This is a genomic window from Acidimicrobiales bacterium, assembly GCA_035540975.1.
Lineage (GTDB): Bacteria > Actinomycetota > Acidimicrobiia > Acidimicrobiales.
The window spans coordinates 1-49,570 of record DATLFN010000034.1 but is presented as its reverse complement, the minus strand read 5'-3'; the positions used below and the strand labels follow the sequence as shown (position 1 = coordinate 49,570).

The following is a 49,570-nucleotide window of genomic DNA, read 5'->3' as shown; positions in this document are numbered from 1 at the left end:
GAGCGGGATCGGCGGGGGACGGGTCGGCCATGGGCGTAGCCTGTCACCCCGTGCCGGAGGCCGTGGTGGGGCGACGAGTGGTCGTGACGGGCACCGACGCCGCCGCCGTGGGCGCCGACGTGGCGCGACGGCGCGAGCGGGGCGAGCGGGCGGCCGGGTTCGTCGGCGTCGACGAGGCCCTGGCGCGCGCCATGGGCCAGGAGATGCTCGGAGGCGTCGACGAGGTGGTGGGAGCCGGGAGCGGGAGCGCCTAGCCCAGCTAGCGCGAGACCGGCTCGCCCAGGAGGAGCTCGAGCTCGTCCAGCATCTCGACCAGCTCCTTGCCGGAGAACAGGTCACGCTGGATGGTCAGGGTCAGCCACGTCTCGACCAGCTGCTTGGCGGCCGCGCCGCTCACCGCCCCGTACAGGTCGAAGAGGTTGCTCTGCACCCGGGAGGCGCTGAAGTACGCCTGGTCGGCGGCCGTGGCCCTCCACTGCTCGATGATCTGCTCGGCGGTCTGCTCGGTGGTCTCCATGGCTTCCGTTCAACGTCGGGTGCGCGGGGTCTGTTCCCCACCTTCCTTCGGCACAACCTCCCCTAGACCTTCGCACACCGCGGGATGACCGTGGGGAAACAGATTGTTACTATGACGGTAGGAGAAATTCTGCCGCGCCCCAGTCTCCCAGGAGTTGACGCCCCATGGCCACCACCGACCTCGACCTCGACCGGTACAAGCTCGGCTGGTTCGACCGCGACGTCGAGTACGCATTCACGCCCAAGAAGGGGGTCAACGAGGACGTCGTCCGGGAGATCTCCTGGTGGAAGGGCGAGCCCGACTGGATGACGCAGTTCCGGCTCAAGGCCCTGCGCAACTTCGAGCGCATGCCCATGAAGCCGTGGTTCGCGGTCAACATGCCCGGCATCGACTTCGACGAGATCTACTACTACCTCAAGCCCTCGGGCGAGCAGGTGGACGACTGGGACGACCTCCCGGAGCAGATGAAGGCCACCTACGAGAAGCTGGGCATCCCCGAGGCCGAGCGGAAGTACCTGGCCGGGGTCACCGCCCAGTACGAGTCCGAGGTCGTGTACCACAAGAACCGGGAGGACCTGGAGGCCCGGGGCATCCTGTTCTCCGACATGGACACGGCGATCCGCGAGCACCCCGAGATCGTCCGCCGGTTCTTCGGCAAGGTCATCCCGCCCGGCGACAACAAGTTCGCCGCCCTGAACTCGGCCGTGTGGTCGGGCGGCAGCTTCATCTACGTGCCGCCGGGGGTGAACTGCGAGATGCCGCTCCAGGCCTACTTCCGGATCAACTCCGAGTACGCCGGCCAGTTCGAGCGCACGCTGATCATCGCCGACGAGGGCGCCCAGGTGCACTACATCGAGGGCTGCTCGGCGCCCGTCTACAGCGGCGACTCCCTCCACTCGGCGGTGGTCGAGCTGGTCGCCCTGCCCGGGTCCCGGATCACGTACACCACCATCCAGAACTGGTCGCCCAACGTCTACAACCTGGTCACCAAGCGGGCCCGGGCGGAGGCCGAGGCCCGGGTGGAGTGGATCGACGGCAACATCGGGTCCAAGCTCACGATGAAGTACCCGTCGGTGTACCTTATGGGCCCCAAGGCCTCGGGCGAGGTGCTCTCCGTCGCCTACGCCGGCCCCGGCCAGCACCAGGACGCCGGCGCCCAGATGGTGCACGCCGCCCCCGAGACCACGTCCACCATCATCTCCAAGTCGATCTGCAAGGACGGCGGGCGCACGTCGTACCGGGGCAAGGTGCACGTGGACAAGGGCGCCACCGGCTCCAAGAGCTTCGTCCGCTGCGACGCCCTGATCCTCGACGAGACGAGCCGGTCCGACACCTACCCGTACATGGAGATCAACGAGCGCGACGCCCGCATCGGCCACGAGGCCACCGTCTCCCGGGTCGGCCAGGAGCAGCTCTTCTACCTGATGAGCCGCGGCCTCTCGGAGGAGCAGGCCATGGGCATGATCGTGAACGGCTTCATCGAGCCGATCACCCGGACCCTGCCCATGGAGTACGCGGTGGAGTGGAGCCGCCTGATCGAGCTGCAGATGGAGGGCTCGGTCGGCTGACGGGGGTCTTCCCGGGCCGGCGGCCGCCTCTCGTAGAGGCGGCCGCCCCCGTACCATTGGCACCATGCCGATGCGGGTGAACTGCAAGCACTACGAGACGCGGACGTACCGCAGCGGCGAGACTGTGCACATGTGCCGCCTGGACCTCGCTCCCGAGGCGCCGTGGCGGTGCCCCGACGACTGCCCGAAGTTCGAGCAGCGGGTCTTCGACGCAGGGTGGACGCACGGGAGCCTGGCCCGCAAGAACCTCCCCGTGGACCCCCCCCGGCTGGACGCCGACACGGCCGCCCTCCTGGACGAGGCGGAGGACATCGTCAACGCCGTGGGTGCCGAGGTCCTGGAGGACGTGAAGGAGGACCGGGCCCGCCGGTCGGGCGGCGGGCCCCGCTGGAAGCGGCTGTTCCGGCGCCGTTGACGGCGCCCGACCCGGCGCCCGCCGGCACCGGGGGGAACGGCACGCCGCCGGGCCGGCCGGCCGGCCCGGCCCGGCTGCGCACGCTCGGCCCCCGGGCGCTGCGCCGCCCGGGGGCGTCGCTGGGCGAAGCGGCGGCGGGCGTCGGCGGCGCCCTGGCGGCGGCGGGCACCATCGTGCTGGCCGGCGACTCCTGGGCCTCGACGGGGTCGAGCGCGCCGGGCCTGCTCGTCACCGGCGCCCTGCTGGTGTCGACGGTGGCCGTCCTGACCCGGGTCGAGGGCCCGGCCCGGGCGGCGGCCGTCGCCGCCTCGGGCCTGGCCGCCCCCGCCGTCGCCTTCTTCGCCAACGCCGGTGACGGGTTCCCGTCCCTGCGGGCGACGGCCGCCGTGGCCGCCCTCCTGCTCGCCGTCCTCTACCTCGCCGGGCCCTGGCGGGGGCACACCTTCCACCTCGCCGTGCTCGTCGCCGCCGGCTGGCTGTTCGCCCTCTCCCTCGGGGACGCGGCCCTGGGCGGCTCCTTCCTCGGTGGCTTCGGCACGCTGGCCGACGCCGTGGCGGGCGCCGGGGTGGCGTCCATGGCGACCGGCGTGGTGTACCTGCTCGCCGGCGGGTGGCTGCACGCCGGCGGCCTGGAGGGCATGGCCACCCCGTTCCTCGCCGTCGGCGCCGCCGCCCTGCCGATCGGTACGGTCGCGGCCGTGGAGCCGGACGGCGCCGCCGGGGCGTTCCTGGTCGTCGTCGGCGCCACCACGGCCGTCCTGGGGGCGTGGTGCCGCCGGCGGGGGACGACGTGGGCCGGCGCCGCCGTGTGCGGGGCGGGCGTGGGCGCCGTCGCCCTCGCCGCCGGCTCGGACGGGGTCACCGTGCCCGCCCTGGTGGCCGTCGGCGCCGGCGTGGTGCTGGTGGCGCTGTCCCCGGCGGCGGGGCAGCTGGTGGGCGAGCAGCTGGTGGGCGAGCAGGTCGGCGCCGGCGGACCGGAGGAGCCGTGAGCATCGAGATCGGGTACCGGATCGTCGACGTCTTCTCCGAGCGCCCGCTGGCCGGCAACGCCCTGTGCGTGGTGGTCGACCCCTGCCCGGACCCGGTCCAGCCGGCCATCGCCCGCGAGGTCAACCTGAGCGAGACGACCTTCCCGGTCGTCACCGGCGACGACCGCTACGAGATGCGGATCTTCACCCCGGCCGACGAGCTGCCCTTCGCCGGCCACCCGTCCCTCGGCACCGCCTGGGTGCTCGGCCCCAACCGGTGGACGCAGACCACGTCGGGGGCGACCATCGTCGTCGAGGCCGACGCCACGGGCGCCACCATGGAGCTTCCCGACCCGCCCGTCACCGCCGCCGACCAGGCGGCGGGGGCGGCCGCCGGGGCCCTCGGCCTGCCCGGCGCCGAGGGGGCCTTCCTCGCCGACAGCGGCGGGATGCACCACCTCGTGGTGCCCACCGAGTCCCCTCTCGACCACCTGGCGCCCGACCTCGACGCCGTGGCCGCCGTGGCCCGGTCGGCCGGCGCCCGCAGCATCTGCGCCCTGCGCCGCCTCGACGACGCCACGCTGCACATGCGGGTCTTCCTGCCCGGCATCGGCGTCCCCGAGGACCCGGGCACGGGTTCGGCGGCCGGTCCCGCCGCCCTCGTCGCCCGCCGGCGCTGGGGCACCGACGTGGACGTCACCATCCTCCAGGGCGCCGAGATGGGCCGCCCCTGCCGTATCGAGGTGCACGCCGAGGAGGGCGCCCTCCGCGTCGGCGGCCGGGTGGCGAGCAGCGCGTCGGGGCGCTTCACGCTGTAGAGCCGTCGTTCCCCGGGCGTCGGGCGCCGCCTTCCGGCTGCTGCGGTCCGGAGAACGGTGCGTCGGGGTCCCGTGGTCGTGAGCGGAAGTAGGATGAGCGCCCGGGGGCCCCCGGCGGCCCCTGTCGCGCGAGGAGACCCCGCTGAGCACGTTCACCGCTGACGCTTCGGCCGCCCTGCGCGGCCCGGCCTGGCTCCAGGCGCGCCGGTCGGAGGCGTTCGAGCGCTTCTCGGCGGCGGAGCTGCCCACCGAGGCCGAGGAGGTGTGGCGCTACAGCCGCATCGGCGAGCTCGACCTCGACGCCTTCGCCCCCGTGGCCGGCCCCGCCACCGCCGGCGGCGGCGTCCCCGCCGAGCTGGCCGGCGTGGCCGACGCCGCCGGGCGGCGCTCGGGGCTGGTGGTCCTGCGCAACGGCCGGATCGCCTCGGTGGAGCTGGACCCCGATCTCGCCGCCCGGGGCGTGGAGCTGGGCCCGCTCACCTCGGCCGCCGACGGCGACGACCTGCTCGGGTCGGTCGGCGCGCCCGTCGACGCCTTCGTCGACCTGGCCACCGCCTTCCTCGACGACGCCGTGCTGCTGCGGGTCCCCCGGGGCGTGGTGGTACCCGACCCGGTCGTCGTCCTCCACTGGGTGGACGAGGCGCGCGCCGCCGTCTTCCCCCGCCTCGTGGTGTGCGCCGGCGAATCGTCGCAGGTCCGGGTGCTGGACCACCTGGCGTCGCCCGACGGGGCGGCACCGTTCGTCGTCCCCGTGGTCGAGCTGGACGTGGCCGACAACGCCAACCTCGGCTACCTCTCGGTGCAGGAGCTGGGCCGGGACGCCTGGCAGGTCGCCTACCAGGCCAGCCGGGTGGCGCGGGACGGCTCGCTCGTCTCGAGCGTCGTCGCCCTGGGCGGCAGCTACGCCCGGGTGCGCACCGACTCCCGCCTCCTCGGCCAGGGCGGGAGCAGCCGGCTGCTGGCCGCCTACTTCGGCGACGGCACCCAGGAGCACGACTTCCGCACCATGCAGGACCACGCCGCCCCGAAGACCACCAGCGACCTGCTGTTCAAGGGCGCGGTGGAGGACGAGGCCCACGCCGTGTACTCGGGCCTCATCCGGGTCCGCAAGGGGGCGGCCGGCACCAACGCCGTCCAGACCAACCGCAACCTGGTGCTGGACGAGGGCGCCCGGGCCGACTCCGTCCCCAACCTGGAGATCGAGGAGAACGACGTGCGGTGCGCGCACGCGTCGGCCGTCGGTCCCGTCGACGAGGACCAGCGGTACTACCTGGAGGCGCGGGGCGTGCCGCCCGAGGTCGCCGAGCGGCTCATCGTCCTCGGCTTCTTCGACGACGTGATCGCCGCCGCCCCGGTGGAGGCGCTTCGGCTGCGCCTGCGGGCCGCCGTGGAGGCCAAGGTGGCGGCCCGATGAGCGGGCGCACCGTCCGGCTGTGCGACGCCGACGAGCTGAAGCCGGGCGAGGCGCGGCGGTTCGAGGTGGGCCAGCACCGCATCGCCCTGGTCCGCATCGGCGACGACTTCTACGCCATCGGCGACCGGTGCAGCCACGCCGACTTCTCCCTCTCCGACGGCGAGGTCCTGGCCGAGGACTGCGAGATCGAGTGCTGGAAGCACGGCAGCGCCTTCTCCCTCGAGACGGGCGAGCCCCAGTCCCTCCCCGCCACCAAGCCTGTGCCCGTCTACGACGTCGTCCGCTCCGGCGACGAGGTCTCGGTGAGGCTGCCATGAGCGTGCTGGACATCCGGGGGCTGCGGGCGGCCGTCGGCGGCAAGGAGATCCTGCGGGGCCTCGACCTCACGGTCGGCAGCGGCGAGGTGCACGCGGTGATGGGCCCCAACGGGTCGGGCAAGAGCACGCTGTGCCACGTCCTGATGGGGCGGCCCGGCTACGAGGCGATCGAGGGGAGCATCACCGTCGACGGCCGGGAGCTGCTCGGGCTGCCCACGTGGGAGCGGGCGCAGGCCGGGCTCTTCCTCGCCATGCAGTACCCGGTCGAGGTGCCCGGGGTGAGCCTGGAGGACACCCTGGCCGAGTCGTTCCGGGCCGCCGGCCGCGACCCGGTGGGCGTGGCGGAGCGCGTGGTGGCCGAGGCCGCCCGGGTCGGGCTGCGCCCCGACCTGCTCTCGCGGTCGCTGAACGTGGAGTTCTCGGGAGGCGAGAAGAAGGCGAGCGAGACCGTGCAGCTGGCCGTCCTGCGCCCGGCGTTCGCGGTGCTGGACGAGATCGACTCGGGCCTCGACCTCGACCTCCTCCGGGCCGTCTCCCGCCGGATCGAGGCGCAGACGACCGAGACCGGCCTCGGCGTGCTGGCCATCACCCACTACAACCGGCTGCTCCACGAGCTGAAGCCCGACGTGGTCCACGTGCTGGTGAAGGGCCGCATCGTCGCCTCGGGCGGTCCCGAGCTGGCCGAGGAGCTCGAACGCACCGGCTACGTCGCCTACGGCGAGGACGAGGCGAGCTCCGTCGACGGGATCGGCGCCCTGCCCGACGACCCCTTCGCCGACCCGCTGTTCTGATCCTCCCGCCGGCGAACGGCGCGGGCCTGCGACCCCGGGCACCGTGGGCCCCGTCCCGCGAGGCGACGCCGGCGCGCTGATCCCGCCCGAGCGCGAGGATGGAGGCGGTGGCCACGGCCGGGGGGAGCGAGGTGCGGGAGGCCGAGCCGGCCGGCGTGGCCGGCCCGGGGTTCGACGTCGAGGGGGCGATGGCCGGCCTGTCCGCCGCCATCCGCGAGCACACCGAGGCGGGCGACCGGCGCCGGGCCGCCCTCGCCTGCGCCCAGCTGGGCAGCGTGATCGCCGACTTCGTGGGCAACCAGGCCGCCGCCCGGGCCTGGTTCCTGCGCGCCTCGCGCCTCGTCGAGGACGAGCCGCCGTGCGTGGAGCAGGGCTGGGTGGCCGTCGCCGCCGTGGGCTGCGACGTCGACGACCCCGTCGTGCTCCTCGACCGGGCCGAGCTCGCCCTCGACCGGGCCCGGCGCTTCGGCGACGTGAACCTGGAGACCAAGGCGCTGGCCGACGCCGGGCTGGCCCACGTGCAGGCGGGCCGGGTCGACCACGGGATGGCGCTGTTGGACGAGGCGATGGCCCTGGCGTGCGGGCCGGCCGACGACAACGAGGCGGCCGGCAAGTCGGTGTGCTCGTTCCTGACTGCCTGCTACTACGCCGCCGACTTCGACCGGGCGTCGTCGTGGGCCGACGACCTCCGCCGCCAAGGGCTGATCGGCACCGCCAACCCGGGGCAGATGTTCCTGGCCAGCCACTGCGAGGCGGTGCAGGCGACGCTGCTGTGCGAGCTGGGCCGATGGGGCGAGGCGGAAGCGGTGCTCACCCGCTCCATCGCCGAGATCGAGGGGCGCCTGCGCATGCCCAGCTGGCACCCGGCGATCGCTCTGGCCGAGCTGCGGGTCCGCCAGGGCCGGCTGGCGGACGCCGAGATGCTCCTGCTCGGCAAGGAGAGCCACTTCCAGGCCCTGCTGCCGGCGGCCCGCCTCCACCTGGCGCGGGGCGACTACGAGCTGGCCCGGGCCACCGCCGCCCGCGGGCTGCGGGCCATCGCCGGCGACCGCCTCCGCGCCGCCCAGCTGCTGGCCGTGCTGGTGGACGTGGAGCTGGGGGCGGGTGACGTCGCCGCCGCGGCCGCCGCCTGCGACGACTCGGCGACGCGCGCCGCCGGCCTCGACGTCCCCGGCCTCCACGCCCGCATCGCGGCGGTGCGGGCCCGGGTCCTGGCCGCCCGGGGCGACCGGCCGGCGGCCGTCGCCACCGTCGAGCGAGCGCTCGACGCCCTTCCCGACCATGGAGCGCCAGTGCTCAGGGCCGCCCTCTTGGTCGACCTCGTCCGGCTGCACGACGCCATCGGGAACCGGGCCGCCGCCCAGGTGGAGGCGGCGCGGGCGGCGGCGACGCTCGCCGGCCTCGACGTCGTGCTCCCGGCCGCCGATGCCGAGCTCCTCGAGCGGTACGGCGCCGCCCCTCGGGGAGCGCCTCCCCGGCGCACGGTCGACCTCGCCCCGGACGACCGGGGCTGGGTGGTGTCGTGCGGCGACGTCCGGGCCCGGGTCCCCGACACCAAGGGCGTGCGCTACCTGGTCGAGCTCCTGCGCAGCCCCGGCGTGGAGCGCCACGCCCTCGACCTGGTCGACCGGGTCGAGGGGGTGGCGGCGGACGGGTCCGTGGACCGCCGGCGGCTGGGTGACGCCGGCGAGGTGGCCGACGCCCGGGCGAGGGAGTCGTACCGGCGCCGCATCGAGGCGCTGCGGGCGGAGATCGACGACGCCCTGGCGATGGGCGCCGACGACCGGGCGGTGACCCTCGAGGGCGAGCTGGAGCAGCTGGTCGGGCGGCTGGCCGGGGCGTTCGGGCTGGGCGGCCGCAGCCGCCGGGCCGCCTCGGCGTCGGAGCGGGCCCGCCTCAACGTCACCCGGGCCCTGCGGGCGGCGGCGTCCCGGCTGGCCGAGGCGGTGCCCGAGGCCGGCACCACCCTTGACACCCGCCTGCGCACCGGTCTCTACTGCGCCTACGAACCGGACGACGCCGACGAGGTGCGCTGGGTCGTTCACTGCTGACTGAACAACCCCGCCCTCTCCTGAACGCCGAGGGGTCGAGACCGCTCCGACCACCCAGGAGGTGCCCTGATGGATGCTCCCTACCGCGCCGGGACCGATGTCCACGTGCTCCCGACCCACCTGCCGCTGCCCGGCATCGGCGTGCTGCCGATCAACGCGTACGTGCTCCACGCCGAGGAGCCGGTACTCGTCGACACCGGCCTGGGCTCCGACGGCGACGAGTTCGTCGAGGCCCTGACCTCGGTGGTCGACCCGGCGGCGCTGCGCTGGGTGTGGCTGACCCACGACGACGCCGACCACACGGGCAACATCCAGCGGGTGTTCGAGCTGGCGCCGAACGCCCGGCTCGTCACCCACGCCTTCTCGGCGCTGCGCATGTCGTCGTGGTGGCCGGTGCCGTTCGACCGGGTGCACGCCATCCGCCCCGGCGACCGGGTGGCCGTCGGCGACCGCACGCTGCGGGCCGTGGCACCGCCGCTGTACGACAACCCGATGTCGACCGGCTTCCTCGACGAGGCGACCGGCGCCCTGTTCTCGGTGGACTCGTTCGGGGCCCTGCTCCCCGAGATCACCGAGGACGCCGGCCAGGTCCCCGCCGACGCCCTCGCCGGTGGCATGCAGGCGTGGGCCACGTCCGACTCCCCATGGAGCGCGCTGGTCGACCGCTCGCTGTTCGCCGAGGTGCTCGAAGGCGTGCGCCGCCTGCAGCCGGCGACCATCCTCTCCTCCCACCTCCCGGCCGCGAGCGGGACGTCGCTCGACCGCTTCCTCGAGGTCATCGCCACCGTGCCCGACGCCGAGCCGGCCGTCTCGCCGGACCACGTCGAGTTCAACCACATGATCGCGGCGATGCTGGCGGGCCACCCGTAGGCGCCGCCGTGGTGGGCCCGACTTTCATTACGCTGCGCGGGAGCCGTCGAGCGCAGGAGGTCGGGGCATGAACGTGGGCGACCGGATCGTGGTCGAGTCGGAGAAGGTGGGCTCGCCGCCCCGCCGGGGCGAGATCGTCGCCGTCTCGGGGAGTTTGCTGACGGTCAGCTGGGACACCGGCGACCGGTCGACGTTCGTCCCGAGCGCGGGCTCGCTCACGGTGGAGGAGAGCGCCGGCTAGCTCGTCGCGCCGGCCGACCGCGCCTCGGGCCGGCGGGCGACGTCCTCGACCACCGACCGGCGGGACAGGCCGATGGTCGAGAACCACCCGCCGAAGAAGATCAGGAGCACGGGAAGCGCCAGCTCGCGGGCGGCATCGGCCAGCTGGGTGTTGAGGAACGCCCCCACGGTGTCCGGGCACTCGTCCTCGAGGCTGCAGAACCGGACGGTGCGGAGGTGCCAGCCGACCTCGCGGTCGTCGAACACGACCTGCTGGACGCCGGCCGCCTCCGGGACCGTCGGCCGGATGCGCACGACGCCCTCGTCGAGGATGATGCTCCCGCCCGGCGTCCCCGGCGTCTCGGCGGCCCACGTCCCGTCGGGCCGGGTGAAGCACACCGTCGACTCGGCGACGGCGTCGACCACGAACGACGACCGCTCGTCGAACAGCAGCACGCTGCTGGCGAACGGGGAGACCGTCCGGCCCGCGTCGGGGCAGCCGAGGTCGGCTGGCAGTCCCGCGGGACGGGCGATGAGGGGCCGGGCGCTGCCGACGTTGCGCAGCCGGAACCTGGCGGTGCTGTCGGGCTCGGGGTTGGCCGGCCGCCGGCCGTCCCGGACGTCGGCCACCAGGGTCTCCACGAACGGCGCCAGGAGATCGGCCGTCCGGCGGTGGCCGTCCGGCTTGGGATGGAGGCTCCCGTGGATCCAGTTCCGGGGGTTGACCCGGGCCAGGAACGATCCCTCGACGGGCCCGAAGGTGAGGAAGTTCATGACCGTGTCGTCGGGGCCGTCCCCGTCGCAGATGCGGGCGTTCTCGTAGGCGAAGAGCTGCTCGTCGAAGTAGTTCACGCCGGCGTTGGCCGCCGAGACCCGGATCCGGTCGTTGAGGACGGTGACGAACTCGGAGAGGAACTCGTGCTCGGCGTCGTGGAGCACCGACCACCCGCAGCTGCGCTCGCGCAGCATGAGCGGGTAGGGGATGGCCACGACCGGGACGCCGGGGAGCCGCTCCTTGGCCCTCTCGTACGCCCTGGCGACCTTGGGCCCGACCTGGTCGAGGTTGGCCAGCCACATCTCCCGCAGCGCCTCGCACGACCCGGGCAGCGTGCATCCCTGGCCCACTTCGCCGAACAGGGCATCGTTGCCGCCGATGCTGATGAGCACGACCTTCACGCCCGACACGTCGGTCGGCAGGTTGTCGAGCTGGGGGAGCGCCCCGACGACGTCGGCGGGCGAGTCCGGCTCCTGGCCGGGCGGGGAGTACAGCTGCTCGGCCTTGGCACCGGAGCAGGCGAAGAAGTCGAGGGCCATGTCGAGGCTCCGGGCGACCAGGTACGGGAAGGCGGTCGGGCTCCGGCGGCACTCGTTCTCGCCGTCGCCCTTGACGTTCGTCCCGGCGAAGTAGGAGGGCGCGCCCTCGCCCGAGATGTAGGAGTCGCCCAGGGCCACGATGCGCTCCGGTGCGGTCGGGTTGGGGTTGCTCGGCGTCTCGTCGGTGCGGTCGAGCAGGACCCACACCGAACCGAGGCCGAGGAGGACGACGAGGAACAGGCCCTCGCCCCGCATCACGAAGGAGGCGCCGACCAGCCACACCAGTCCGGCGAGGGCCAGCGCCGGCCAGAACGGCAGCTTGAGACGGAGACCCACCAGCACGTAGGTCCCGACGAGGAAGAGGACGACGCCGACGGCGACCACCGCGGCGGGCGGGATGGGGCGCAGCCCCAGCCGAGGCCATCCCTCGCTCATCGCCATGACGCCGAAGCCCATGGCGACGGCCCCCGAGAACGCGGCCCCGCTGTTGGCGAACTGGCTGGCGAGGACGAAGAGCAGGGCGCCGATCGCCGTCGCCGCCACACCGGCCCACGTCACGGTGCGTGCGTGGTCCGGCTCCTCCAGCGAGCGGCGGAGCCCCCGCCGGCAGAGGACGAGGCCCACGAGCGCGAGCAGGAGACCGATCCCGCGGGACCCGACCAGGGAGCTGACCAGGCCAAGCACGAGCCCGACGGGGACGCCCCAGACCCAGCCCTGGCGCGTGGCCCGCCGCAGGAGCGCGCCGGTCGGGAGGAGCCCGCCGACGAGCAACACGAGCGCGACCCCGGCCAGCCAGGCCGCGTCCCGGGCGAACGCCAGCGCCATGGCGCCCGTGCCGGCGGCGAGGAGGGCGACCGCCCCGGCCAGGAACTGGAGGCGCCAGCGCAGCGCCCACCCCCGGACCCGCTCGTTGACCAGCCACAGGCCGACGGCGGTCAGCAACACGCCGACGACGCCGCCGCGGACGGCCGACGTGTCGACGGCGAAGGCCAGGAGGGCCACGCCGGTGAACACGGCCACCAGCCCGACGGTGAAGAACTCGGCCGGCTTCTCGTCCGTCTTGCGACGGGCCCTTTCGCCGACCCGGTCGAGGCCGGCGATCCGGCCGTTCTCGAGCATCACGGCGGAACGCTACGTCTACGCTCGTCGTCCGTGCCGGGGCGTTCCCGCACCAGGAATCGACCGCCACCGTCGATTCCTGGTGCGAGAACGGTGGGAGGGGTCACCGGTCGAATCGGGCCACCGTCTCCACGTGGAAGGTGTGCGGGAAGGTGTCGACCAGGGCGACGTCGGCCAGCGAGTAGCCCGCGCCGGCCAGCAGCGCGGCGTCGCGCCCGAGCGACGCCGGGTCGCAACTCACGAGCACCAGCCTCGGCGCGGCGGCGGCAGCGAGGGCGGTGACGCCGGGGCGGCCCAGCCCCGACCGGGCGGGGTCGGCCACGACGACGTCGGCGGCCCCGCTGCGGCGGGCGTCCCAGCGGGCGACCTCGACCACCACGACCGAGGCGTCGAGGTCGCGGAGGTTCGCCCGGGCGTCGAAGGCCGCCGCCCGTGCGCTCTCCACCGCGGTCACCCGGGCCCCCGTCGCCGCGCCGAGGACCGACCCGAACAGGCCGGTCCCGGCGTACGCGTCGACCAGATGGGAGCCCGGCCCGAGTACGCCGCCCACCGCCTCCTCCACGGCGGCCACGAGGGCGGCGGCGGCGACGGGGCCGGGCTGGAAGAACGAGTCGACCGAGATGCGGAAGAGCCGCCCCGCCACCTCCTCGTGGACGAACGCCCGCTGCTCCCCCTCGCCCACCACGACGACGTCGTCCGGCACCTCCACGTCCGCGGCCGGGCCGGTCGCCCGCGCCAGCCGCTCGCCCGACGCCACGCCGACGCGCAGCAGCACCTCCTCGGCGCCGGGAAAGCGGCCCGCCACGATCAGCTCCTCGAGGAGCGGGTGGGCGGCCAGGCAGGCGTCGGTCGCCACGGCGTCGGTGCCGCCCCGGCGGCGGTGGCCGGCCCGCCCGGAGGGGGACACGGCCAGCCGGGCGGTGGTGCGCAGCGCCGGGCCCGGGAGCGCGACCGGTCGAGGCTCGGGCGGGTCGGGCAGGCGGCCGATGCGGCGCAGGGCGTCCCCCACGATGGCCGCCTTCAACCGCAGCTGCGCGTCGGGCGCCACGTGCTGCCAGGTGCAGCCACCGCAGCCCGCCGCCACCGCCGGGCACGGGGGCGCCACCCGGTCGGGCGAGACGTCCAGCACGCCGACGGCGACGGCCTTGGCGTAGTCCTTCCTCGCCTCCGTGACGCGGGCCGCCACCCGCTCGCCGGGCAGCGCTCCCTCCACGAACACGACCCGCCCGGCGGCGTCGCGGGCCAGCGCGGCGCCGCCCGCGGCCATGGCCGTGGGCGACAGCTCGAGCTCGACCTCGTCCATGGCTCCCAGTGTCGTCGAGCCGACGGCGGCCGGCGGCCCCCAAGGCCGCCGGCCTAGGGCAGCAGCCCGGGCGTGGTCGTGGGAGCGGTGGTGACGGGCACCGTCGTCGGAACGGTGGTGGTCGTGTCGGTGACGGGCGGGACGATCGCCGGCGGCGCCGTGGTGGTGGTGACGGGGGCGGCCGTGGTGGGGACGGTGGTGGTGGCGGCCGGGTCCTCGCCCGGCACGGGCTCGTCGAACGGCACCGGCGCCCGCGACCCCCCGAGCACGTAGACCGGCGTCCCGACGGGGACGGTGTCGAAGAACCACTTCGACGCCGACATCGGGATGCGGACGCAGCCGTGCGACGCCGGCGCCCCGGGCACGCTGGGCGACCCGTGGATGGCGATGCCGCCGTTGAAGTACAGCGGGTTGTAGAGCTTGCCCAGGCGGCTCACACGCAGCCCGTTGATCTTGCGCAGCACCTTGAACGATCCTCCGGGGGTGACGGCCTTGGCGCACGCGCCGTCCACGCAGTACCGCTTGTTGTTGCCCGTCGACACCGACAGCGTGCGCACCAGCTGACCGCCCTGCCACAGGGCGAGGACCTGCTTGGGGAGGTCGATCTCGACCCGGTCGGGGCCGCCTTCGGCGAACATGGGCCCCGGGAGCTGGGCGGTGGCCAGGGCGGCGATCACGTCGTCCGTCGCCCGGCTGGTGCGGGCCATGCCGGTGACCTTCTGGAACGCCATGACGGCGTGGCCGGTCGTGGCGTCGAAGTTGCCGTCGACGGGGCCGACGTCGTAGCGCAGGGCCGCCAGCTTCTGCTCCAGGGCCAGGACCTCGGGGCCCGAGGCGCCCCGGCCCAGGCCGGGCGGCGGTGCGGTGGTGGCCGTCGTGCCGGGTGCGGGGACGGTGGTGGCGACCGTGGTGGTGGGCGCCGGCGTGGTCGTCGTGGTGGTGGGCGCCGTCGTGGTGGTGGTCGCCCGGCGGACGGCGGCGGCCGGCTCGGGCGGCGGCCCGCTGTAGCTCCGGCAGCTGGTGAGGACCAGCGCGATCACCGAACCGGCAGCGACGAGCTTGACGAGGGGTGCGGCGGCAGGCATTGGCTCGACCGATCGGAGAGGGCGGAGTGGCGTCGACGCCGGTATCACGGCTGCTTTGGACGCCACAGTATGGAAGAACCATTCCAAGAAATCGAACCCGCTACACGCCCGGCGCCGCCTGCGGGACGACGGCCGGCTCGGTGGCCCGGTCGTCGAGTGTGGCGAGGAAGGCGGGCCGGGCGACGCGGATCCACATGACGACGGCGGCGAGGACCAGGGCGCCGCCGATGGTCGCGTCGGCCAGCCCGACCCGGTCCGCCACCACGCCCTGGACCAGCGCGCCGAGCGGGTACACGGTGCCGAGGGCGACGAAGAAGAGGCTGGAGACCCGGGCCCGGTAGGCCTCCGGCGCCCGTACGAGCACGACGGTGCTGAGGCCGGTGAGCACGCCGATGTAGAGGAGGCCCACGAGCCCGAGGGCGGCCACCGAGGTGGCCACCGACGGCGCCAGGGCGTACGCGCACAGCCCGGCGGCCGTGGCCAGGAGGGACGCCACCACCATGCGGCGCCGTCCGAAGCGGTCGGCCAGCGGGGCGACGAGCAGCGCACCGGCCACCGCCCCGACGCCCTGGGCCGTCGTGAGCGCGCCGGTCACGGCCGCCGTGGTCTCCGCGCTGCCCGTCGACACCAGCGCCGCCTTGGCCGGGACGAGCGCGATGAACGGGGACAGGAGGAAGGCGGCCAGCGAGATCAGGACGATGGCCGACCGGCACGCCGGCTCGCGCCAGGCGACGCGGGCGCCGTCGGAGATGGCGCGCCCGAGGCGCTCGGGGGCCGGCGGCTCCCGGGGCGGGACGCGCAGCACGAGGACGGCCGCCACCACGGCCAGGAACGACGCGGCGTTGACGGCGAAGGCGAGGGAGAACGAGCCCACCGACACGACGACGGCGGCCAGGGCCGGCCCCACGACCCGGCCCAGGTTGTACTGGGCCATGCCGAGCGACGACGCGGCGAGCACCTCGTCCCGGGGCACGAGGTCGGGGACGAGCGCCTGCTGGACCGGGAAGAGCAGCGCCGCCATGCACCCGCCCAGGAAGACGACGAAGGTGACGACCCCGGGCGAGGCCCGGCCGGTGGCCGACAGCACGGCCAGCCCGCCGGCGAGGGCCGTCTCCACCAGGTTGCCGACCAGCAGCCACCGCCGGCGGTCGGTCCGGTCGGCGATGGCGCCGCCCACCGGCGAGAGCAGGCCGAGGGGCAGGAAGGCGGCGACCGCCACCAGGGCGGTCCACCCCGCCTTCCCCGTCTGCGCGGTGACCAGGGCGCCGACGGCCACCGTCTGCATCCACGTGCCGATGTTCGACACCAGGCTCGACGACCACAGGAGGGCGAAGTCCCGGTGGCGGAGCGGGCGGAACGACGAGCCGAGGAACCGCACGGCGCCGGGGCGGTCAGGCGGAGAGCTTGACGGCGCGGGTCGGGCAGCGCCGGGCGGCGTCCCGGACGGCCCGCTCGAGCGACGGCGCCGGCTCGTCCTGCGTCACGGCGCCGGCGCCGGCCCGGACCTCGAAGACCTCCGGCGCGATGCGGGCGCAGATCCCGTTGCCCTGGCAGCGCAACGGGTCGACGACGACCCTCACCCGCCGGCGCCCGCCCCCGCCGCCACGGCGTCGTCGAGGCCCTGCTGGAGCGTGTTCCACGACAGGGTGGCGCACTTGATGCGGACCGGGAAGCGGACCACCCCCTGGAGCGCCTCCAGGTCGCCCAGCTGCACGGCGTCGCCGTCCCCCGCCCCGGTGGCGCCCGCCGGCTCCGGCTGCCCGTCGGCGTCCAGCCGCTGCTCGTGGATCGACATCATCCCCTTGAAGGCGCGGATCACGGCCCGGGCCTCCGCCACCGTCCGCCCCTTCACGGCGGCGGACATCATCGACGCCGAGGACTGGCTGATCGAGCAGCCCTGGCCGCCGATCTTGAGGTCGGCGACCACGCCGTCCTCGACCACCAGGTACACCACGATCTCGTCGCCGCACAGCGGGTTGTAGCCCTCGACCCGGAGGGCGGGCGGCGACTCCAGCTCCCCACGGTTCCGCGGCGACCGGTAGTGGTCGAGGATGATCTCGCGGTACAGGTCTTCGAGGCCCATGACGGTGGTGCTCCCTAGCAGAAGAGGTCGGACGTGGCGTCCAGGGCGTCGGCCAGCGCGTCCACGTCGGACTCGTCGTTGTAGACGTAGAACGACGCCCGCGCCGTGGCGCCGACGCCCAGCCGCCGCATCAACGGCTTGGCGCAGTGGTGGCCGGCCCGGACGCACACCCCGGCCTGGTCCAGCACCTGCGAGATGTCGTGGGGGTGGACGTCCTTGTAGGCGAAGGAGACCACGCCGCCCCGCTGGGCCGGCTCGGACGGTCCGAAGATCCGCAGGTCGTCGCCGTGGCGGGCGGTGAGCGTGCGCATGGCGTAGGCGGTGAGGCGGACCTCGTGCTCCCGGACCGCCTCCATGCCCAGGCCCTGGAGGTAGTCGATGGCCGCGCCCAGGCCGATGGTCTCGGCGATGGGCGGGGTGCCCGCCTCGAACTTCCAGGGCAGCTCGTTGGGCGTGAACCCGTCGAGGCGCACGTCGCGGATCATCTCGCCGCCCCCCAGGAACGGGGGCATGGCGTCGAGCAGCTCCTCGCGGCCCCACAGCACCCCGACCCCGGTGGGGCCGAGAAGCTTGTGACCGGTGAAGGCGAAGAAGTCGGCGCCCAGCTCCGTCACGTCGGTGACCAGGTGCGGCGCGTACTGCGCCCCGTCCACGACCACGACGGCGCCCGCGGCGTGGGCCGCATCGGCGATCCGGCGCACGGGGGTGAGCGTCCCGAGAACGTTCGACATGGCGGTGATGCCCACCAGCCGGACCCCGTCCACCAGGCGGTCGAGGTCGGCGAGGTCGAGGTGGCCGTCCTGCCCGAGCGGGATGTAGCGGAGCTCGAAGCCGAGCTGCTCCCTGAGGATGAGCCAGGGCACCAGGTTGGCGTGGTGCTCGATCTCGCTCAGCAGCACGGCGTCGCCGGGCCTGAGGTTGGCCCGCCCCCAGGAGTGGGCGACGAGGTTGAGGCACTCGGTGCCGTTCTTGGCGAAGACGATCTCGCGCGACGAACTGGCCCCCACGAACCGGGCCACCTTGTCGCGCGCCTCTTCCATCAGCCGGGTGGCCTGCTCGGCGATGGTGTAGACGCCCCGGTGCACGTTGGCGTGGGTCGTCTCGTAGTAGTGGTCCATGGCGTCCAGGACGGCCTGCGGCTTCTGCGACGACGCCGCCGAGTCGAGGTACACCAGCGGGCGGCCGTCGGCCTGGGCCCGGTCGAGGATGGGGAAGTCCTTGCGGATGGTGGCGACGTCGAGGCCGGTCATCGTACCGCCCGCCACGCCTCGTAGCCCTCCGCTTCCAGCCGCCGGGCCAGCCCCGGCCCCCCGCTCTCGACGATCCGCCCGTCCACCATGATGTGGACCCGATCGGGGGTGAGCGCGTCGAGGATGCGCTGGTAGTGGGTGATGAGCAGCACGCCGAGGTGGGGCCGGGCGGACCGGACCTCCTCCACGCCCCGGGCCACGATGCGGAGGGCGTCGATGTCGAGCCCCGAGTCGGTCTCGTCGAGGATCGCCACGTCGGGCTCGAGGATGGCCATCTGGAGGACCTCGTTGCGCTTCTTCTCGCCGCCCGAGAAGCCCTCGTTGAGGTGGCGGTCGCCGAACGACGGGTCCATGTCGAGCTTCTTCATCCAGTCCATGATCGCCAGCCGCAGCTCGAGCACCGACAGGTCGATGCCGCGTCGGGCCGACAGCGCCTGGCGCAGGAACTGGATGACGGGGACCCCCGGGATCTCCTCGGGGTACTGGAAGGCGAGGAAGAGCCCGGCCTTGCCGCGCACGTCGGTGGGCCACTCGGTGACGTCCTCGCCCTTGTAGACGATGCGCCCCGACGTGACCTGGTAGTCGGGGTTGCCGAGGATGGTGTTGGCGAGGGTCGACTTCCCCGACCCGTTCGGCCCCATGATGGCGTGCACCTCGCCGGGAGCCACCGCGAGGTCCACGCCCCGCAGGATCTCCGTGTCCTCGACGGCGACGTGCAGGTCCTCGATCGACAGAACGGGCTCAGCCACGACCGAATTCTATTACCACTACGCGGGTAGTGGAAATGGTGGTCGCCGCCGCAACCGGAGGTTGCTCGGCGAGCCCCGTCGGGCGGGGAGGGCCGGCGGAGCCGGCCCTCCCCGCACTGTCGTTCATCGGCGCCGGGCTGGCGCAGGGTTGGCCTAGCCTCGCTCTTGTGGCGGAGGGGTGGAACTTCACGGGCGAGAGCGTGGCCCTCGGGTCGCACGACGGCATCGTCACGCTCGTGCAGGGTTCCGCCTTCTGCATCTCCGGGCGGTCGGGCGACCTGGTGGGCGGGGCGGCTCACGGGCTGTTCTTCAGGGACAGCCGCTTCCTCTCCCGCTTCGAGCTGCGCATCAACGGCCAGTCCCCCGAGCCGCTGGCGGCCACCACGAGCGACCCGTTCAGCGGCGTCTTCGTGTCCCGCACGCGGCCCCGGTCCGGACAGGCGGACAGCACGCTGCTGGTGCTGCGCCACCGGTACATCGGCCGGGGGATGCGCGAGGACCTGGTCATCCGCAACTTCGCCGACGAACCGGCCTACTGCGCGGTGGAGTTCGTGATGGACGCCGACTTCGCCCACCTCTTCGACGTGAAGGAGGGCCGCGCCGGCACCGACCCCGACCGCGAGCTGGAGGTGTCCGAGGAGGGCGGCGCCCTGGTCTTCCGGGTGCGCAAGGGGGCGTTCCGGCGGGGCGCCAAGGTGTCGTTCAGCCAGCGGGCCCAGATCGGCACCGGCCGGGCCATGTTCGAGGTCATCGTCCCCGCCCGCTCCGAGTGGACGACGTGCACCCAGCTCACCCCCCTCATCGACGGCGAGCCCATCGAGCCCCGCTACCCGTGCGGGGAGCCGGTGAGCCGGGCCACGCCGGTCGAGCGCATGGCGCGGTGGCGCAAGCAGATGCCCGCCGTGCACACCAACCACGAGGGCCTGCGGCGGGCGGTGCGGCACAGCGCCGAGGACCTCGGCGCGCTGCGCATCTTCGACCCCGACTTCCCCGAGCGGGCGGTGGTGGCGGCCGGCGCCCCGTGGTTCATGACCCTGTTCGGCCGCGACTCGATCCTCACGGCCTGGATGGCGCTGCTCGTCGACCCCGACCTCGCCCTGGGCACGCTCCAGACGCTGGCCCGCTTCCAGGGCACCCGCGTCGATCCCCGCCGGGACGAGGAGCCGGGGAAGATCCTCCACGAGATGCGCTTCGGCGAGGCGGCGTCGCTCTCGCTGGGCGGCGGCCACGTCTACTACGGGTCGGCGGACGCCACGCCGCTGTTCGTGATGCTGCTGGGGGAGATGCGCCGGTGGGGGCTGGCCGGCGAGATCGTCGACCAGCTGATGCCCCACGCCGACCGGGCCATGGAGTGGATCGAGGAGTACGGCGACCGGGACGGCGACGGCTACGTCGAGTACCAGCGGGCCAGCGACCGGGGGCTGGCGAACCAGGGCTGGAAGGACTCGTGGGACGGCGTGCGCTTCGCCGACGGCGAGGTGGCCAAGCCGCCCATCGCCCTGTGCGAGGTGCAGGGCTACGTCTACGGCGCCTACCTGGCGCGCATGCACTTCGCCACCGAGCAGAGGGACACGGCCACCGCCGAGCGCTACCGGGCCAAGGCGGCGGAGCTGAAGGCCAGGTTCAACCGGGACTTCTGGCTGGAGGACAAGGGCTGGTACGCCATCGCCCTCGACGGCCGGAAGCGGCCGGTGGACTCGCTGGCGTCGAACATGGGCCACTGCCTGTGGACCGGCATCGTGGACAAGGACAAGGCGCCCCTGGTGGCGGAGAGGCTCATGTCGCCCGAGATGTTCAGCGGGTGGGGCGTGCGCACGCTGGCCACCACCATGGGCGGCTACAACCCGATCAGCTACCACTGCGGGTCGGTCTGGCCCCACGACAACGCCATCATCGCCGCCGGCCTCATGCGCTACGGGTTCGTCGAGGAGGCGCAGCGGGTCGTCCTGGCCATGCTCGACGCCGCCCACAGCCAAGGTGGGCGGCTCCCGGAGCTGTTCACCGGCATGGACCGGTCGGAGTACCCCGGCGTGGTGGGCTACCCGACGTCGTGCCAGCCCCAGGCGTGGTCGGCGGCCGCGCCGCTGATGTTCCTGCGCGTGCTGCTGCGCCTCGACCCGTGGGTGCCCCACGGCCTGGTCTGGGTGTCGCCCGCCCTGCCGCCCGAGATCCGCCGCCTCAAGGTGGAGCGCATCCCCCTGGCCGGCCGGCGCGTCGAGGTGCTGGCCGAGGACGGCAACGTGAAGGTCGAGGGGTTGCCGAACGAGGTGCGGGTCATCACCGAGCCCCGCGACCCCCTGACCGCCACCGAGTAGTGCTTCGACCTCGTTCGTTCCGAGCAGGGGCGGCCGCTCGTCAGCCGGCGGGCGGCTCCCACCGCTCCACCAGGCCGGCGGGGTCGGGCCGGCGACTGCCCTTGGCGTCGCCCTCGTGGGGGGTGCCCAGGTACAGGAAGCCGACGATGGCGTCGTGCTCGCCGAGGCCGAGAGCGGCCTTCACCCGCGGGTCGTAGGCGGCGTCGCCGGTGCGCCACATCGAGCCGTAGCCGAGCGCGGTGGCGGCCACGAGGACGTTCTGGGCGGCGGCCGCGGCGGCGGCGAACTGCTCGACCCAGGGGATGGTCTCGCTGTGGCGGTGGACGGCACCCACCACCAGCACGAGCGGCGCCCGCCCCAGCTTGGTCCGCTCCTTGTCGAGCTGGCCGGGCGTGGGCTGGGCGCCCACCGCCTCGCAGCGGTGGAGGTAGGCGTCGGCCAGCACCTGCCCGAAGGCGTCCTTGGCATGGCCCTGGAGGATCACGAACCGGAACGGGCGCAGCTCCCCGTGGTCGGGCGCGGCGGCCGCCGCCTCCAGGATGCGGCTGAGGTCGCGGCCGGCGGGAGCCGGTTCGGTGAGCCGGCCGGTGGAGCGGCGGGCGAAGATGGCGTCGAGGGCGTCCACTGCTACCAGCCCCTCGCGACCCACTCGTCGAGGTGGGGGCGCTCGGTCCCGATGGTGGTGTCCGCGCCGTGGCCCGGCATCACCACGGTGTCGGCGTCGAGGGGGAGGAGGCGCTCCGAGATGGACCGGATGATGGCCGGGAAGTCCCCGTAGGGAGGCCGGGTGGCGCCGGGGCCGCCAGGGAAGAGGGTGTCGCCGGCGAAGAGGACGAGGTGGCCCTCGAGGACGAAGGAGGTGGACCCCGGCGTGTGGCCGGGCGTGAACACGGTGCGCAGGCGCAGGCCGCCGACGTCGAGCACCTCCCCGTCGACCAGGGCGAAGTCGGCGTCTCCGGAGCGGAGCATGAAGGCGTCGGCCGGCGCGATCCCGACGGGGAGCCCGGCCGCCCGCACGCCGGGCACGGCGGCGACGTGGTCGTGGTGGCCGTGGGTCTGGAGGACCCGCCCGACGCCGAGCCGGCGGCACATGCGGACCAGCTGGGGGGCGTCGTCGGCGGCGTCGAGGAGGACCGCCTCGCCCGTCGCCTTGCAGCGCAGGACGTGCACGTTGGTCGAGAGCGGCCCCACGACGACCCGGTGGATCTCGGCGCGGTCGTCCTCGTGGTGCAGCACGGGGCGAGACCGTAGCCCGCGGTACTGTCCGCCAATGGTCGTGATCTACGGCGTGATCGTCGTGGCGATCGTCTTCGCCATCGCCGCCGTGGTCGTCGGTCGGGAGGCCCGCCGCCTCGACGCCGTACCCCCCCAGCCCACCTTCGACCTCGACGAGGCCGTGCAGTGGGTGGCGGAGAACCTGCCCTTCGAGGTGAGCGCCGTCCTCAGCTACGACGACGTCCGGCGCATCATCGACTGGAACCTGGAGTACTTCCGCATGAAGGGCGTGTCGGGGAACGGCCACTCGCCCCAGCCCGACGGTCCCGTGGTGGTCGGCGGGGCGGAGACGGTCGACTACGTGCTCACCCGGGCCGAGGCGGTCGGGTCGCCCTACACGGCCACCCAGGTCCACGCCGTGCTGGACGCCCAGATGAGCTATCTGGAGGCGATCGGCGCCATCGGCCCCGAGGCGCCACCCGACGAAGCGGCGGGCGGAATGGCGCGCGCATGACGGGTTGCGATGTGGTTTCATGGGCGTACCAGAGAAAGGAGGTGGTCCAACTGCACAGTCAACGTTTCGGGACCCTGGAGGTGGCTGGCCGCTGACGCGGCAGCTGGACCACCCGGCGAGACCCAGCCAGACACCGCCTGAGCACCCGGGTCGGAGCATGGTCCCTTCCGACGACGTCCGAAGCTCGGGTCCTTTCCAGTGATGTTCGAGACGAGGGAGCGCTCCGGCGCTCCCTCGTCGCCGTCCCCGGCCCGATCGGGGGCGGCATGACCGGCGAACCGGCCCGTCCGGCCCGGTTCCGCCACCACCGGTGGCTGGGCGACAAGCGGGCCATGGTGGTGCACGACCTCGGCGCGGCCGGGCCCGCCTGCCGGCTCGACGACCTCCTGGCGTCGGAGCGGTTCGCCACCTTCGGGCCCGACTCGCTGCCCGAAGCCCGCAACCGCGGGTACCGCCCGTGCCGGCGGTGCACCGGCTGACCTTTCCACGTCGTTCGTTCGCTCCGCTCACTCCGTCCGGTCGCGTCGGATCGCCGGTCCGCAGCCGCAGAGGCCGCCTCCGGCGAGTGCGGCCACGGACCACGGACCCGGCGCGGCGAACGCGTCGAACCGGTCCGGTCGGTACGAGGGACGGCGCGAACCGGGTCGAAGTGACGGGCGGGAGGAGCCGTCCGGGCGTACCGTGGCAGCGTGGACACGGCGATCGACTCGGGGGGCCTGCGCCTGCGCGGGTACCTGGCCCGGCCGCCGGCGACGTCGGGCGGGCCCGGGCTGACCCGTCACGGGCTCGTCGTGTGCCACGGCTTCCCGAGCGGACCGGGCGGCGCGGCCACGGCCGCCCGCACGTACCCGCACCTGGCCGACCGCATCGCGGCGGACGCCGGGTGGGTCGTCCTCACCTTCAACTTCCGGGGCACCGGGGAGTCGGAGGGTGACTTCTCGCTGGGCGGGTGGGTCGCCGACCTGCGGGCGGCGGTCGACTACCTGCTGGAGGTCACCGACGTCGACGGCGTCTGGCTGTGCGGGTTCAGCACCGGCGGCTCACTGGCGCTGTGCGCGGCCGGCGAGGACGAGCGGGTCGGCGGGGTGGCGTCGTTCTCGGCGCCCGCCGACTTCGACGCCTGGGCCGCCGACCCCAAGCGCTTCGCCCACCACGCCCGCACCATCGGGGTGGTCCGCGACCAGGCGTTCCCCCGCGACCCCGCGGCGTGGGCCCGCGAGCTCAGCGACATACGGCCCATCGCCCTCATCGGCAAGGTCCCGCCCCGGCCCGTCCTGCTGGTGCACGGCGCCGAGGACGACGACGTCTCGGTGATGGACGCCCGCGCCCTGGCGGACGCCGCCGAGGGCCAGGTCGAGCTCCGCGTGCTCAGCGGGGCGGGCAGCCGCCTGCGCCACGACCCCCGCGCCATCGCTGTCCTCCTGGGCTGGCTCGACCGCCAGTCCTGAGCCCCAGCGGCCGTCTGGCACCGGGAATCGACACCCGGGCGCCGGATCCCGGTGCCAGAGCCGTGCCGGGGGCGTTCAGCCGAGGGCGGCGCGCAGGGCGCGGGCGGCGTCCTCGGGGTCGGCCGCCTCGGTCAGCCAGCGGACCACGACGAAGCGGCGCACGCCGGCGGCCAGGAGGGGCCCGACGGTGGCCGGCGTCACCCCGCCGGTGACGAACACGGGGCGGCCGGCGGTGCGCACGGCGTAGGCGGCGTAGTCGCGGCCGGTGCCCGGGCGGCCCGGCTTGGTGGGCGTCGCGGTGACGGGGCCGGCGGACACGTAGTCGACGGGTTCGGCGACGCTGGCGTCCACCTCGGCGGGGGCGTGGGTGGACAGCCCCACGACGGCGTCGGGCCCGAGGATGCGGCGGGCCAGCGACGGCGGGGCGTCGTCCTGGCCGACGTGCACGCCGTCGGCCCCGACCTCGAGGGCGAGGTCGGGGCGGTCGTTGAGGACGAACGGGACGCCCGCCGCCCGGCACACCTCGGCCGCCACCCGGGCCCGGGCCAGGAGGGGCCGGGCGTCGAGGTGCTTGTCCCGCAGCTGGACGACCTCGACGCCGCCCCGGAGGCACGCCGCCAGGAAGTCGGGCAGGTCGGGCCGGTCGGGCGTGCACAGGTAGAGGCGCCGCCCGCCCAGTGGTCCGCCGTCGTGCCCGTCCCCGGCGCCCTCCGTCCCCGCTTCAGCCACCGGCGACCGCCCGCACCAGCTCGAGGCGGTCGCCCTCGGCCAGCGCCGTCGTCGCCACGTCGGCCCGCCGCACCGGCTCGCCGTTGCGCTCCACCAGCACCCACCGCCCGCCCAGGCCCAGGGCGGCCAGGAGGTCGGCCACGGTGGCGCCCTCGGCCAGCACCACCGCGTCGCCATTGGCCGTCACCCGCATCCCGCCGACGGTAGCGGCGCTTTCAGTGCACTGAACGGGTCAGGACGGGCGGGGCGGGGCGGCGGCCCTGGCGGCGGCCTTCTTCTCCGCCTTGTACTGCCGCACGCGGGCGAGGCTCTCGGCGTCGACGATGTCGGCGACGGACATGTACGAGCCCGCCTGCCCGTACGGCCCGGCCGCCTCCTCCCAACCGGGGGGCCGGACGCCCAGCTGCTTGCCCAGCAGGGCCACGAAGATGCGGGCCTTCTGGTCGCCGAAGCCGGGCAGGGCCTTGACCCGGTTCAACAGGTCGGCGCCGTCGGCCGCCTTCTTCCACACGTTGGCCGCCTTGCCGCCGTACTCGTCGACCACGACCCGGCACAGCTGCTGCACCCGCTTGGCGTTGGCCGCCGGGAAGCGGTGGACGGCGGGGGGGCCGGCGAACGCCTTGGTGAGCTCGTCGGGGTCCATGGCGGCGATCTCGGCCGCGTCCAGCCGGCCGCCGAGTCGCTCCTTGACGGTGAGCGGGCCCCTGAACGCCCACTCCAGCGGGATCTGCTGGTCGAGCACCATGCCGACGAGCAGGGCCAGCGGGTCCCTGCTCAGCAGGGCGTCGGCCTCGGGGTGCTGCGACAGGGCGAGCTCGGGCGCCATCAGGCCGTCCGGGGGTCGATGGCTTCGGGGTCGATCTCGTAGCGGGCGATGGCGTCGGCCACGTCCTCCGCCTTGCCCTCCCCCGTGTCGGCCAGGGCCTTGAGCACGGCGACGACGACATGGCCGGCGTCGACCTCGAAGTGGCGGCGCAGGCCGGCCATGGTGTCGGAGCGGCCGTAGCCGTCGGTGCCCAGCGGGGTGAAGTGGCCGGGGACCCAGCGCGACACCTGGTCGGGCACCACCTTCATGAAGTCGGTGACGGCGACGAACGGCCCCTCCGCGCCCGAGAGCGCCTCGGTGACGTACGGCGTCCGCGGCGGCTCGGTGGGGTGCAGGCGGTTCCACCGCTCGGTGGACAGCGCGTCCTCCCGCAGCGCCTTGTACGACGTGGCGCTCCAGCACTCGACGGCCACGTCGTGGTCGTCGGCCAGCAGCCGCTGCGCCTCGAGGGTCGCCCCGTAGGCGCTCCCGCTGAACAGGACGGTGGCCCGTCGGGACGGCCCCTCGGGGGCCTCGGCGAAGCGGTACAGGCCCCGGATGATGCCCTGCTCCACCCCCGCGGGCTTGGGCGGCATCACGTAGTTCTCGTTGTAGAGGGTGAGGTAGTAGAAGCGGTCCTCGGGCACCTCGCCGTACATCGTCTCGATGCCGTACCGGATGATCTCGGCCACCTCGTAGGCGAAGGCGGGGTCGTAGGCGGCGCAGTTGGGCACCGCCGACGCCAGCAGCAGCGAGTGGCCGTCCTGGTGCTGGAGGCCCTCGCCGTTGAGCGTGGTGCGGCCGGCGGTGGCGCCCAGCATGAAGCCGCGGCCCCGCATGTCGCCGAACGCCCAGACCAGGTCCATGGTCCGCTGGAAGCCGAACATCGAATAGAAGATGTAGAAGGGCACCATGGGCTGGCCCCACGTGGCGTAGGCGGTGCCGGCGGCGGTGAAAGACGCCATCGACCCCGCCTCGGTGATGCCCTCCTCGAGGATCTGGCCGCTGCGGTCCTCCTTGTAGAACGACAGGGCGGCGGCGTCCACCGGCTCGTACTTCTGCCCGAACGGGGCGTAGATCGAGAACTCCTTGAACAGCCCGTCCATGCCGAACGTCCGCGCCTCGTCGGGGATGATCGGCACCACCCGGGCGCCCATGCCCTTGTCCCGCAGGAGGTTGCGGGCCAGGCGGGCGAAGCCCATGGTGGTCGAGAACTCCCGGCCCTTGGAGCCCTCGGCGAACTCGGCGAAGGCCTTGTCGTTGGGCGCCGGCAGGGGCCGCCACTTGAACGTGCGGCGGGGGAGGGGGCCGTCCAGCGCCCGGCGGCGCTCCATGAGGTACTCGTGCTCAGGAGTGCCCTCGGCCGGCCGATAGTACGGCGGGAACTTGGCGTCCAGCCCCTCGTCGGGGATCTGGTCGTGCAGGTGCAGGCGGTCCCGCAGGGTGGCCAGCTGCTCCTTGTTCATCGTCTTTATCTGGTGGGTGGCGTTGCGCGCCTCGATCTCGGGGCCGAGCGTCCATCCCTTGATCGTCTTGGCCAGGATGACGGTGGGTGTCCCCTGGTGCTCGACGGCCGACTTGTAGGCGGCGTAGAGCTTGCGGTAGTCGTGGCCGCCCCGGGGCAGGGTGCGCAGCTCGTCGTCGCTCAGGTGCTCGACCATCTTGCGCAGGCGGGGGTCGGGGCCGAAGAACCTCTCGCGGATGTACGCCCCGCTCTCGACGGAGAGCTTCTGGTACTCGCCGTCGACGGTGGTGTTCATCTTGTTGAGCAGCACGCCCTCGTGGTCGCGGGCCAGCAGCTCGTCCCACTTGGAGCCCCAGATCACCTTGATGACGTTCCACCCGGCGCCGCGGAAGACGGCCTCCAGCTCCTGGATGATCTTGCCGTTGCCGCGAACGGGGCCGTCGAGGCGCTGGAGGTTGCAGTTGACGACGAAGATCAGGTTGTCCAGTGCGTCGCGGGCGGCCAGCGACAGGGCGCCCAGGGACTCCGGCTCGTCCACCTCACCGTCGCCCAGGAAGCACCACACCTTCGACCCGCTGGTGTCGGCGATGCGGCGGTTCTGCAGGTACCGGTTGAACCGGGCCTGGTAGATGGCGTTGATGGGGCCGAGGCCCATGGAGACGGTGGGGAACTCCCAGAAGTCGGGCATGAGCCGCGGGTGGGGGTACGAGGACAGGCCCTTGCCCCCCAGCTCGCGGCGGAAGTGGTCGAGCTGCTCCTCGCTCAGCCGTCCCTCGAGGAAGGCCCGGGCGTAGATGCCGGGGGCGGCGTGGCCCTGGAAGTACACCTGGTCGCCGGGAAGGCCGTCGTCCTTTCCCCGGAAGAAGTGGTTGAAGCCGACCTCGTACAGGCTGGCCGAGCTGGCATAGGTGGCCAGGTGGCCCCCGATGCCCTTGGACAGGGTGTTGGCCCGGGTGACCATCACCGCCGCGTTCCAGCGGATGTAGGCGCGGATGCGACGCTCGATGTGCTCCTCGCCGGGGAACCACGGCTCCATGTCGGGCGGGATGGTGTTGACGTAGGGGGTCGAGACGGTGGCGGGGAAGCCCACCTGCTGCTCGAGGGCCCGTGCCAGCAGCTTCATCAGGAGGAACCGCCCACGGCGCTTGCCCCGGCTGTCGACGACGGCGTCGAAGGAGTCGAGCCACTCCGACGTCTCCTCGGGATCGATGTCGGGGAGCTGGTGGGCGAAGCCGTCGAAGATCAGCGGGTCGGCCATGCTCCATCGTCGCGCGTGCGGCGAAGCTTGCCCGGACCGGCGGCGGCGACCACGGGCGCGGCAGGATGGCGGCATCGCGACGGTCACGAAGGTGTACACGGACGGGGCCTGCATCGGGAACCCGGGGCCGGGGGGATGGGCGTGGGCCGTCCCCGAGGGACCGTGGGCGTCCGGCGCCGAAGCCAGGACCACCAACCAGCGCATGGAGATCAAGGCCGCCCTCGAGGCGGTGCGCTCCCACGACGGCCCCCTCGAGGTGGTGAGCGACTCCACCTATGTCGTCAACTGCTTCCGCGACCGCTGGTGGGAGGGGTGGCTGGCCCGCGACTGGACCAACAAGGCCCGCCAGCCCGTCGCCAACCGGGACCTGTGGGAGCCGCTGATCGACCTCGTCCGCGCCGACCCCGGGCGCGTCCGGTTCACGTGGGTCAAGGGCCACTCGTCGGACGCCATGAACGACCTGGTCGACCGGCTGGCCGTGCAGGCCGCCCGGGCCCAGGAGGGGGCGCGGGGCGAGGGGACGCCCGACCGGCTCGGGCCCGCCGACGCCCCCGGCGTGGCATCGGCCGCCGACCCCACCGCCGTCCCCGGCGTCCCCCAGGGCCGCCGGCTGGTGGTCGCCGGGCACCGGCCGCCCGAGCTGGGCGGCTACACGCCCAACCCCGTCGCCGACGGCGTGCGGTCGCGCCTGGGCGAGATCCTGGCCGCCAAACGGGAGCTGCACCCGGACCTGGTGGTGCTCACCGGGATGGGGCTCGGGACCGAGCAGCTGGCCGCCGAGGCGGCCCTGGAGGCCGGCGTGCCCTTCGTCGCCGTGCTCGCCTTCCCGGGCCAGGACGCCATGTGGCCGGCGGAGACCAGGGATCGTTTCGCCCGCCTCCTCGACAAGGCCGACGCCCAGGTGCTCCTCCAGGCCAGGGCGCCGTCGGGCAGGCAGGCGGTGTCGGGCGCCCTCGGCCGGCGCGACGCCTGGCTGGCCCGCCATGCCGAGGAGGCGATCGTGGTCTGGGACGGCGACGACGCCCTGGTCGGCCGGCTCGTGCGCAGCCTCCGGGACCACCTGGGCGAGGAGGAGGTCTGGGTCCTCGACCCCCACCGGTAGGGGCGGTCGGGCCCGGCGACGGGGGCTACCGGGTCGGTAGGGTCGCCGCGTGAGGGTCGGCGTCGACACGGGGGGCACGTTCACCGACGTGGTGGGCGCCGACGGGCGGATCGCCAAGGTGCTCTCCACGCCCGACGACCCCGCCCGGGGTCTGGCCGCCGGCCTGGGCGAGCTGGGGGACGAGCGGCCCCGGCTGCTGGCCCACGGGACCACCGTCGCCACCAACGCCCTGCTCGAGCGGCGGGGAGCCCGCGTCGCCCTGGTGACCACGGCGGGGCTGGCCGACGTCATCGAGATCGCCCGCCAGGACCGCCCGTCGCTCTACGACCAGTGGGCCGACCGCCCCGAGCCGCTGGTCCCCCGGGAGCTGCGCCTGGAGGTGGGCGGGCGGCTGGCGGCCGACGGCACGGAGGTGGAGCCCGTCGACCCCGCCGCCGTGCCGGCGGTTCCCGAGGGCGTCGAGGCCGTGGCGGTGTGCCTGCTCCACGCCGACCTCGACGCCCGCCACGAGCGTGCCGTGGCCGCCGTCCTGCGGGAGCGGGGGCTGGACGTGGTGTGCTCCACCGACGTGTCGCCCGAGTTCCGGGAGTACGAGCGGACGGTGACGACCGTCGTCGACGCCTACCTGCGCCCGGCGTGCCGCGCCTACCTGGGCCGGCTGGCCGGGCTGGCCGGCGAGGTGCTGGTGATGACGTCGGCCGGCGGGCTGGTGGGCCTGGCCGAGGGGGCCGACCGGCCCGCCTCCCTGCTGCTGTCGGGGCCGGCGGGCGGGGTGCGGGCGGCCGCCGCGGCGGCGACGGCGGCCGGCTACCCGGACGCCGTGAGCTTCGACATGGGCGGCACCAGCACCGACGTGTGCCTGATACTCGGCGGATCGCCCGCACCGGCCGCCGAGCGGACGGTGGCCGGGCTGCCCGTCCGCCTCCCGGCTCTCGACATCCACACCATCGGCGCCGGAGGCGGCTCGATCGCCCGCCTCGACCCGGGCGGCGCCCTGGCCGTCGGGCCCCGCAGCGCCGGCGCCGCACCCGGCCCCGCCTGCTACGGCCGGGGCGGCACCGACCCGACGGTCACCGACGCCGACCTCATCGCCGGCCGCATCCCCCACGACGCCCCCTTCCCCGGCATCGGCACCCTCGACGTGGACGCCGCCCTGGCCGCCCTCGACTCGGTGGACGTCCCGGCCGAGGGCGTGATCGCCGTCGTCGACGCCGCCATGGTGCAGGCGGTGCGGAAGGTGAGCGTCGAGCGCGGCGTGGACCCCCGCTCGCTGGCGCTGGTCGCCTTCGGCGGTGCCGGCCCCCTGCACGCCTGCGCCCTGGCCGACGAGCTGGGCATGGCCGCCGTGGTCGTGCCGCCCCGGGCCGGCGTGCTGTCGGCGGCGGGGCTCCTGGGCTCGCCCCGCCAGGCCGTGGTGGTCCGGTCGTGGCCCACGCCGGTCGACCACGGCGGGCTCTCGGCGGCGCGCTTCGCGCTGGCCCGGGTGGCGGCCCGCCGCCTGGTCGGCGCCGGCCCCGACGCCTCCGCCCAGGTCATGCTCAACCACCACACGTCGAGCGCCACCGTCACCGTGTCCGGCCAGGCGGTCGACGTCCGGATCTCCGTGGACTGCCGCTACGCCGGCCAGAGCCACGAGCTCACCGTCCCGTCGGTGGCCGCCTTCCCCGACGAGCACCGGCGGCGCAACGGGTACGCCCGCGCCGGCGCCGCCGTCGAGGTCACCGCCCTGCGGGCGGCGGCGTCGCTGCCGCCGCCGCTGCCGCTGGACGAGCTGCCTCCGCGCCCCGGCGGGGAGCGCCGGCCCGCCCGCGGTCCCACGGTCCTGGCCGAGGACGACTGCACCATCTGGGTCCCCGAGGGGTGGACGGCCGACGTGGCACCCGACGGCTCGTGGGTGCTGACCCGGTGAGCACGCCGGAGCCGCATGCCGCCCGCGGGCTCGACCCGGCCTCCCTCCGGGTCCTCGTCTCCCGCCTCACCGGCGTGGCCGACGAGATGGGCGCCGTCCTGCGCCGGGCCGCCTTCAGCCCCAACATCAAGGAGAGGGCCGACTGCTCGGCCGCCCTCTTCACGCCCGGCGGCGAGCTGCTGGTCCAGGCCGAGCACATCCCCGTCCACCTGGGGTCGATGCCGGCCTCGGTCCGGGCCGCCCTGGCCGTCGACGTGGGCCCCGGGGAGCAGGTGATCCTCAACGACCCCTTCGCCGGCGGGACCCACCTGAACGACGTCACCCTGGTGGCGCCGTGCTTCGTCGACGACCGGCTGGTGGGCTGGGCGGCCAACCGGGCCCATCACGCCGACGTCGGGGGCATGGCGCCCGGGTCGATGCCGCCCGACGCCGAGGAGATCGCCCAGGAAGGCCTGCGCATCCCGCCCGTCCCCTTCGCCGAGCAGGTGGCCGAGCTGCTGATCGCCAACTCCCGCACGCCCGAGGAGCGCCGGGGGGACCTCGACGCCCAGCTCGGGGCCAACCGGGTCGGAGTGGAGCGGCTGGCCGCCTTCGCCGGGGAGCCGCTGGGGGAGATCGTCGACTACGGGGAGCGGCGCATGCGGGCCGCCCTGTCGGAGGTCCCTGACGGGACGTGGCACTTCGAGGACGTCCTCGACTCGTGCGGCCCGGGCGACGCCCAGCGCCGGCCCGCCCGCATCACCCTCGACCTGACGGTGAGCGGCGACACCGTCACCTTCGACTTCACGGGGACGGACGGGCAGCGCCCGGGCAACGTCAACGCCGTCGAGGCGGTCACGGCCAGCTCCGTGGCCTGGGCCCTGCGCTCGGTCACCGACCCGACCATCCCCGCCAACGGCGGCGCCATGCGGCCCGTGCGCGTCGTCGCCCCGCGCGGCTCGGTGGTGAACGCCGTGCCGCCGGTGGCCGTGGGCGCCGGCAACGTCGAGGTGAGCCAGCGGGTGGCCGACGTGTGCCTCGGGGCCCTGGCCCAGGCCCTGCCCGGCCGGGTCGGGGCGGCCGGGCAGGGGACGATGAACAACGTCCTGCTCGGGGGCTCGGGGTGGGTGTACTACGAGACGGTGGCCGGCGGGCAGGGCGGCCGCCCCGGCCGGGCCGGCATGAGCGGCGTCCACACGGCGATGACAAATACCAGAAACACTCCCATCGAGGCGCTGGAGCGGGCCTATCCGCTCCGCGTCCTGCGTTACCGGCTGAGGCGGGGGAGTGGTGGCGCGGGACTGGCGCCCGGTGGGGAGGGGATCGAGCGCGACCTGCAGGTGCTGGAGGACGTCACCGTCTCGCTCATCACTGAGCGGCGGGTCTCCCGGCCGTGGGGGCTGGCCGGCGGGGAGCCTGGAGCGCCGGGGGAGAACTGGCTGCTGCCCGGCGGCGACGAGGCGCGTGCTGAGCGCCTTCTGGACAAGTGCACCGTGCGTCTCCGGGCAGGCGACGTACTCCGGATGTTGACACCAGGCGGCGGTGGGTGGGGATCTCCCCATGGGACCTGATGGCTAGTAGCATGACTCCATGACCAGACAAATGACCGCTACGGAGGTGAAGGCGCGAATCCTTGCACTGCTCGATGAGGTCGCCGGTGGCGAAGCCATCGAGATCACGAAGCATGGCAAGACCGTTGCCCGCCTCGTCCCTGCGCATGGCCCGCATGCATTGAAGGGCCGATTCGAAGGTGTCGCGATCACCGCCGCCGACGAGGACTCCCTCTTCACCACCGGCGCCCCGTGGGACCTGTCGTGACGACGGTCCTCTTGGATTCGCACGTCGTGCACTGGTGGTCGGCGGAGCCAGGCAAGCTGAGCGGAGCGGCGGGCACTGCGATCGAGGCGGCCGACGAGCTGGCGGTCGCTTCGATCTCGTGGTTCGAGCTGGCGTGGCTCGCAGGGCATGACCGGATACGGGTGACGGTTCCGGTCCGATCCTGGCTGGAGGAACTCGCGGCAGAGGTTCGCACGGTCGGAACCACGCCAGCAGTTGCGGCTACGGCCGTTGCCCTGCCGGCGTCCTTCCCCGGTGACCCCGCAGACCGCCTGATCTATGCGACCGCAGTCGAGCAAGGCTGGAGGCTCGTCACCAAGGATCGCCGCCTTCGAGACCATCGGGCGCCCCGACCGGTGACCATCTGGTAGCCGGCGGCGATGGGTCGGGCGCATGTGGTGTGTTCGTTGAGCACCAACACGAGGAACACCCCGATCGAGGCGCGCCGGAGCGGGCGTTCCCGTTGCGGGTGCTCCGCTACCGGCTGCGGCGGGGGAGCGGCGGCACCGGCCGCTGGCCGGGCGGCGAAGGCATCGAGCGCGACCTCGAGGTCCTGGAGGACGTGACTGTGTCGCTCATCACCGAGCGCCGGGTGTCGCAGCCGTGGGGCTTGGCAGCCGGCGGGCCGGGGGCGGTGGGCGAGAACTGGCTGCTGCCGGGCGGCGACGAGGCTGGTGGGGAGCGGCTGCTGGACAAGTGCACCATGCGCCTCCGCGCCGGTGACGTGCTGCGGATGCTGACGCCGGGCGGCGGCGGCTGGGGTCCACTTCAGCCGAGCGAGTAACGCCGGGGAGGTCTCGAAACGGACCCAACTTGCACGCCAGGCCATCGAGCGCTGGACCGTGTGAGCGGTCCGTGCGACCTCGACTGGGAGCTGGCTGGTAGAGTGATCCCTGTGGAAGCGACCGTGGATGACGTCGGACGGATCGTCCTGCCCAAACCACTGCGGGATCGGCTGCGGCTCACACCGGGAACCAAGGTCGACGTCAGCGAGTACGGCAATGGACTGCACGTCGCCCCGGTCGGTCGTACCGCGCGGCTGGAGGAGCGGGGCGGTCGCCTCGTCGCCGTTGCCGAGACGCCAGTGAGCGATGACGACGTGCTCGGGCTCATCGACGCCGGTCGTCGATGACCGAACTTCTGGTCGACACCAGCCTGGCTGTGCCGCTCGTGCTCATCTCGCACGAAGCGCACGCTTCGGTCAACGCGTCAGTGGGTGGCCGGTCGGTGGCGCTCGCGGGTCATGCGGCGCACGAGACCTATGCCGTGCTCACCCGGCTTCCCGGGGATGCACGCCTTATCCCACGGGACGCTGTCCGCCTGCTGAGTGAGCGGTTCGACCCGGCCGTGGTGCTGGATGCCAGATCGGCGCGTGCTGCGCTGGCTGTCCTGGCCGACCTGGAGATCGCGGGCGGCGCGACCTATGACGGTCTGATCGGGCTCGCTGCGAGGTCATCGGGTCTGCCGCTCGCGAGCCGGGACCGGCGCGCCGAGGGCACCTACCGGCGGCTGGGCGTCGAGGTGGAGCTGCTGACCTGACCGGTGTGCTTCACGAACAGTGTTGACGAATACCCGCAACACGCCGATCGAGCTGCGGGAGCGGGCGTTTCCCGCTGCTGGTCCTCGCGTACTGCCTGCGCCAGGGCAGTGGCGGCGCCACGCTGCCTTCGAGACCTTCTCGGTGCTGACCCGGCTGCCGGGCCCGGCCCGGCGCACCCCCGACGTCGTCCTGCGCCTGCTGGCCGCCAACGTTCCTGAGAACCGCCACCTGTCGGCGAACGGAGGGGCCGAGCTCGTCGGCCGACCGGCACGCGAGAACCTGGCTGGTGGCGCCGTCTACGACGCCCTCGTCGGTGCTGCGGCCGCGGACACGACCTGGTCCTCGCCACGAGGGACCGTCGGGCCCTCGAGACCTGCCGGGCCCTGGGCGTGCAGGCCGAGTTCTTGTCGGGACGGTGACCGCCTTCCGCACCGCCCGCTGGAGCCGGGGCGTCCCCGCCGGCGACGTGGGGCCGGCCCGATGGCCGCCGCCGCCCTCCGCGTGCTGGCCGTCGGGCGGGAGGGGGCGGACGCCCGAGGCGTGATCGGCGACGAAGTGGTCATCTGACCGTAGCCGACCCGCCACGCAGCGTGGCATCGTCGCGGATAGCCACCCGACTCGGCCGGAAACGGTCGGCAAGGGCGGCGCAAGGCGGCGCCGCTCCCGGAGCGGCATCGTCGCGCGGCATCCAGCCGAGGGTGCTCCAGCCCCGAGCCTTCGGCCACCAGTGCAATTCGCGGTATATGCCACAGAGAGTGACCAGTTCGACTTGACTAGTCATACGCTGAGTGGTTCATTCACTACAGAGAGACAACACGGGGGGCGGCAGCGGGTTCCCGCGGCGGCCACATCCATGGAAAGAGAGCGCACACAGTGATCGGACGCAAGAGTTCCGTTCGGCGACGGATCGGCGCGGGCGCCACCCTGCTGATGATGTTCGCCGCCGTCCTCACGACGCTGGCGGCGCCGTCGGGGGCCGACCACGAGGCGGGCCACGTGGCCGTCACCCAGCTCGCCGGCAGCGAGCTGAACAAGTGCCAGGGCGCCCTCCCCACGCCCGGCAGCGAGAACACCGACAAGCGCCTCGTCGGCGGCACCCTGGTGCCCGGCGGCACGGCCGTCTTCGAGTTCACCTATCCCTTCGACCCGACGGACACCACGGGACGCCAGGACTTCGTGATCCTCGACTGCGTGTTCGTCAACGACGAGCCGGTCCTGGCCTTCGAGCTGCACGGCGTGCCCAACACGGTCAGCCCGTTCATCTTCCAGTTCACCGTGGACATCCCGACCGATGTCGTGGTCGGCTCGGAGTTCTGCAACGTGGGCAAGACCACGGCCGCACCGTCGAGCGCCCAGGCCAGCAACCGCAAGGCGGGCCCGGCCTGCTTCGTGGTGGGCGGCGACCTGCGGGTCGTGAAGGTCGACCAGGCCGGTGCGCCCCTCACCGGCGCCACGTTCTCCGTGGTGTGCACGCCGACCAGCACCCTGCTGCCCGTCATCATCGAGGGCCAGACGGGCAACACGTACACCGGCACCACCGGCACCGACAACGCCATCGCGATCGCCGGCCCGCTGGGCACGTCGTGCGTGATCACCGAGACGGTTGCCCCGCCGGGCTACGTCCTCGCCACGCCGGCGTCGGTCACCGCCGTCATCGGTGTCGACGGCCCCGACATCACCTTCGTCAACCCGCCGGCCCTGGGCAGCCTGGCGATCACCAAGGTCTCCGACACGCCGGGCACCTTCACCTTCACCGTCGACTGCCCGGGCACGTCGGTCACGAACCAGAGCGTGACCGTCACCGTCGCTACCGCCGGCGCCCCCGGCACGACCAGCGCTCCCATCGCCGGGATCCCCGTCGGCACCGTGTGCACGGTCGCCGAGACGACCGCCCCGGGCTTCAACCCGCAGCCGCCCCAGAACGTCACCATCGCCCTCGGGACGAACACGGTGACCTTCACCAACGTGCGCCAGACCGGCAGCCTGGTCATCACCAAGGTCTCCGACACGCCCGGCTCGTTCACCTTCTCGGTGAACTGCCCCGGCACGTCGGTCACCAACCAGTCGGTCACGGTGGACGTGACGGCGGCCGGCGCCCCGGGCACCACCAGCGCCCCCATCGCCGGCATCCCGACCGGCACGGTGTGCACGGTGACCGAGCAGCCGGCGCCCGGCTTCGAGCCGCAGGCGCCCCAGAACGTCACTATCGCCCTCGGGACGAACACGGTGACCTTCACCAACGTGCGCCAGACCGGCAGCCTGGTCATCACCAAGGTCTCCGACACGCCCGGCTCCTTCACCTTCACGGTGAACTGCCCCGGCACGTCGGTCACCAACCAGTCGGTCACCGTGGACGTGACGGCGGCCGGCGCCCCGGGCACCACCAGCGCCCCCGTCGCCGGCATCCCGACCGGCACGGTGTGCACGGTGACCGAGTCGCCTGCCGCCGGCTTCGCTCCCCAGGCGCCGCAGACGGTCACCATCGTCCAGGGCACCAACACGGTGACGTTCACCAACGTCCGCCTGACCGGGGACCTGGTCGTGGCCAAGACCACCGTCGACGGCACCGGCACCTTCAACTTCACGGTGGACTGCAACCCGGGCACGGTGTTCGACCAGACGTTCCAGCTGACGAACAACGAGACCCGCCGCATCGCCGGCATCCCGACCGGCACCACCTGCTCGGTGGTCGAGGCGGCCAACGCCCTGTTCACCAGCGCCGTCACGCCCGGCAACGGCACCGTCGTCATCGCCGCCGGTGACAACCTGGTGAGCTTCACCAACACCGCCCGGCCGCCCGTCCTCGCCGTCACCAAGACGGCCGACGCCGGCAGCGTGGTGGCGGGCGGAACCGTCGGCTACACGGTGACGGTGACCAACACCGGCGCCGGGCGGGCCGTCAGCGTCACCCTGGACGACCCGCTGCCCACGCTGGCCGGCGTGAACTGGGCCATCAGCCCCGCCTTCGCCGGCCCGGGCACGTGCACGGTCAACGGCTCGGCCCCGGCCCAGACGCTGACCTGCTCGTTCGGGAACATGGACCCCGGCGCCTCGGCGACGGTCCGTCTCTCGAGCGGCACCACGGCCGCCACCGCCGGCTCGCTCGTCAACACGGCGACGGCCCGGGCCGCCAACTTCGGCCCCGTGACGGCCACCGCCACCATCGTGGTCACCGTCCCGACCGCCGTCCTCGGCGCGGCGCAGACGGCGCCCGAGGCCACGGTCCCGGCGCCCACCACGACCACCACGGCGGCCCCGGCCCCGACGACCACCACGACCGTCGCCCCCCGGGTCCTCTCCCAGAGCCTGCCGCGGACGGGCGTCGACGCCCTCACCATGGTGGGACTGGGCCTCGGCCTGGTCCTCGTGGGGGCGGCCCTGAAGCGGGGAGGCCGCAGCCGGCGCAGCGACGGCTGACGCACCACTGAAGCAGAGCACGACGAGGGGCGCCCCGGCGGGCGCCCCTCGTCGCGGGTGTACGGCGGGTCCGCTCACCGCGGCTACGACCGGGCGAGCGGCGACGGGCGGGCCGGCTACGGCTTGGAGGGCGGCGCCGCGGGCACGGGGGCGAAGTCGATGATCGGCGTGTTGGCCCCGATCCCGGCCGCCGTGAGGCTGCCGGAGAAGTTGGCGTCGCCCAGGTTCCAGGTGCTGCCGTCGGCCGCCTGGACCCAGTAGCCCTTGCCGGTCGGCGTCGGGACGAGGCGCACGCCGGTGGGCCACCTGCAGAGGCCGGCGCCGGGCAGCGAGCCCAGGAAGGCGGCGTCGCCGAAGGAGAACACGCCGCCGTCGGCCGCCAGCAGCCAGTACCCCCGGCCCGACGGCGTGGCGCCCAGGGCGACGACGGACGTGGCGATCCCCAGGCCGGGCACCGAGCCGAGGAAGCCCGAGGCACCGAAGCCGAACACCCCGCCGTCAGAGCCCAGCAGCCAGTAGCCGTCGCCCTGCGCCGTGGCGGCCATGGCCACGATCGGCCGATTCAGGGCGATGGCCCCGGTCGACCCGAAGAAGGTGGCGTCGCCGAAGGCGAAGATCCCGCCGTCGGACGCCACCAGCCAGTAGCCCCGGCCCGTCGGCGTCGCCGCCATGCCCACGATGGGTTTGTTCAGTCTGAGCGCACCGGTGGACCCGAGGAAGGTGGCGTCGCCGAAGGCGAATATCCCGCCGTCCCGGGCGACCAGCCAGTAGCCCCCGCCCGTGGGCGTGGCGGCCATGCCGACGATGGGCTGGTTGAGCTTCACGGCGCCGGTGGAACCGTGGAAGGCGGCGCCGCCGAACCCGAAGACACCCCCGTCGGAGCCCAGCAGCCAGTAGCCGGCCGACGACCTCGGGTTCGGCTTCGCCACCGGGTTGGTCCCGTAGGAACAGCGGTTGCCGGCAGGGAGGCCCTGGGCCAGGCGCAGGCTCGTCCACGGGTTCACGGCCGAGCCGTCGGGGGCGCGCATCTCGAAGTGGAGGTGGGGGGCGGTGCCCTCGGCGTTGCCCGAGTCGCCCAGGAAGGAGAGATGCTGGCCCGCCTTCACCAGGGCGCCGTTCACGATCCCGGGACCGAGCATCCACTCCAGCGGGTTGAGCCCGTCGTCGGTGCCCGGCGAGTCGTTGTTGACGTGGATGTAGCGGTAGGACCAGCCGTCGGCGTCGGTGATCGTGACCATGTTGCCGGACAGGGGCCCTCCGGTCGACACCCGCACCTTGCCGTCGGTGACGGCCACCAGCTTCTGCAGCTTGGCCCCGAAGATGTCGTTGCCCTCGTGGGAGCGACCGCCGCTGCGGGCGTCGCCGAAGTCGTCGGTGTACGTCGCCGTGCCTTCCACCGGGAAGGCGATGCGCCGGAACGGCTCGCCCTCGTCGGCCCCCGCCGGCGGCGCCGGGAGCACCAGGGCCGAGGCGGCCAGTACGGCGGCGCCGACGGCGGCGGAGAGGATGCCGGGACGTGCCATGGTCGTCGTTGACTCGACAACCGCAGCCCCGGGCTTGAGCGGCTCGGCCTATTGCGCCCCCTCGGCGTGCCCCGAGCGACCGGTGCCGGCTCCCCCGACGGGGTGCCCCGGGGACGGGTGCAGGAGGTCAGCGCTCGACCCGCTGCCAGTCCTTCCACACCGGGTCGAAGCCGGCCTGGCGGACCACGGCGGCCACCTCAGCCGGCGTGCGGAGGTCGGCCACCTCGAACTGCGGCTCGGCCCCGTCGGGGGCGGCGTACCCGCCCGGCTCGGTCGACGACCCGGCCGAGACGTGGGTGACGCCGAGGCCGAGCAGGGCGTCGCGGAGGGCGGGTGCCTCCCGGGTGGACAGGACCAGCCCCACGTCCGGCAGGAGCAGGCGCAGGGCGCACAACAGCTGCACGAACTGGCGGTCGCCCACCACCGCCGCCGGACCGGCGACCCCGGCGGCCGGGCGCATGCGGGGGAGGGACACGGTGACCTCGCAACGCCACCACCGGCGCACCAGCGCCCGGGCGTGGGCGGCCACCGCCAGCGCGTCCAGCCTCCAGTCGGGGTGGAGCCCGAGCAGGGCGCCGATGCCGAGGCGGCGCATGCCCGCCTCCGCACCCCGGTCGGGCGCGGCCAGGCGCCAGTCGTAGTTGCGCTTCTTGCCCTTCAGGTGGACGCCGGCATAGAGGTCGCGGTCGTAGGTCTCCTGGTAGACGACGAGGCCGTCGCAGCCCGCCTCGACCAGGCGCCGGTACGTGCCCGTGTCCCACACCTGGACCTCAACCGACAGGGCGGGCACCTCGGCGGAGAGCGCCCGCACGCAGTCGACCAGGTAGTCCTTGCTCACGATGCGGGCGTGCTCGCCGGCGACCAGGAGCAGGTGCCGGAACCCGCGGGCGGTCAGCGTGCGCGCCTCCTCACGGACCTCGTCGACCGACAGCGTGCGGCGGGCTATCTGGTTGCCGGCCGAGAACCCGCAGTACGTGCACACCGAGACGCACTCGTTGGACACGTACAGCGGGGAGAAGAGGTGGATGGTGCGGCCGAACCGGCGGAGGGTGAGGTCCCGCGCCCGGCGGGCCAGGTCCTCGAGCCGGCCGTCGGCGGCCGGGGAGATCAGGGCGGCGAAGTCGGCGAGCGTCGGCCGCGCCGCCCGCAGCGCCCGCTCGACGTCGGCGCCGGTGGCCGCCGCCGCCCGGGCGCGCAGCCCGGCCAGGTCGGTGGCCACGAGGTCGGCTGCCGCCGTCCCGTCCGGCACGCCGGCCGGGCGCGACTCCAGCTCGACAGGCGTGAGGGTCACGTCGACAGGAAGCCGGTGAGCGGCGAGCTGGCCTCGGCGCCCGAACGCGCCGCGGGCAGGCCGGCCAGGAAGGCCCGCCGTCCCGCCTCGACGGCCAGCCGGAAGGCGCCGCCCATGGCCGGCGGGTCGCCGGCGGTGCCGATGGCGGTGTTGACGAGCACGGCGTCGGCGCCCAGCTCCAGCGCCTCGGCCGCCTGGCTGGGGGCGCCGATGCCGGCGTCCACCACCACGGGGACGAGGGACTGCTCGACGATGATCTCCAGGGCGGCCCGCGTGCGCAGGCCCTGGTTCGAGCCGATCCACGAGCCGAGCGGCATGACGGTCGCGCAGCCCACCTCCTCCAGCCGCTTGCACAGCACCGGGTCGGCGTTGACGTAGGGCAGGACGGTGAACCCCTCGGCGCACAGCACCTCGGCCGCCTTGAGCGTCTCCACCGGGTCGGGCAGGAGGTAACGAGGATCGGGTGTCACCTCCAGCTTGATCCACTCCGGCAGCCCGGCCGCCCGGGCCAGGCGGGCCAGCCGGATGGCCTCGTCGGCGTCCACCGCGCCGCTGGTGTTGGTGAGGAGGAGGACGTCGGGCGGGAGGGCGTCGAGGATGTCCTCCTCGGCCGTCGGGTCCACCCGCCGGAGCGCCACCGTCACCATCCCGGTGCCGCACGCCTCGATGGTCGCCCGCAGCGACTGGTGGGAGGGGAACTTGCCCGTCCCCAGGAACAGCCGGGACGTGAACGTCCTCCCGGCGATCACGAGCGGGTCGTCGACCATGGTGCACGCCTCCTCGGCCCGCATTACCGGGCCGGTCGTCCCGAGGGTCGTGGGCGTCTCCCACCTCTCAGCCCGGACTGCCGAGCTCCCCTGCGTGCCCGGTAGCCTACCCCCGTGCGCTACTGGACCGAGGAGGAGGCCAGGCGCTACCTCCCCCGGCTCCGCCACCTCGTCGAGGTCGTGCGGGCGGCGGCCAGCCTCGCCATCGTCTCCCGCCGGAACGGCCACGGCTCGCCGCCCGACGACGACCCCCGCGCCGCGCTGGCGGAGCTGGAGCAGGGCGACATCATCGTGCGCGACCCGTCCACCGGGCTCGTCGACTTCCACGCCGTCGGCCCCGACGGCGTCGAGTACCTCCTCTGCTACCGCCTGGACGAGGACGACCTGGGCTGGTGGCACTACCCGGCGGAGGGGTTCCCGGGCCGCAAGCGCCTGCCCCGTGAGCCGGGGGAGCCGTCGTGAGCACCCGCAAGCTGATCATCGCCGCCCTGTGCTGCGGCCTGCTGATCCTGCTCGCCTCGGCCGTGCAGCTCTATCTGGCCAGCCGCTGACCCGCGGAGCGGCGGGCCGGCCAGGCGGAGCGCCCGTGCGGCCAGTCAGACCTAGGCTGACCGTGAGCCAGGGAGGTGGTCCGCACGGCTGACCAGTACGACATCGTCGTCATCGGAGGAGGGCCGGGGGGGTACGCAGCCGCGCTGTACGCGGCCGGAGCCGGGTTGTCGGTGGCCGTCGTGGAGAAGGACAAGGTCGGCGGCACGTGCCTCCACCGGGGGTGCATCCCGGCCAAGGAGTTCCTGGAGACGGCCACGGTCTTCCGCACGGTGGCGGGCGCCGAGGACTTCGGCGTGCGGGCGGGGAAGCCGGCCGTCGAGTTCTCGGTCAGCCAGCAGCGCAAGCAGAAGGTGGTCGACCAGCTCTGGAAGGGCCTCGCCGGCCTGATGAAGCGCCGGAAGATCACGACCGTGGCCGGCACCGGCCGCCTCGGGCGCGACCGCAAGGTGACGGTGGACGACGGCACCGAGCTGGTCGGCAGGAACGTGATCCTGGCCGCCGGGTCGGTGCCCCGCACGATCCCCGGCTTCGACGTCGACGGCCGCCTGGTGATGACCTCGGACGAGGTGCTGGCGCTCGAGGAGCTGCCCGGCACGGCGGCGGTGATCGGGGCGGGCGCCATCGGCTGCGAGTTCGCCTCGATGATGAGCGACCTCGGCACCAAGGTGACGATGCTCGAGGCGCTGCCCACCATGCTCCCGGGCTGCGACGCCGATGTCGTCAAGGTCGTGGCCAAGTCGTTCCAGAAGCGGGGGATCGACGTCCACCTGGGCGTGAAGGTCTCCGGCCACCAGCCCCGGGACGGCGGTGGCACCACGGTGGCCTTCGGCGAGGACCAGCGGCTGGACGTGGACGCCGTGGTGGTCTCCGTGGGCCGCCGTCCGCGGTCGGACGGGCTGGTCGAGGACGGCACGGGCGTCGAGATCGACGAGCGGGGCTTCGTGAAGGTGGACGAGCGGTGCCGCACGGCGGAGGCGGGCGTGTACGCGGTGGGCGACCTGGTCGCCACGCCCCAGCTGGCCCACGTGGGGTTCGCCGAGGCCATCGTGGCCGTGAAGGACATCCTGGGCGAGTCGCCCGTCCCCGTGGACTACGGCAAGGTCCCCTGGTGCATCTACTGCCATCCCGAGGTGGCGTTCGCGGGGATGACGGAGGAGGCGGCGCGCGACGCCGGCCTGGACGTCGTGGCCAAAGCCGATCCGTTCGTGGGCAACGGCCGGGCGATCATCGTGGGCGAGACGGAGGGCCTGGTGAAGGTGGTCGCCGAGAAGGGCCCCGACGGCCGGGCCGGGCGCATCCTCGGGGTGCACATGGTGGGGCCGTGGGTCACCGAGCAGCTCGGCCAGGGGTACCTGGCGCTGAACTGGGAGGCGGTGCCCGACGAGGTGGCGGCGTTCATCCAGCCCCATCCGACGATGTCCGAGGTGTTCGGGGAGACGATGCTGGCGCTGACCGGAAGGGGGTTGCACGCCTGATGGCCGACATCACCATGCCGCAGCTGGGCGAGACGGTGACCGAGGGCACCATCACGCGCTGGGCCAAGAGCGTCGGGGACCGGGTGGAGGAGGACGAGGTCCTCTTCGAGGTGTCCACCGACAAGGTCGACTCGGAGGTGCCGTCGCCGGCGGCCGGCGTGCTCCGGGAGATCCTCGTCCAGGAGGGCGAGACGGCCGATGTCGGCGCCAAGCTGGCCGTCATCGAGGACGGCGCGTCGGCCGACGGCGACTCGGGCGGAGGCCAGGCCGCCTCGGCGCCCGCGGCGACGGCGGAGCCCCGGGCCGAGGACAACGGGACCAAGGCGACCACCGATGCCGAGCCCGAGCGCGAGGCGGCAGCGCAGCCCGAGCCCGAGCCCGAGCGCGAGTCCGAGCCCGAGCCCGAGCGCGAGCCCGAGCCGGGAGCGCAGCCCGTGCCCGAGCGTGTTCGCGCCGAGTCGGCCGGTGACGGGTCGCGGGCCGCCCCGGCCGAGGCCGCCGCGCCGGCGCAGGGCGCCGCCGCGCCGGCGGCGACGGCGACGCAGGGCGGCGGCGGGACGCAGGGCCAGGTGCTCTCGCCCGTGGTGCGTCGCCTGCTCAAGGAGCACGAGCTCAGCCCCGAGGAGATCCGCCCCACCGGGGCCGGCGGCCGGATCACGCGGGCCGACGTCCTCGCCGTGATCGACGCCCGCGGCGCGGGCGGCCCGCCCCGCACGGGGGCACCGCCCGCCCGGGAGGCGCCGGCACCGGCACCGGCACGCCAGCCGGCGGCGGAGGCCCCGGCGCCTGCCGCCGCTGGGGACGGCAAGCCGACGTCCCGCCGGGACGAGACCATCGCCTTCACCAACATCCGGCGCCGCACGGCCGAGCACATGCGCCGGTCGCTGGACACCTCGGCCCACACCCTGGTGGTGATCGAGGTCGACTACGACAACGTCGACAAGGCCCGCCTGCCCGCTCGGGCCCGCTTCAAGGAGGAGGAGGGCTTCAGCCTCACCTACCTGCCGTTCGTCGCCCGGGCGGTGGTGGACGCCATCCGTGACTTCCCGCACGTCAACTCGTCGGTGGGCGAGAACGAGCTGGTGGTCCACCACTACGTGAACCTCGGCATCGCCGTGGACCTCAACCTGGAGGGCCTCATCGTCCCCGTGGTCCACGACGCCGACGACAAGCGGCTCCGGGCGCTCGCCCGGGAGATCTCCGGCCTGGCCGCCCGGGCCCGGGCCCGGAAGCTGAGTGCCGACGACATCTCGGGCGGCACCTTCACGATCACCAACCCGGGCGGGTACGGCACCCTCATCACGGCGCCGATCATCAACCAGCCCCAGGTGGCGATCCTGTCGAGCGACGGCGTGCGCCAGAAGCCGGTCGCCGTGGCCCTGCCCGGCGGCGGGTACGGGGTGGCCGTGCACCCCGTCGGCAACCTGGCCATCGCCTTCGACCACCGGGCCGTCGACGGCGCCTACGCGTCGGCCTTCCTGGCCCGGGTGCGCGACGTGCTCGAGACGAGGGACTGGGCCCAGGAGCTGACGTGACGGCCCCGGTCGCCGCGCCGCTCCGGCCCGGGCCGGCGCGGGGGCCGCGAGGGCCGCTGCGGGTGCGGTGGCTGGGCCGCGTGGCCTACCGGGACGGGATCGCTCTCCAGCGGGCGCTCCACCGCGGCGGGCAGGGCGAGCACCTGCTGCTGCTGGAGCACCCGAGCGTCTACACCCTCGGCCTGCGGGGGACCCCCGACTCGGTGCTCGTCCCGCCCGAGCGGCTGGACGGCGACCTGGTGCGCGCCGACCGGGGCGGAGACGTCACCTGGCACGGCCCCGGCCAGCTGGTGGGGTACCCCGTCGTGTCGGTGCCGAGCGGGCCCGGAACGACGCCCGCCCACGTGGCCACCGTCGAGCAGGTCGTCATCGACGCCCTGGCCGACCTGGGGCTGGCGGGCGCCACCCGCCACCCCGGTCTCCCCGGCGTGTGGGTCGGCGACCGCAAGATCTGCGCCGTCGGCGTGCGCCTCACCCGCGGCCGGTCGATGCACGGGTTCGCCCTCAACGTCGACCCCGACCTGTCGCACTTCGACGCCATCGTCCCCTGCGGCATCCCGGACCGGGGCGTGACCTCCCTGGCCGCCGAGGGGCTGGGCGTCCCGATGCGGGCGGTAGCCGACGCGGTCGCCGCCCGCGCCGCCGAGCGGTGGGGGACGGCCGGCGTCGAGCGCCAGGACGTGGCGTGGCGGGTGCCTGCCGAGGACGCCGCCGTGGTGGCCGGCGGACCGTCGGCGCCGGGCGCGCCCGTGCGCCTGCTGGGGCGGCTGGCGGCGGCGGGCGTGGACGCATCGGCCTCGGTCCCCCTGGGCGAGCGCAAGCCGCCGTGGCTGCGGGCCCCGGCCCGCATGGGGGAGCCCTTCCGTGCCCTGCAGCACGACCTCCGGGAGCGCCGCCTCACCACCGTGTGCGAGGAGGCCGGCTGCCCCAACATCTTCGAGTGCTGGGGCGCCGGCACGGCCACCTTCATGCTGAACGGGGACCGCTGCACCCGGGCGTGCGGGTTCTGCCTGGTGGACACCCGCCGGCCCGAGGCGCCGGACGCGGGCGAGCCGGAGCGGGTGGCCGAGGCGGTCGAGGCCCTGGCCCTGGAGCACGCCGTGCTCACCGCCGTGGCCAGGGACGACCTGCCCGACGGCGGAGCGGCCGCCTTCGCGGCGACCATCGATGCCGTCCGCCGGCGCTGCCCCGGCACCGCCGTCGAGGTCCTCATCCCCGACTGCAAGGGCGACCCGGGCGCCCTGGAGACGATCTTCGCCGCCCGTCCCGACGTGGTGAACCACAACCTGGAGACGGTGGCCCGCCTGCAGCGGGCGGTGCGGCCGTCGGCCTCCTACGCCCGCAGCCTGGCCGTGCTGGCCCTGGCCGGGGCCGCCGGGCTCACCACCAAGTCGGGGCTCATCCTGGGCATGGGCGAGGCGGAGGACGAGGTGCTCGGGGCGCTGGCCGACCTGCGGGCGGTGGGCGTCGGCATCGTCACGCTGGGCCAGTACCTGCGGCCCACCGCCGCCCACCTCCCCGTCGCCCGCTGGTGGCACCCCGAGGAGTTCGACCGCCTGGCCGAGCGGGGGAAGGCCATGGGGTTCGCCCACGTGCAGGCGTCGCCCCTCACCCGGTCCAGCTACCACGCCCGCGACGCGGCGGCGGCCGCGGCTGCTGCGGCTGCTTCGGCGGCGCCCGCCGCGGTTCCGGCGGCACATCCGGGCGCATAGCGCCCCTCCCTGCCGCCAGAACGCGACGCCCACACCCGCGACGCGGCGGCTGCTGCGGCTGCTTCGGCGGCGCCCGCCGCGGTTCCGGCGGCACATCCGGGCGCATGGTGCCCCTCCCTGCCGCCAGAACGCGACGCACCTGGCCGAGGGCGCGCCTCTACGCTGCAGCCGTGAGCCGGGTCGAGCGCGTGGAACGGGTGCGCGGGCGCATGGGGGAGCTGGGCGTGGACGCCCTGCTGCTCTCCCTCGGCGCCGACCTGCCGTGGCTCACCGGGTACGAGGCCATGCCCCTCGAGCGGCTCACCATGCTCGTCCTGCCCGCCGACGGCGACGCCACCCTGGTGGTCCCCCGGCTGGAGGCTCCCCGGGTCGCGCACGACCCCGCCCTGTTCGCCCTGCGGCCCTGGGAGGAGACGGAGGACCCGGTGGCGGTGGTGGCCGACCTGGTGGGCGGGCGCCGCTCGCTGGCCGTGTCGGACCGGGCGTGGGCGACCTTCGTCCTGCAGTTGCAGGCGTCGCTGCCCACGGCCCGGTGGCTGGCCGCCTCCACCGTCACCGGGCCGCTGCGGGCGGTGAAGGACGCCGACGAGATCGCCGCCCTCCGCCGGGCCGGCGCCGCCGCCGACCGGGTGGCGGCCGCCCTGGTGGCCGGGGACGTCGCGCTGGTGGGCCGGACGGAGGCCGAGGTGTCCGCCGACCTGTCGGCCCGCCTGCGGGCCGAGGGCCACGACCGGGTCAACTTCGCCATCGTGGGGAGCGGCCCCAACTCGGCCAGCCCCCACCACGAGCCGGGGCGGCGGCTGATCGGCGAGGGTGAGGCGGTCGTCTGCGACTTCGGCGGCACCCTCGACGGCTACTGCTCCGACACCACACGCACGGTCTTCACCGGCCCGCCGCCGGCCGGGTTCCGCGACGTGTACGCCGCCGTGCAGCGGGCCCAGGCGGCGGCGGTCGAGGCGGCGGTGGTGGGCACGCCGTGCGAGGACGTCGACGCCGTCGCCCGCCGCATCATCGAGGAGGCGGGGTACGGCCCGCAGTTCGTGCACCGCACCGGCCACGGCATCGGGCTGGAGGAGCACGAGGACCCGTACCTGGTCGGTGGCAACTGCGAGGCCCTGGTCGCCGGGCACGCCTTTTCCGTCGAGCCCGGGGTCTACGTCGATGGCCGCTGGGGCGTGCGCATCGAGGACATCGTGGTGGCGGCCGAGTCGGGCCCCGATCCCCTGAACGCGGTGTCGCACGACCTGGCCGTCGTGGCCTGACGTGGACCTGGGGCTCGGGGGCCGGGTCGCCCTGGTCACCGCTTCGTCGAGGGGCCTCGGGCTGGCGTGCGCCCGGGCGTTCGCGGCCGAGGGCGCCCGGGTGGCGATCTGCGGCCGCGGCGAGGAGGCGGTGCGGGCGGCCGAGAGGGCGCTGGCCGACGGGGGGGCCGAGGTGCTGGCCATGGTGGAGGACGTCACCGACCCGGCGGCGCCGGCCCGGCTGGTGGACGCCACCGTCGAGCGCTTCGGGTCACTCGACGTCCTCGTCGCCAACGCCGGTGGGCCGCCGCCCGCCCGGTCCCTCGACGTGGACGACGCCCGCCTGCTGGCCGCCCTCGAGGCCAACCTGGTCACTTCCGTCCGCCTGGTCCGGGCCGCCGTTCCCCACCTGCGCGCCGGCGGGTGGGGCCGCATCTGCCTGATCCTCTCCTACTTCGTGCGCCAGCCGGCCGGGCACCTGGCCCTGTCGAACACGGCCCGCACGGGGCTGTGGGCGTGGGCCAAGACGGCGGCCGCCGACCTGGCGCCCGACGGCGTCACCCTCAACGCCGTCCTGCCCGGGCCGCACGACACGGCCCGCATGCGCGAGCTGGGTGCCACCGGCCCCCTCGCCGACCCGGCCGACCTCGGCCGGGTGGTGGCGTTCCTGTGCTCGCAGCCGGCCGCCAACGTCAGCGGCGCGGCACTGGCGGTCGACGGCGCCGCCACCGTCGCCTTCCCGTGATCCGCCTCGACGGCGCCACCGTCCTCGTCCAGTGGGCGACGGGCGGCCTGCTGTTCCTGTGGGTGACGACCCGCCGCCGCCACGTCGGCATCGGCTACGGCTGGCTGCTGCGGGCGACGTACCTGGTCATGGCGCTGGGGTCGCTGGCCGTGGCCCGGGTGGTCGGAGCGGTACCGGTCCGGGACGTGTTCGCCGGGTTGATGGCGGCCGGCGCCGGCGTCGCCCTCGTGCTGTCCGTGGTGCGGCGGCGGGCGGGCGTGGCGGGGGAGCGGGCCCGCCGCGAGCGCCGGACCGCCCGGGTGGCGGCCATGACGGGCATCGACCGCGACCCCTCCGGCCCCGACCC

Annotated in this window: 49 protein-coding genes; 31 read left to right on the top strand and 18 right to left on the bottom strand. The window is 74.3% G+C overall.

Going from position 1 to position 49,570, the window contains the following annotated elements; genetic code table 11:
- Positions 1-254 (top strand): hypothetical protein (locus VM242_04495; protein HVM04413.1); only part of this gene is annotated, 254 nt, incomplete at its 5' end.
- Between the two features lie 5 nt (positions 255-259).
- On the opposite strand, the gene VM242_04490 is transcribed toward VM242_04495, so the two are convergent.
- Positions 260-517 (bottom strand): hypothetical protein, encoded by a 258-nt coding sequence (locus VM242_04490; protein ID HVM04412.1) that lies wholly within the window; start codon positions 515-517, stop codon positions 260-262.
- A gap of 164 nt (positions 518-681) precedes the next feature.
- Between VM242_04490 and sufB the strand changes: the two genes are divergently transcribed.
- The 10 genes from sufB (at position 682) to VM242_04440 (ending at position 9,970) form a co-directional block, all read left to right on the top strand.
- Positions 682-2,085, top strand: coding sequence for a Fe-S cluster assembly protein SufB (gene sufB, locus VM242_04485; protein HVM04411.1), 1,404 nt, complete (start codon positions 682-684; stop codon positions 2,083-2,085).
- Between the two features lie 64 nt (positions 2,086-2,149).
- The gene (locus VM242_04480; GenBank protein HVM04410.1) at positions 2,150-2,500 is read left to right on the top strand and encodes a hypothetical protein; all 351 of its coding nucleotides are present in this window, start codon (positions 2,150-2,152) and stop codon (positions 2,498-2,500) included.
- Positions 2,497-3,489: a hypothetical protein gene (locus VM242_04475; GenBank protein ID HVM04409.1), complete on the top strand. Its 993-nt coding sequence runs from the start codon at positions 2,497-2,499 to the stop codon at positions 3,487-3,489. Before VM242_04480 ends, VM242_04475 begins: the two co-directional genes overlap by 4 nt.
- Entirely contained in the window at positions 3,486-4,286 is an 801-nt protein-coding gene (locus tag VM242_04470) for a PhzF family phenazine biosynthesis protein (protein HVM04408.1), read from the top strand. Before VM242_04475 ends, VM242_04470 begins: the two co-directional genes overlap by 4 nt.
- A gap of 262 nt (positions 4,287-4,548) precedes the next feature.
- Entirely contained in the window at positions 4,549-5,700 is a 1,152-nt protein-coding gene (sufD, locus tag VM242_04465; protein ID HVM04407.1) for a Fe-S cluster assembly protein SufD, read from the top strand.
- On the top strand, positions 5,697-6,017 hold the full coding sequence (locus tag VM242_04460; GenBank protein ID HVM04406.1) for a non-heme iron oxygenase ferredoxin subunit: 321 nt from the start codon (positions 5,697-5,699) through the stop codon (positions 6,015-6,017). Before sufD ends, VM242_04460 begins: the two co-directional genes overlap by 4 nt.
- On the top strand, positions 6,014-6,808 hold the full coding sequence (gene sufC / locus VM242_04455; GenBank protein HVM04405.1) for a Fe-S cluster assembly ATPase SufC: 795 nt from the start codon (positions 6,014-6,016) through the stop codon (positions 6,806-6,808). The genes VM242_04460 and sufC (VM242_04455) overlap by 4 nt, the downstream gene beginning before the upstream one ends.
- Positions 6,809-6,915: 107 nt before the next feature.
- Positions 6,916-8,859 carry a hypothetical protein gene (locus VM242_04450; GenBank protein HVM04404.1) on the top strand — a complete coding sequence of 648 codons (1,944 nt, stop codon included), beginning with the start codon at positions 6,916-6,918 and terminating at the stop codon, positions 8,857-8,859.
- A gap of 69 nt (positions 8,860-8,928) precedes the next feature.
- Complete coding sequence (locus VM242_04445; protein ID HVM04403.1) at positions 8,929-9,729, top strand: MBL fold metallo-hydrolase; 801 nt, start codon at positions 8,929-8,931, stop codon at positions 9,727-9,729.
- Between the two features lie 67 nt (positions 9,730-9,796).
- Positions 9,797-9,970, top strand: coding sequence for a DUF1918 domain-containing protein (locus VM242_04440; GenBank protein HVM04402.1), 174 nt, complete (start codon positions 9,797-9,799; stop codon positions 9,968-9,970).
- Here the strand turns inward: VM242_04440 and VM242_04435 are convergent.
- The 8 genes from VM242_04435 to sufC (VM242_04400) all read right to left on the bottom strand — a co-directional run bounded on the left by VM242_04435 (position 9,967) and on the right by sufC (VM242_04400) (position 18,851).
- Positions 9,967-12,381 (bottom strand): SGNH/GDSL hydrolase family protein, encoded by a 2,415-nt coding sequence (locus VM242_04435; GenBank protein HVM04401.1) that lies wholly within the window; start codon positions 12,379-12,381, stop codon positions 9,967-9,969. The two genes, VM242_04440 and VM242_04435, sit on opposite strands and share 4 nt — an antisense overlap.
- 103 nt (positions 12,382-12,484) lie before the next feature.
- Entirely contained in the window at positions 12,485-13,684 is a 1,200-nt protein-coding gene (locus tag VM242_04430; protein HVM04400.1) for a TRAM domain-containing protein, read from the bottom strand.
- A 53-nt stretch (positions 13,685-13,737) separates the two neighbouring features.
- On the bottom strand, positions 13,738-14,769 hold the full coding sequence (locus tag VM242_04425) for a L,D-transpeptidase family protein (protein ID HVM04399.1): 1,032 nt from the start codon (positions 14,767-14,769) through the stop codon (positions 13,738-13,740).
- 100 nt (positions 14,770-14,869) lie between these two features.
- Positions 14,870-16,147, bottom strand: coding sequence for an MFS transporter (locus tag VM242_04420; GenBank protein HVM04398.1), 1,278 nt, complete (start codon positions 16,145-16,147; stop codon positions 14,870-14,872).
- 13 nt (positions 16,148-16,160) lie between these two features.
- Entirely contained in the window at positions 16,161-16,349 is a 189-nt protein-coding gene (locus tag VM242_04415; protein HVM04397.1) for a ferredoxin, read from the bottom strand.
- Positions 16,346-16,852: an SUF system NifU family Fe-S cluster assembly protein gene (locus VM242_04410; protein ID HVM04396.1), complete on the bottom strand. Its 507-nt coding sequence runs from the start codon at positions 16,850-16,852 to the stop codon at positions 16,346-16,348. Before VM242_04410 ends, VM242_04415 begins: the two co-directional genes overlap by 4 nt.
- 14 nt (positions 16,853-16,866) lie before the next feature.
- Complete coding sequence (locus VM242_04405) at positions 16,867-18,102, bottom strand: SufS family cysteine desulfurase (protein HVM04395.1); 1,236 nt, start codon at positions 18,100-18,102, stop codon at positions 16,867-16,869.
- Positions 18,099-18,851 (bottom strand): Fe-S cluster assembly ATPase SufC, encoded by a 753-nt coding sequence (sufC, locus tag VM242_04400; GenBank protein ID HVM04394.1) that lies wholly within the window; start codon positions 18,849-18,851, stop codon positions 18,099-18,101. Before sufC (VM242_04400) ends, VM242_04405 begins: the two co-directional genes overlap by 4 nt.
- Positions 18,852-19,018: 167 nt before the next feature.
- Here sufC (VM242_04400) and VM242_04395 point away from each other — a divergent pair, with 167 nt between their 5' ends.
- Positions 19,019-21,166 carry a glycogen debranching N-terminal domain-containing protein gene (locus tag VM242_04395; GenBank protein HVM04393.1) on the top strand — a complete coding sequence of 716 codons (2,148 nt, stop codon included), beginning with the start codon at positions 19,019-19,021 and terminating at the stop codon, positions 21,164-21,166.
- A 40-nt stretch (positions 21,167-21,206) separates the two neighbouring features.
- On the opposite strand, the gene VM242_04390 is transcribed toward VM242_04395, so the two are convergent.
- Both VM242_04390 and VM242_04385 read right to left on the bottom strand, forming a co-directional pair.
- Positions 21,207-21,791, bottom strand: a complete 585-nt coding sequence (locus VM242_04390; protein HVM04392.1) for a nitroreductase — start codon at positions 21,789-21,791, stop codon at positions 21,207-21,209.
- A gap of 2 nt (positions 21,792-21,793) precedes the next feature.
- Positions 21,794-22,402: an MBL fold metallo-hydrolase gene (locus VM242_04385; GenBank protein ID HVM04391.1), complete on the bottom strand. Its 609-nt coding sequence runs from the start codon at positions 22,400-22,402 to the stop codon at positions 21,794-21,796.
- Between the two features lie 34 nt (positions 22,403-22,436).
- Here VM242_04385 and VM242_04380 point away from each other — a divergent pair, with 34 nt between their 5' ends.
- The 3 genes from VM242_04380 to VM242_04370 all read left to right on the top strand — a co-directional run bounded on the left by VM242_04380 (position 22,437) and on the right by VM242_04370 (position 24,343).
- Positions 22,437-22,895: a hypothetical protein gene (locus tag VM242_04380; protein HVM04390.1), complete on the top strand. Its 459-nt coding sequence runs from the start codon at positions 22,437-22,439 to the stop codon at positions 22,893-22,895.
- 266 nt (positions 22,896-23,161) lie between these two features.
- Positions 23,162-23,374 (top strand): hypothetical protein, encoded by a 213-nt coding sequence (locus VM242_04375; protein ID HVM04389.1) that lies wholly within the window; start codon positions 23,162-23,164, stop codon positions 23,372-23,374.
- Between the two features lie 210 nt (positions 23,375-23,584).
- Entirely contained in the window at positions 23,585-24,343 is a 759-nt protein-coding gene (locus tag VM242_04370) for an alpha/beta fold hydrolase (protein HVM04388.1), read from the top strand.
- Positions 24,344-24,418: 75 nt separating this feature from the next.
- On the opposite strand, the gene thiE is transcribed toward VM242_04370, so the two are convergent.
- The 4 genes from thiE to aceE are packed head-to-tail and all read right to left on the bottom strand — an operon-like array spanning position 24,419 to position 28,600.
- Positions 24,419-25,072 (bottom strand): thiamine phosphate synthase, encoded by a 654-nt coding sequence (thiE, locus tag VM242_04365; GenBank protein HVM04387.1) that lies wholly within the window; start codon positions 25,070-25,072, stop codon positions 24,419-24,421.
- The gene (thiS, locus tag VM242_04360; GenBank protein ID HVM04386.1) at positions 25,065-25,265 is read right to left on the bottom strand and encodes a sulfur carrier protein ThiS; all 201 of its coding nucleotides are present in this window, start codon (positions 25,263-25,265) and stop codon (positions 25,065-25,067) included. Before thiS ends, thiE begins: the two co-directional genes overlap by 8 nt.
- A 39-nt stretch (positions 25,266-25,304) precedes the next feature.
- Entirely contained in the window at positions 25,305-25,898 is a 594-nt protein-coding gene (locus VM242_04355; protein ID HVM04385.1) for an HhH-GPD-type base excision DNA repair protein, read from the bottom strand.
- Positions 25,898-28,600, bottom strand: coding sequence for a pyruvate dehydrogenase (acetyl-transferring), homodimeric type (gene aceE, locus VM242_04350; GenBank protein ID HVM04384.1), 2,703 nt, complete (start codon positions 28,598-28,600; stop codon positions 25,898-25,900). Before aceE ends, VM242_04355 begins: the two co-directional genes overlap by 1 nt.
- A gap of 91 nt (positions 28,601-28,691) precedes the next feature.
- Here aceE and VM242_04345 point away from each other — a divergent pair, with 91 nt between their 5' ends.
- The 9 genes from VM242_04345 to VM242_04305 all read left to right on the top strand — a co-directional run bounded on the left by VM242_04345 (position 28,692) and on the right by VM242_04305 (position 38,383).
- Complete coding sequence (locus VM242_04345; protein HVM04383.1) at positions 28,692-29,702, top strand: ribonuclease H; 1,011 nt, start codon at positions 28,692-28,694, stop codon at positions 29,700-29,702.
- Between the two features lie 49 nt (positions 29,703-29,751).
- Entirely contained in the window at positions 29,752-31,611 is a 1,860-nt protein-coding gene (locus tag VM242_04340; GenBank protein ID HVM04382.1) for a hydantoinase/oxoprolinase family protein, read from the top strand.
- Positions 31,608-33,161, top strand: a complete 1,554-nt coding sequence (locus VM242_04335) for a hydantoinase B/oxoprolinase family protein (protein ID HVM04381.1) — start codon at positions 31,608-31,610, stop codon at positions 33,159-33,161. The genes VM242_04340 and VM242_04335 overlap by 4 nt, the downstream gene beginning before the upstream one ends.
- Before the next feature lie 19 nt (positions 33,162-33,180).
- Positions 33,181-33,408, top strand: a complete 228-nt coding sequence (locus VM242_04330; protein HVM04380.1) for a type II toxin-antitoxin system prevent-host-death family antitoxin — start codon at positions 33,181-33,183, stop codon at positions 33,406-33,408.
- Positions 33,405-33,797: a PIN domain-containing protein gene (locus VM242_04325; protein ID HVM04379.1), complete on the top strand. Its 393-nt coding sequence runs from the start codon at positions 33,405-33,407 to the stop codon at positions 33,795-33,797. The genes VM242_04330 and VM242_04325 overlap by 4 nt, the downstream gene beginning before the upstream one ends.
- 29 nt (positions 33,798-33,826) lie before the next feature.
- Positions 33,827-34,210 (top strand): hydantoinase B/oxoprolinase family protein, encoded by a 384-nt coding sequence (locus tag VM242_04320; protein ID HVM04378.1) that lies wholly within the window; start codon positions 33,827-33,829, stop codon positions 34,208-34,210.
- A gap of 111 nt (positions 34,211-34,321) precedes the next feature.
- Positions 34,322-34,558 carry an AbrB/MazE/SpoVT family DNA-binding domain-containing protein gene (locus tag VM242_04315; protein HVM04377.1) on the top strand — a complete coding sequence of 79 codons (237 nt, stop codon included), beginning with the start codon at positions 34,322-34,324 and terminating at the stop codon, positions 34,556-34,558.
- Complete coding sequence (locus tag VM242_04310; GenBank protein HVM04376.1) at positions 34,555-34,965, top strand: type II toxin-antitoxin system VapC family toxin; 411 nt, start codon at positions 34,555-34,557, stop codon at positions 34,963-34,965. Before VM242_04315 ends, VM242_04310 begins: the two co-directional genes overlap by 4 nt.
- A 934-nt stretch (positions 34,966-35,899) precedes the next feature.
- Entirely contained in the window at positions 35,900-38,383 is a 2,484-nt protein-coding gene (locus tag VM242_04305; protein HVM04375.1) for a DUF5979 domain-containing protein, read from the top strand.
- Between the two features lie 116 nt (positions 38,384-38,499).
- Here VM242_04305 and VM242_04300 read toward each other — a convergent pair whose 3' ends face one another.
- From VM242_04300 to VM242_04290, 3 genes are all read right to left on the bottom strand, one after another.
- Positions 38,500-39,906, bottom strand: a complete 1,407-nt coding sequence (locus VM242_04300) for a M23 family metallopeptidase (protein HVM04374.1) — start codon at positions 39,904-39,906, stop codon at positions 38,500-38,502.
- A 127-nt stretch (positions 39,907-40,033) separates the two neighbouring features.
- Entirely contained in the window at positions 40,034-41,197 is a 1,164-nt protein-coding gene (thiH, locus tag VM242_04295) for a 2-iminoacetate synthase ThiH (protein HVM04373.1), read from the bottom strand.
- On the bottom strand, positions 41,194-41,988 hold the full coding sequence (locus VM242_04290; GenBank protein ID HVM04372.1) for a thiazole synthase: 795 nt from the start codon (positions 41,986-41,988) through the stop codon (positions 41,194-41,196). The genes thiH and VM242_04290 overlap by 4 nt, the downstream gene beginning before the upstream one ends.
- 90 nt (positions 41,989-42,078) lie before the next feature.
- Here VM242_04290 and VM242_04285 point away from each other — a divergent pair, with 90 nt between their 5' ends.
- The 7 genes from VM242_04285 to VM242_04255 all read left to right on the top strand — a co-directional run.
- A complete protein-coding gene (locus VM242_04285) occupies positions 42,079-42,426 on the top strand; it encodes a DUF2203 family protein (protein ID HVM04371.1) in 348 nt (115 codons plus the stop codon).
- A 164-nt stretch (positions 42,427-42,590) separates the two neighbouring features.
- Positions 42,591-43,991 carry a dihydrolipoyl dehydrogenase gene (lpdA, locus tag VM242_04280; protein HVM04370.1) on the top strand — a complete coding sequence of 467 codons (1,401 nt, stop codon included), beginning with the start codon at positions 42,591-42,593 and terminating at the stop codon, positions 43,989-43,991.
- Positions 43,991-45,526 carry a dihydrolipoamide acetyltransferase family protein gene (locus VM242_04275; protein HVM04369.1) on the top strand — a complete coding sequence of 512 codons (1,536 nt, stop codon included), beginning with the start codon at positions 43,991-43,993 and terminating at the stop codon, positions 45,524-45,526. The genes lpdA and VM242_04275 overlap by 1 nt, the downstream gene beginning before the upstream one ends.
- Positions 45,523-47,238, top strand: coding sequence for a lipoyl synthase (gene lipA / locus VM242_04270; GenBank protein HVM04368.1), 1,716 nt, complete (start codon positions 45,523-45,525; stop codon positions 47,236-47,238). The genes VM242_04275 and lipA overlap by 4 nt, the downstream gene beginning before the upstream one ends.
- A 170-nt stretch (positions 47,239-47,408) precedes the next feature.
- On the top strand, positions 47,409-48,500 hold the full coding sequence (locus tag VM242_04265; GenBank protein ID HVM04367.1) for a Xaa-Pro peptidase family protein: 1,092 nt from the start codon (positions 47,409-47,411) through the stop codon (positions 48,498-48,500).
- Position 48,501: 1 nt separating this feature from the next.
- Positions 48,502-49,224: an SDR family oxidoreductase gene (locus VM242_04260; protein ID HVM04366.1), complete on the top strand. Its 723-nt coding sequence runs from the start codon at positions 48,502-48,504 to the stop codon at positions 49,222-49,224.
- Positions 49,221-49,570 (top strand): hypothetical protein (locus VM242_04255; protein HVM04365.1); only part of this gene is annotated, 350 nt, incomplete at its 3' end. The genes VM242_04260 and VM242_04255, both read left to right, overlap by 4 nt.

Excerpts from the sequence above, each read along its gene's own strand:
- VM242_04490 (HVM04412.1), bottom strand. The coding sequence starts at position 517 with ATGGAGACCACCGAGCAGACCGCCGAGCAGATCATCGAGCAGTGGAGG.
- VM242_04330 (HVM04380.1), top strand. The coding sequence starts at position 33,181 with ATGACCAGACAAATGACCGCTACGGAGGTGAAGGCGCGAATCCTTGCA.
- VM242_04460 (HVM04406.1), top strand. The coding sequence starts at position 5,697 with ATGAGCGGGCGCACCGTCCGGCTGTGCGACGCCGACGAGCTGAAGCCG.
- aceE (HVM04384.1), bottom strand. The coding sequence starts at position 28,600 with ATGGCCGACCCGCTGATCTTCGACGGCTTCGCCCACCAGCTCCCCGAC.
- VM242_04440 (HVM04402.1), top strand. The coding sequence starts at position 9,797 with ATGAACGTGGGCGACCGGATCGTGGTCGAGTCGGAGAAGGTGGGCTCG.
- VM242_04275 (HVM04369.1), top strand. The coding sequence starts at position 43,991 with ATGGCCGACATCACCATGCCGCAGCTGGGCGAGACGGTGACCGAGGGC.
- VM242_04355 (HVM04385.1), bottom strand. The coding sequence starts at position 25,898 with ATGGCGCCCGAGCTCGCCCTGTCGCAGCACCCCGAGGCCGACGCCCTG.
- VM242_04380 (HVM04390.1), top strand. The coding sequence starts at position 22,437 with ATGGTCGTGATCTACGGCGTGATCGTCGTGGCGATCGTCTTCGCCATC.
- VM242_04300 (HVM04374.1), bottom strand. The coding sequence starts at position 39,906 with ATGGCACGTCCCGGCATCCTCTCCGCCGCCGTCGGCGCCGCCGTACTG.
- sufB (HVM04411.1), top strand. The coding sequence starts at position 682 with ATGGCCACCACCGACCTCGACCTCGACCGGTACAAGCTCGGCTGGTTC.
- VM242_04480 (HVM04410.1), top strand. The coding sequence starts at position 2,150 with ATGCCGATGCGGGTGAACTGCAAGCACTACGAGACGCGGACGTACCGC.
- VM242_04445 (HVM04403.1), top strand. The coding sequence starts at position 8,929 with ATGGATGCTCCCTACCGCGCCGGGACCGATGTCCACGTGCTCCCGACC.
- VM242_04435 (HVM04401.1), bottom strand. The coding sequence starts at position 12,381 with ATGCTCGAGAACGGCCGGATCGCCGGCCTCGACCGGGTCGGCGAAAGG.
- VM242_04290 (HVM04372.1), bottom strand. The coding sequence starts at position 41,988 with ATGCGGGCCGAGGAGGCGTGCACCATGGTCGACGACCCGCTCGTGATC.
- VM242_04410 (HVM04396.1), bottom strand. The coding sequence starts at position 16,852 with ATGGGCCTCGAAGACCTGTACCGCGAGATCATCCTCGACCACTACCGG.
- VM242_04430 (HVM04400.1), bottom strand. The coding sequence starts at position 13,684 with ATGGACGAGGTCGAGCTCGAGCTGTCGCCCACGGCCATGGCCGCGGGC.
- VM242_04425 (HVM04399.1), bottom strand. The coding sequence starts at position 14,769 with ATGCCTGCCGCCGCACCCCTCGTCAAGCTCGTCGCTGCCGGTTCGGTG.
- VM242_04405 (HVM04395.1), bottom strand. The coding sequence starts at position 18,102 with ATGACCGGCCTCGACGTCGCCACCATCCGCAAGGACTTCCCCATCCTC.
- VM242_04310 (HVM04376.1), top strand. The coding sequence starts at position 34,555 with ATGACCGAACTTCTGGTCGACACCAGCCTGGCTGTGCCGCTCGTGCTC.
- VM242_04305 (HVM04375.1), top strand. The coding sequence starts at position 35,900 with ATGTTCGCCGCCGTCCTCACGACGCTGGCGGCGCCGTCGGGGGCCGAC.
- sufC (HVM04405.1), top strand. The coding sequence starts at position 6,014 with ATGAGCGTGCTGGACATCCGGGGGCTGCGGGCGGCCGTCGGCGGCAAG.
- thiS (HVM04386.1), bottom strand. The coding sequence starts at position 25,265 with ATGCGGGTGACGGCCAATGGCGACGCGGTGGTGCTGGCCGAGGGCGCC.
- VM242_04375 (HVM04389.1), top strand. The coding sequence starts at position 23,162 with ATGACCGGCGAACCGGCCCGTCCGGCCCGGTTCCGCCACCACCGGTGG.